Raw genomic sequence first — 47,982 nt, forward strand, 5'->3', positions numbered from 1 at the left:
CCGACTCGGGCCGTGGCACGTCGTCCACGGCGGGGCGAGGCGGAAAGGCCGGACGCGCCCCGGTGTCCTCGGCGGTCGAGCTGCTGAGGGCGACCAGGTTGGTGTCCGGGTCGAACACGACCGGCGCCGGATCAGTGAACGCACCGACCGCCGCGCCGAGATGGACCGCGCGGTCACGCACCACCAGCGGCACGTCCGCCCGCGCCGCGAGCGCGCCGAGGGCGTCCAGGGCGGATCCGGCCCGGACGGTGAAGTCCCGCAGTCCGCCGCCGATCGTGGAGCCGTCCGCCAGCGGTACGCCGGCGGCCTTGGCCAGTGCCGTCGCCAGGTCGACCAACTCGGTGCCCACCCTGCGGTCCTGCTCCACTGGCGTGCTGCGCAGCAGGTATCCGCCTTCCTCCTGGCCGCAGAGCACCGTGCGGGACAGACCGTCGCTCCCGACACTGCCGGTGACCGAGACGATCCGGCCGACCAGCACCTGCCCCGTGGTCGTCGTCCGGGTCGTCGGCTCGTCGAAGTACCCGAGGTGGATGGTGGCGTTGACCGGCTTGGCGGCATGAGTGTTCTTGATCAGCTCCGTGACCTGGCCGGGCAGGTTGATCAGGCTGATCTCGAACGTGTCCACGGCCGCGCCCTCGGTCATCGTCACGGTGATGTCCGCGTCGATGACCAGGGAGCCGCTCAGGACATCGTTGGACACCTTGAGCGGCAGCCCAAGCCCCGACCCCCCGGCCGCCGCTCCCACCGCCCCGGCCACCGCACCGGCGGGCACGCCGGAGACGTCGGCCTCGGCGATCTCGATCCGGTACCACAGCACGAAGCTCATACGAGTGCCACCCCGCCAACCACTTCGGAGCCGAACGAGCCGGCCGCGTTGAGATTGCGGAGATCCAGCCGCATCGTCCGGAAGGTCAGGGCCAGTTCGGCCGCCGGGTACTCCACTTCGGGCACCAGCTTGCGGCGCAGGATCGTGACCGGCCCGCCGGGTTCCTCCCGGTCCACCGACAGCGCCAGGAACGCCTGCGCGGTGGGCAGGTCGAGCGGGCCGGACGGCGCGCTGTCGACGATGTCCTCCGCGACATTGGCGTACAGCCGGAACTGGTAGTTGCGGCCGGCCACGGCCAGCCGGAACGCCTGCGGGAAACCCTCGTCGGCGTCGATCGGCAACCTGAGAAAACTGCGCGTCGCCACGGATGCCTCCTTCCTCGACCTGGTTGCTCGGGTTCTGGTTCTGGTTCTGGTTCTGGTTGTGTTTCTGATTCGCTGTGCGGCTACAACAGGCCCTGCGCCGCGCGGGCGATCGGGTTGGGTGCCACGGAGCCCGGCACCAAGGCCGTTCCGGCGCCCACGGCGAGATCCGCCACTTCGCCGACGACCGCGATCAGGCTGGACCGGGGCACCTCGATCAGCGAGATCGACACGTCCAGGGCGTCCCGTCTGGCCACGCTCTGGGTGAAGTGCAGCTCGGTGATCTGCATGTCCAGACTGATCGTCAGGCCGGACACCACGGGGATGCCGTTGGGCAGCAGGGCCGCCGAGGTCGCCACCAGCGCCCTGGACGTCAGTGCCAGGGCCTCCAGCGCCTTCTTCAAGGCCCACCGGTTGGAGCCGATCAGCAACGCCTCGATGCTGATCTGCTTCTTGGTGGGCCGGGTCGCCTGGAGGAACCGGCTGCCCATGATCCGCTCAATGTCGTAGCCTTCGACGACCGTCATCTTCTGTACGTAGAGCAGTGGTACCGGCCCCACCAGCACCGGGACGTTCGTCCCCGTCGCCATGTCTCCCCCCGCGCTTGTCGATCCGGCCGCGCCCGGTCTCTGAGCCGGCCGGCTCAGAGCCGACCGGCCAGCTCCCGCCCGATCTGGTCGAAGAACTGTCCGACCAGTTGTGCGCTCTCGCTCTCGGGCAGTGACCCCACCGCCTGTATCTCGACCGGAAAGTGGTAGTTGATCACCGGGCCGGCACCGGCGGCGTGCGGCGAGAGGGCCGCCTCGCTGCCGGGCGCGGGAACGATGTACTCGCCCTCGTGGACCAGCGCGATTCCGGTGCGGTCCACTCGTCCACCGGCGGCGAACCCGGGCAGTTCGAACGAGCTGCCCGTCCCCTCCTCGACGCCCTCGGCATCCACGACGGCTACGCCTCCAGACCGACGTCCAGCGCCAGACAGCTGAAGCTGGCCTGCGGTACGCCGTCGATCACCACGTTGCTGGGATTGGCCGAGGTGACGACGCAGCGGGCGAACTTCATGGAGTCGAACGCCCAGTCGGTGCCCTTCTTCTCGGCGACCACCACGGAGAACTGCTGGCCGTTCGCGGCCAGTTCGGTCAGATCGGCGACGGCCGCGGCGACCGCGGGCACCGCCATCATGAAGGTGAAGGTGAACGGCTGTCGGACGAAGCCGACGTTGTCCGCCTCGATGCTGTGCAGCACGGTGTGCGGCACGTTGAACGTCGGGGTGAAGCTCGATATCGGGGTGATGGTGCTGTCCCCGAGTTTCACCTCGAGCCTGGTGTTCCAGTCCGGCATCGCTGCTCTCCTAGTCGAACTTCATCGTGAGGGAGAGCCGGTGCATGGCACCGGCGTAGTGGATCGCCACCATGACCTGCACCAACCGCTGCACCTGGGCGTCGTGGATCTGGTCGGCCTCGGCGGCGGTGAGCGTCGCCGGATCCTTGTCCAGCAGCGTCAGCAGGGGAACGAAGACCTCGAAGCCGGTCAGTACGTCGTTCTGCACCTGCGGTGCGAGGACCGCCTCAAGGCGGGCGATCAGCGCGCGCAGCCCCGAGCGGCTGATCCGCACGTTGCCGATCGTCTTGACGAGTTGCGCGTTGAGCCGGAAGTTGAGGTCGTCGATCACGCGCAGGGCGTCGATGTACTTCGTCCCGCCCGGATTCCCGGTGTAGCCCTCTCCCATGTAGACGCCACCGCCGGGGATGATCGACGGGCTGGTCAGCCAGTTGACCCCGCGCCCGGCCGGTCCGGACTCGAACGTCTCCGAGCCGTTCAGCTCCCCGATCTGGGCCTGGGTGAACGGCGGGCTGGTGATGTTGACCGGCTTCAGCAGCAGGGAGATGTGCGGTTGGTGGCCCGCGATGGTGCCGGCCACGGCCGCCGCTGCGTCCTGGTCGCTGCGATGGGCGATGTAGACCATCCGCTCGTGGGCCAGGGTGCCCTTGACCGCGTCCGCCTTGGACGTGTCCTTGGGCAGCATGGCCACACCCATCCGCTGCTTGCCCTCGCCGCCGGTCTCCGACACCGAGGCGACATGCTTGGCCAGGGTCACCAACGCGCCTTCGGGGTTCTCGATATGACCGGTGGTGGCGTCCAGCGGAGTGTTGGCCAGCACCACGAGCTGCACGTCGAGGCCGGCGACCACGTCCAGCGCGGCCTGCCAGTCCGGGTCCTCCTCGTCCACCCGCACGGCCGTCACCAGGGTCGGTCCGGGCGACTGTTCGAAGGCGAGGGCCACGGCCTTCCCGAGGTCGCCCGGGGCCCGCCGACGTGCCTCGTGCGGGTCGGTGAAGTCGAGCGGGATGTTCACCTGGGCCGGATCGGCCGGCGGTGACTCCTCGGGCAGCGCGATCGTGCCGACCACGGCGATGTTGCCGTAGGCGCGAACGGCTGGTGCGAACAGATTGACTACCGGTTTCACCCGGACATAGCGGACGGTCATCGGCCCCTCCTCTGTCTCTCTCGGGCCTGATGTGCGATGGCGTTCAGTGGTATGTCGGTTTCCCGGCTCGCGTTTCTCGGCCCGCGAGCCTCAATTCGTGTTCAGGAACAGCGCCGCCACACCCGCGCCGGCGAACAGTCGCTGGACCGCGGCGGAGGTGATCCCGCTCTCGCCGGGCCCTTCTTCGGCGAATACGGCGGCGACCGCATAAGCCGCGGTGCATTCCGCCGGGATCGCGCGCTGCGGTGCACCGGTCAGTTTTCTGCTGGTTTCTCTGACCAATTGGGCGGCCCGCAGCCCCTCGGCGACATCGAATGGATCGACCGCCAGTGCGGCGAGCACGACATTCAGTGTGTACGCGTTTCCCGGATCGTCCGGGTCGAATGGTTCGGCGGCCCGTATGCGTACCGTTGTCAGCAAGTACTGGAAGGCGTCCCGCAGTTGTTCCACGGTGCTGATCCCGTGCTCGGCCATGAACGCGTCCAGGTCGATGAACGGGAACTGCCGGCGGAACTCGTCCAGCGTGGAAAAGCTGTCGGCCGCCTCGGAGACGACCGATTCGGCACCGGCCGGATCGATCTCCGCCACCACCGTGACCCGTAACCGGGCCAGGATGTCGATCCACACCGGATTCCGTGACGTCGTCCCGTCCAGGGCGAGTTCCGTCCGGGCAAAGCTGGGCACCGTCTGTGTCCAGGTGCCGGTCTTCCGGTCCGTCGCGAAGAGCGGGTGCTGCAACTCCAGTTCGCCCACCGTCACGTCCCGGACCCGGTCGATCCGGACCGCCGACAGGTCGTACGTCGCGGCCAGCATGGTGCGGATCAGTTGCCGGTCGGAATCCCCGGCGGGCAGGAGCAGCGCGCCGAACGCGGCCGGATCGCCCAGCTCCAGCATCACCCGGTCCCTGAATGACGTCACGTGCGTGATCCCATCGGCTACAGGTGCAGGTTGATGGTTCCGGAGGCGGAGACGGTGCTCCCACGGGAGTTGGTGACGGTGACCCTGAACGTGTAGGTCCCGGTGGTGGGCAGGGCGTCCCGCACCCGCCAGGTCGACCAGTCGCCGCCCGGCGACGTGTCCTGTGCGACCCCCGACGGCCCGTTGTCGAACACGTAGGCGACCTCGGTGATCCCGGACTGCGCGCCGTTCGTCGTCCCGGTGAGGGTGACCGGGTGCGGGAGTGAAGTGGCTGTCTGGCTCCCCTCGAAGGGGTCGAGCGCCACCGTGGGCGGCGCGCTGTCACGTCCCACCAGGGAGCGGGTCTGGGTCGAGGAGAGACCGTTCGGATCGGCACACGTGACGGAGATCGACCGGGATCCGAGCGGCATGGGCCCGAACATGACGGTCTTCGTGAACTCCGTACCCGTGTACTGGTCCGTCGTGACAGGGAGGCCGTCATGCGCGATGCTCACCGTGAACGGATAGAACTGATCGCTCCCCGACGTCAGCCGCACGGCGATCTGCCCACCGTCCGGACCCAGATCGACCACCCCGCCATCGGCCGGAGCCGCCCAGGTGAACACCGGCGGGCCCTGGGCGACCAGCGTGATGGTTCCGGAGGCGGAGACCGTGCTCCCACGGGAGTTGGTGACGGTGACCCTGAACGGATAGGTCCCGATGGCGGCCAAGGGAGCCTGCACCCGCCAGGCCGACCAGTCCCGGCCGGACGAGGTGTCCTGCGCGGCCCCCGACGGGCCGTTGGTGAACGTGAAGGCAACCCCGGTGATCCCGGACGCCGCCCCGTTCGTCCTTCCGGTGAGGGTGACGGTGTGGGGCGACGACCTGAGGGTCTGCCGGTCGCTGAAGGGGTCGAGTGCCACGGTCGGCGGCACGCTGTCACGTCCCGTCAGCGAACGGGTCTGCGTCGACGAAAGCCCGTTCGGATCGGCGCACTTCACGGAGATCGACCGGGACCCCAGCGGTGCCGGACCGAACGTGACCGTCTTCGCGTACGAGGTGCCCGAGAACTGCTCCGTGAGAGCGGGCAGACCGTCGCGCGTGATGCTCACCGTGAACGGCTGGAACTGATCGCTCCCCGCCGTCAGCCGCACCTCGGCCTGCCCGCCGGCCGGCCCCAGATCGACCGCCGCACCGTCGGTGGGCGCCGTCCACGTGAACGTCGGGGGAATCGCCTCGGCCACGGAGATGATCCGTGCGGGGGCCTGCAGCCAGGCTCCGTCGGACTTCTCCGCGTCCGCCGAGAGGCTCTGGTTGCCCACGTTCGGGAAGGTCGCGGTATAGGTGAATCCGCTTCCCCCGGCGGAATTGATTTTCCTGCCCAGAATGTAGAGATCCGACTGGGTGAAGGTGACCAGGGGTACCGGTTCCCAGTGGTTGGTCTCCCAGGTCCAGCCGGTACCGCGGTTGACATTCACCGTGATCTTCACCGGCCTCCCCGCCCGCACTGTTCCGGTCGGCCAGGAAATGCTCACACTCGGCGGTATGTTGTCCGGCTTGGGCGTGATCTTGGGTGTCGTAACGTCAACACTCTCCGACGATTCATCGACGGTCACGGAATCCCCCTTCAGGTATTGGCCGCTCGCTCCGGACAACCGTCGCAGAGCCCGTCGACAATCCGTCGACAATTCATCGACAGCCGGCGGGACGGCTCATCTGCCGCCCAGCCGCGCGCTGATCGTCCTCCCCGTCTGCTGAACGACATCCACGAGCCGGTCGAGGCTGTGCCCGGGGTCGGTCACGACACTCAAGGACGCCAGTGGCGCACCACTCGGCCCGTACAACGGCACCGCCACACAGCACGCCCCCGCCGCCACTTCCTCCCGGTCGAAGGCGACACCCCGGTCACGGATCGCGGCGGACTCCCGTCGCCAGGACGCGGGCAGCGGTCCCAACGGGAGCCGTGGTTGGGCCCCGGCCACCAGAACCTTGCCCGCCGCGGTGAACCAGGGCCAGACCACGCCGTCCGGCAGAAGATCGTGCGCGTCGCCGGTCTCGCAGGCCGTCCAGTCCAGGACCAGCGTCCGCCCCTCCCGCAGAACATTGACGCCCACCACCGCGCCCGTCACCCGCGCCAGCCGCCGGGCCGGCCCCCGCGCGGCGGACCGCAGCCCGGGATACGGCTGCCATGCCTGCCCGAGCCTGAAGATCCGCGAGCCCATGCGATAGCCACCGCGGCCCCGCTCCACGGCCCCCAGCTCGACCAGTTGCTCCAGCAGCCGGTACGCGGTCGTCTTGGGTAGCCCGCACTCCGACGCGAGCCGGGTCAACCCGGCCTGCCCGGCCCGCTCCACCGCCTCCAGCAGCCCGAAGGCCCCCTCCAGCACACTCCGCCCGCCACCGTCCGGCGCGCCAGGCGAAGGCATCGCGACGCGCTCGGACTCAGGCTCGGACAGCCGGTCAAGCTGCCGAACCGGTGAAGCCGCCGCCTCCGTCGCTCCCCGTGGTTCCCTCACATCCGTCTCCCCCAGCCACGCCCGGTTCGCACGGCTCCCCCGACTCCCCGCGCCACCATTCCCCGTGTGCGGGGCGCCGCCGTGCGTGGACACCTCTCCGACCCTCAGACTGAGGCCCGACTGTGGCTCAGAACGTTGTCGATAGGTTGTCGCCCGGCGTGAGAGTGTGCGCGACACGCGGAGAAGTTCTGCACGAGGAGTGTGGAGATCGTGGTGGATGTGCGACTTCTCGGTCCGGTGGAACTCTCGGCACGGGGCAGGACGGCGGAGGTCGGACCGCCCCAACGCCGGGCCGTGCTGGCTGCGTTGGCGGTGGACACCGGCCGGCCCGTCACGGCCGACGTACTGATCCAGCGGGTCTGGGGCGCGGATCCGCCCGACGGGGCACGGCGCGCGCTGCACGCCCACATCGCCCGGATCCGGCGGCTGTGCGAGCAGACCGGAGAAGCGGAGGACGCCCGGTTACGCCTGGTGCGCCGTTCGGGCGGCTACCTCCTGGAGGCTCGCCCGGACCAGGTGGACGTACACCGGTTCCGGCAACTGGTGGGCCGCGCCCGGGAGTCGGGGCGGACGGACGAAGCTCGGGCCTCGCTGCTGCGCGAGGCGCTCGGCCTCTGGCGCGGGGAGCCGCTCGCCGGGCTCGGCGGGCCCTGGGCGGGACGGGTGCGCGAGGCATGGCGGCAGCAGCGTGTGGACGCCGTCGTCGGATGGGCCCACCTGGAGACCCGCGTCGGCGATCCGGTCACCGCGATCGGCCCGCTCACCGAACTGCTCGGCGAACACCCACTGGTGGAGCCGCTGACCGGAGCCCTGATGCGGGCACTGCACACCGCCGGGCGCGGCGCGGAGGCGCTCGACCGCTACGCCACCGTCCGGCAGCGACTGGCCGACGAGTTGGGCACCGACCCCGGGCCGGCGCTGCGGGAGGTGCACCAGGCGATCCTGCGCGGAGGCCCCGCCGAGCCCTCCGCCTGGCCTACGCCCCGGACCACGGCCCGAACCGCTCCCCGCACGATTCCCCCAGCACGACCACCCGGCGAGATCCCCGTACAACTGCCCATGGGCGTAAGGGGGTTCACCGGACGCGGCAAGGAACTCGCCCGACTGGAGGAGGTCCTCGCCTCCGCGACCGACCAGCCGTCGGCGGTGGTGATCTCGGCGGTGTCGGGAACCGCCGGGGTGGGCAAGACCGCGCTCGCCGTGCACTGGGCGCGGCGGGCCCAACGGGCTTTTCCTGACGGGCAGTTGTACGTGAATCTGCACGGGTTCGCCCCCGGCGGACCTGCGGTGAGCCCGGCGGAGGCGGTACGGGGGTTCCTGGACGCCTTCGGGGTGCCGCCGGACCGTGTCCCGGCCGGTCTGGAGGCGCAGACCGGGCTGTACCGCAGCCTGCTGGCCGGGCGGCGGGTGCTGGTGGTGCTGGACAACGCCCGCGACGCCGAGCAGGTCCGGCCGCTGCTGCCGGGGTCGCCCGGATGTCTGGCGCTGGTCACCAGCCGTAGGACGCTCACCGGTCTGGCCGCGTCCGAGGGAGCCCATCTGCTGACGCTCGGTCTGCTCGGTCCCGCCGAGGCCCGGGAGCTGCTGGTCGGCCGGCTGGGTACGGACCGGGTGACGGCCGAACCGGCCGCCGTACGGGAGATCGTCGGCCAGTGCGCCGGGTTGCCGCTCGCCCTGGCGATCGTCGCGGCCCGCGCCGCCGCCCAGCCCGGCCTCCCCCTCGCCGCGCTCGCCGGGGAGCTGCGCCGGGCCGACGAACGTCTGGACGCCCTCGACGGCGGGGAACCGGTCAGCCAGGTGCGGGCGGTGTTCTCCTGGTCCTATCGCGCGCTGAGCACCGGGGCGGCCCGGCTCTTCCGGCTGCTGGGCGTGCACCCCGGACCGGACGCCGCCCTGCCGGCCATCGCCGCGCTGGCCGACGTACCGGTGCCGCGCGCCCGTGTTCTGCTGGCCGAGTTGGTGCGCGGACACCTGCTCACCGAACCCGTCCCCGGCCGGTACGCCTTCCACGACCTGCTGCGCGCGTACGCGGCCGAACTCGTCGTCGGCCACGACAGCGACGACGTCCGGCGCACGGCGGTGCACCGGATGCTCGACCACTATCTGCACACCGCCCACACGGCCGACGCCCTGCTGACTCCCCGCCCCCACCCGACTCCGCTGCCGCCCGCCCAGCCTGGCGCGGCGCCCGCCGAACTGGCGGACCATCCGCAGGCGCAGGCCTGGTTCACCGCCGAGCACGCGGTTCTCCTCGCTGCCGTGCAGCAGGCCCCCGCCTCGGACTTCGACACCCATACCTGGCAGCTCGCCTCGGCACTCACCACGTATCTCGACCGGCACGGGTACTGGCGGGCACTGACCGCCGTCCACACCACGGCCCTCGACGCGGCGCTGCGACGGGGCGACAGGGCCGGGCAGGCCGACGCCCACCGCGGTCTCGGGCTCGCCCAGGACCGGCTGGACCGTCCCGACGACGCCCGCGCGCACTATCTGCGCGCGCTGGAGCTGTTCGGCGAGGTCGGCAGCCACACCGGGCAGGCCCGTATCCACCAGCACCTGTCCCGGATGTCGGAGGCGCAGGGCCGGCGCCGACAGGCTCTCGGCCATGCCCACAACAGCCTCACGCACCATCGGGCCGCCGGTGACCGGGCCGGGCAGTCCGCCGCCCTGAACCACATCGGCTGGATCCTCGCCCAGCTCGGCGACCACCACCAGGCCCTCGCACACTGCCGCGAGGCCCTCGGCCTGGCACAGGAGACCGCGGACCTCAACGGGCAGGCCCACATCTGGGACAGCCTCGGCTACATCCACCACCGCCTCGAAGGGCACGAGGAGGCCGTCGACTGCTACCGCCAGGCCATCGACCTGTTCCACCGGACCGGCGACCGCCACAGCGCAGCCGCCGGACTCGTCTGCCTCGGCGACATCCAGCACACCACGGCCCACCCCCACGCGGCCGACAACGCCTGGACACAGGCCCTCGCGATCACCGCCGATCTCGGTCTCCCGGACACGGATCCGCTGCGCGCCGGCCTCCTGGAACGCCTCGGTCCCGTACCCCCGACCGTTCAGCGATCTGAACCGGCAATCCTGCCGTCCACGTAAAGGCCCACGGGAAATAACCCTGCGCGACCTCTTTCCCACTCACAGGTGCCATGGCATGCTCACCGGTCGACGCAATCCTGAACGTCGTTCATATCCATGACCAGATCCATGGGAAGGGCGAACGGACATGAGAAACGCGCACACGGACACACCCGGCATCTCGAATGTCATGCGCATGACCAGACGGGCTCTGCTGGGAAGCGCGGTCGCCGTCGCGGCCGGCGCCGGCACCTCGGCGGCAGCGGACACGGGGTCGGCCGAAATCCCGGCCCTGTGGCGGGAGTTCAGCCGCACTCCCTTCACCCACCCACAGATCCCGTACATCGGCCGAGCCGGTTTCCGCGGCGGGGTGGCGCACTTCCCCCGCCGCCCCGCCATCGCCGACGTACGGGACTTCGGCGCCGTGGCGGGCGGTACGAGCGACTCCGCTCCCGCGATCAACCGCGCCATCGCCGCTGTCGGCAGGGCCGGCGGCGGCACGGTGACCGTCCCGCCGGGCACGTTCCGGATCGACGACATCATCCGCGTGAACCGCTCGAACGTGATCCTCAAGGGTGCCGGCAGCGGCCGTACGACGCTGTACGCGACGAAGAACCTCACCGAACTCATCGGCGCCTACGGCTCCCGCTACGGCGGCGACAAGTCGGGCTGGTCATGGGCGGGCGGTCTGATCTGGCTGGCCCCCGAGGCCCGCTGGAACTCCCTGGTCACCGCGATCAGGGCGAAGGCCTGGCCCTTCGAGGGCTGGACGGGCAACCGGCGCGACGAGTGGCGGACGCTCACCAAGGTCGCACCGGCGCGGCAGGGGTCCTGGACGGTGACGGTATCGGACCCGTCCCGGCTACACCCCGGCTCACTGGTGCTGCTGCGCCTCGCCGACGACCCGGACCACACCCTCCTGGAGCACATGTGCGGCGGCGGGCCCGGACCGGAGGCCTACGTCTGGGACGACAAGACCAAACTGACGTCGTACGTCCCCTACGAATGGCCGGTCCGCATCGCCCGGGTCCGTGGCCGGCGCGTCACCCTCGAACGCCCCCTGCCGCTCGACGTACGCCCGGAGTGGGATCCCCGACTGACCACGCACGTACCGGAGTTGACCGGCTCGGGTGTCGAAGGGCTGACCCTGGAGGCCGTGGAGACTCCGCAGCAGCCGCATCTGTTGGACAAGGGGTACAACGGTGTCGTCCTGCAGTGCGCGTACGACTGCCGGGTGGACGACGTGACGGTCCGCCACGTCGACAACGGCTTCGGTCTGGTGGCCGCCTCCGCGTGCACCCTGCGCCGGACACGTGTCACCGGCCGGGGTTCCCACCACCCCTACTTCTGCCGCGAGGGCTCGCACGACAACCTCGTCGAGGACTTCACGATCGAGGAGCGCACCAGCCCGGCGCCGTCCGGCACCCAGTTGCACGGCATCAACGTGGAGGGGCTGTCCTCGTACAACGTCTGGTCGCGCGGCGACATGCGGATGGGCACCTTCGACAGCCACCGCGGTCTGCCCTTCGCCAATGTGCGCACCGACATCACCCTGAACAACAACGGCCGCCACGGCGGTGACGCGAGCGCCGGCCCCCTGTTCGGCGCCCGCTTCACCCACTGGAACATCCGCGTCACCAACGCCCGGGCGGGCCTGGTCAGGATCGACGGCCTGGCGCCGTACTCCGCGACCGTCGGCATCGACGAGGTCAGGGAGTTCGACCAGATCGACGTACCGGACTTCGCCGGTGACCTGCACACGCGACTGGAGCTGTACGGCAGCCCACACGCGGTCCGGCCGCGCAATCTGCACGCGGCTCAGCGCGCGCTGTAGCGCCGGAGCACCTCACCGCACGTTCACCCATCTGAACGGAGTGGATCCATGAGCGCACTGTCACGCTTGGGCGTCCTCCTGGTGGCCCTCACCGCGTTCGCCACCGGCGTCGCTGCCCCCGCCGCCTCGGCGCATGCCACGCCCAAAGTCCCGCACACCGCCGTACTGGACGGCACCCGGCTCCAGCAGACCAAGCTCCGCCTCGATCGCGGCGACCGTCAGCTGCGGCAAGCCGTAAGGGCGTTGACGACCCGCGCCGACAAGTGGCTGGACCAGGGCCCCTGGACGGTCGTCGACAAACCGAGGCCCGCGCCCGGCGGCGACGTCCACGACTACCTCAGCCAGGCCCCGTACTGGTGGCCCACCACACCCCCGACCGCCGACAACCCCTGGGGCTGCCCGTACGTACAGCGCGACGGCGAACGCAATCCCGAGGTCGACTCCGGCACCGACCGCCAGGACGTCGAGAAGACCTTCGACTCCGTCTACGACCTGTCCCTCGCCTGGTACTACACCGGCCGGAAGCGGTACGCCGAGAAGGCGGGGCAGGTGCTGCGCACCTGGTTCCTCGACCCGGCAACGAGGATGAACCCGAACCTGAACCACGCCCAGTTCATCCCCTACAGGTTCGACGGCCGCGCGATCGGCATCATCGACTTCTCGCAGTCCTTCACCAGCGTCCTCGACGCGCTCGCCCTGCTCGACACCGGCGCCCCGGGCTGGACCAGGACGGACCGGGCGGGCATGGTGCGGTGGAACAGCGACTTCCTCGGCTGGCTCAGGAACAGCGACTTCGGCAAGGAGGAGGCCGCCCAGACCAACAACCACGGCACCTTCTACGACATGCAACTCGCCGCACTCGCCTACGCCACCGGCGACAGGGACCTGGCCCGTCGCACGGTCCTGGACGTCCGGAGCACGCGCATCGCGTCGCAGATCGCGGCCGACGGAAGCCAGCCGCAGGAGCTGACCCGGACCAGGAGCTGGCACTATTCGACGTTCTCGCTGGTCGCCCACACCCGGCTCGCGGCCATCGGCCGGCATGTCGGCGTGAACCTGTGGGCGTACCGGGGCCCGGACGGGCAGAGCCTGTTCAGGGCGGTGGACTATCTGCTGCCCGCCGCGACAGGGGCCGCCGCCTGGCCGCATCCGGAACTCGGGTTCCTACGGTACGCGGCGACCGATGTCGTCCACGCGGCCGCCGACGCCGGTGACGCGGGGGCGCGGCGGGCGGTTCCGTCGCTGGAGGCGCCGCCGGGCGGGGACCTGTGGGTGCTGCGTCCGGCGGCGGAACAGCTGGACTCCCTCGCGGGCTGACCGGCGACCTGCGTCGCGCGGCGGGCCACGACCGCCTCCGCGCGGGCGGAGTTCCTCGCCAGACAGGTCTCCGCCAGCGCGGTGAGCGCGTGACGCCACCTCACGGCAGGAGACCCGTAAATACGCATCTCCGATGCAACATTGATAGGGTGTCACCGTGAGGCTGACCAGATACACGGATCTCGCGCTTCGGGCAGTGATGCGCCTGGCCGTCGTGGACGGCGAGGAGCTGCTGACCACGCGGCAGATCGCCGACTCCATGAACGTCCCCTATACGCACATGGCGAAGGCCATCGCCCAGTTGCAGCACCTGGGCGTGATCGAGGCGCGGCGCGGGCGCAACGGTGGGCTGACGCTCACCGGCGCGGGGCGGAGCACTCACGTGGGGGACCTGGTCAGGACACTGGAGGGGGACCGGGAAACCGTGACCTGCGAGGGCGACGCCCCATGTCCGCTCGCAGGCGCCTGCCGACTGCGACGGGCACTGCGACAGGCGCAGGAGGCGTTCTACTCCTCGCTGAACGGCGTGACCGTGGCCGATCTGGTGACGTCACCGACGGGACCGGTGCTGTTGGCGCTGGGCACTCCCCCGAGCTGAAGCCGGTTCGTCATCGCCGCTCAGGCGTGGCGACCATGACAACCGAAAATACGCATCTCACATACCAATTCACTTGCCCATGGCATCCAACAAGGAGTGTGTCCCATGCTCTCTGCTCAGTCGGTTCCCGTCGTACGGGCGACGCTTCCCGTGGTGGGAGCCTCGCTGACCACGATCACGGAGCTGTTCTACCGGCGGCTGTTCGAGGAACACCCGGAGCTGCTGCGGCAGTTGTTCAACCGGACCAACCAGGCCACCGGCGCCCAGCGCGAGGCACTGGCCGGCTCGGTGGCGGCCTTCGCGACCCTCCTGGTCGAGCGGCCCGACCAACGCCCCGACGCCGTGCTCTCGCGCATCGCCCACAAGCACGTCTCCCTGGGTATCACCCCCGACCAGTACCCCCGGGTCGGACGCCATCTGCTCGGAGCGGTCGCCGAGGTCCTCGGCGATGCCGTCACCCCCGAGGTCGGCGCCGCCTGGGACGAGGTCTACTGGCTGATGGCCAACGCCCTGATCGCCATCGAGGCCCGGCTGTACGCCGAGGCAGGTGTGGAGAACGGCGATGTGTGGTGGCGCATGGAGATAGCCGAGCGCCGCCGGGAGTCCGCCGACGCCGTCTCGTTCGTCCTGCGCCGGACCGACGGCCGTCCCACGACGCCCTTCCGGCCGGGACAGTACGTCAGTGTCCGCGTCGAACTGCCCGACGGTGCCCGCCAGATCCGGCAGTACAGCCTGTCCACCGCGCCCGATCACAAGACCTGGCGCATCACCGTCAAGCGCGAGCAGGCCGCCGACGGCACCGTCCCCGACGGCGAGGTGTCGTCCTGGCTGCACGCCAACGCCGAGGTGGGCGACGTCCTCGACGTCTCGCTGCCCGCCGGTGACCTCGTACTGGCGGAGACCGGCACCCCGCTTCTCCTCGCGTCCGCCGGTATCGGGATCACCCCCATGCTGTCGATGCTCGACCATCTCGCCCTCACCTCCTCCGCGCGTCCGGTCACCGTCGTCCACGCCGACCGGAGTCCCCTCGACCATGTCCACCGTGATGAACAGGCCGACCTGGTCAGCCGTCTGACCAGCGCCGATCTTCACGTGTGGTACGAGAACGACGCCCATCGCTCCCCCGGCACCAACGTCTTCGCCGGCCGCGCCACGCTCGACCACCTCACCCTCACGCCCGACACCACCGCCTTCCTCTGCGGACCGCTGCCCTTCATGCGCGCGGTGCGGGGTGAGCTGCTGGCCAAGGGGCTGCACCCCGCCGCCATCCACTACGAGGTGTTCGGACCCGACCTCTGGCTCAGCAAGGGATGAGATCCACTTCTCGCCCACGTTGCTGTCACACGTTGCCGGGTCACCCGGTCATACGTGTGTATCCGTAACACGGCGAGGGAGATCAACGTGGAATCGCGTCTCAACTACTTCGGCCACCCGCTCGCGGGGAAGGTGCTCAAGCACATCAACTCGGCCGGCAAGCTGGTGCAGGACTCGACCCTGCCGACCACGGTCCAGGAGCTGGTGAAGATCCGCGCGAGCCAGATCAACGGCTGCGGCTTCTGCACCGACATGCACACCAAGGAAGCCACCGCGGCCGGAGAGACCCCGCAGCGCCTCCACCTGGTCGCCGCCTGGCGTGAGGCCAAGGTCTTCACCGAACCCGAGCGCGCCGCACTGGAACTGGCGGAACAGGGCACCCGTATCGCCGACGCGGCCGGCGGGGTCACCGACGAGGCCTGGGCGAACGCGGCCAAGCACTTCGACGAGGACCAGCTCGTCGCGCTGATCTCCCTCATCGCCGTCATCAACGCCTACAACCGCATCAACGTCATCAACCAGCAGCCTGCCGGGGACTACCAGCCTGGCCAGTTCGGCTAGCCGACACCTCCCCGGCCAGGCGCACACGGTCCGTCTCCACGCCGCCCCGACCTACGGCGTGGAGACGGACTCAGTCGTGCGCGGGTCAGACCGCGGGACGCGGTGCCCGCAGATGGGCCCGCGCGGCCAGTTCGTCCTCGTCGACGAACGTGAGCATCGGCTGGCCCGGTGCGCAGAGCATGGTCACGACGAACCGGCAGGGCTCGTCCGTCAGGGCGTTGCCGTCCTGGTAGTGGATGACGTCGCCGCCCGGCTCCCAGAAGGTCTCCCCGGCCTTGACCACCCGCTCCGGTTCACCCTCCAGCTCGAAGCGGACCGCGCCCTCGATCACGTACCCGAAGGCCGGTCCCGAGTGACGGTGCGGCGGGCTGCCGACGTTGCCGGGCGGCCACTCGACCAGAAGGGTCATCCCCGAGGCGCCTTCGGGGATATGGGGCGGCGTGACGTCCTGGATCACCTTCGCCGCGGTCATCCAGGCCTCGTTGGTTGACACTGTTGCACCTCCGTGGACTCCTGCATCCGGTGTTTTCACACCCTTTCTCGACGAGGAGACCGGATACGCCCCGGTCCTGTGACAGTCGCCGTACGAGTCGATGTCACAACAGTGGTACGTGGCCTGTCGTATGGGCAGGAGAAAGGGGATCCAGATGAAGGTAGTTGTCGCGGGAGCCACCGGCCGGATCGGCTCCAGGACGATGATGCGGCTCCGGGACCACGGTGTGGAGGTCGTGCCCGTGTCCCGCCGCCACGGTGTCGACGTGATCACCGGGGACGGTCTCGACGAGGCACTGCGGGACGCCGAGGTGCTGGTGGACGTCACCGACGCGCCCGCGCGGACCGAGGGGGCGGGGCTCCAGTTCTTCCGTACCGCCACGACCAACCTCCTGGGCGCGGCGGTCGCGGCCGGTGTCGAGCACCATGTGGTCCTCTCCGCCGTGGGGGCCGACCTGCTGTGGTCGGACTACTTCCGCGCGAAGCTGCTCCAGGAGGACATGGTGCGGAGTTCGCCGGTTCCGCACTCGATCGTGCGGGCCACACCGTTCTTCGAGTCCATCGAGGCCATGGTGGAGAAGAACACCGTGTACGACCATGTACACGTCGCGCCGGTCCTCGTCCCTCCCGTGTCGACGGATGACGTCGCTGTCGCCGTCGCCCATGTCGCCGTAGGACTCCCGCTGTTCGGTGTCACAGAGGTCGCCGGGCCCGAGATGCGTCGCCTCGACGAGCTGGCGGACGAGGTGCTGGTCGCCCGTGGCGACAAGCGGGTTGTCGTCCCGGACGCGCAGGCCCGGTACTTCGGTGCCGAGTTGAGGGAACGGACCCTGGTGCCCCGGACGAACCCCCGCGTGGGCCATCTGTCGTTCGCCGAGTGGCTGGCGCGGCCCGTCGTCCACGCCCAGGGGTGATCGCGTCATGAGCGAACTCGACCAGCTGCCCGACCGTGACGTGGAGGAGACCGCCGAATGGCAGGCGTCGCTCGACGCCGTCATCCGGCACACCGGGCCCGAGCGTGCCGTGTTTCTGCTGCGGCGCGTGCACGAGTACGCGGCCAGGTCCGGGGTGGCCCTCCCGGGGCTGCTGTCCTCGGACTACATCAACACCATCCCGGCGTCGGCCCAGCCCGCCTTCCCCGGTGACCTCGCCATGGAGTCCCGGATCACGGCGCTGAACCGGTGGAACGCGGCCGCGATGGTGACCCGTGGTTCACGTCTGGGGCTGGGCGGCCACATCGCGACCTACGCGTCGGCGGCTTGGCTCTACGAGGTCGGGTTCAACCATTTCTTCCGGGGCAAGGACGGCGACGGCTCCGGGGACCAGCTGTATCTGCAGGGGCATGCCTCGCCCGGCATCTACGCGCGGGTGTTCCTGGAGGGGCGGCTGAGCGAGGAGCAGTTGGACGGTTTCCGGCGCGAGGCCGACGGTCACGGGCTGCCGTCGTATCCGCATCCCCGGCGGCTGCCGTGGCTGTGGGAGTTCCCGACGGTCTCGATGGGGCTCGGCCCGCTCGCCGCCGTCTACCAGGCCCGGTTCAACCGCTATCTCCTCAACCGGGGGATCAAGGACACGTCCGGGTCGCGGGTGTGGGCCTTCCTGGGTGACGGGGAGGTGGACGAGCCCGAGTCGACGGCCGCGCTGGAGCTCGCGGCCCGCGAGGACCTCGACAACCTCACCTTCGTCGTCAACTGCAATCTGCAACGCCTTGACGGTCCGGTGCGGTCGAACTCCAAGATCGTGCAGGAGCTGGAGGCGCGGTTCCGGGGTTCCGGCTGGCATGTCGTGAAGACCCTGTGGGGCGAGGCCTGGGACTCCGTACTCCGGCAGGACTTGGACGGTTCCCTCGTCCGCCGGCTCGGCGAAACACCCGACGCCCAGCTCCAGACGTACGCCGCACGGGACGCCACGTACATCCGCAAGCACTTCTTCGTCGGCGACGAGTTGTCGCACCTCGCCGCGGGTCTGAGCGACGCGCAGCTGACCGAGCTGTTCGAGAACTCCCGGGGCGGTCACGAACCGCTCAAGGTGTACGCCGCCTACCGGGCCGCCGTTGAGCGCAGGGGGCAGCCGACCGTCGTCCTCGCCCAGACGGTGAAGGGCCACACGCTGGGGTCGGCGTTCGAGTCCCGCAACGCCAACCACCAGATGAAGAAGCTGACGACGGCCCAGTTCCGTGAGATGCGCGACGCGCTGGAACTCCCCATCCCGGACAGCGCGTTGAGCGGTGACCTGGTGCCGTACTGGCACCCCGGTGAGGACTCGGAAGAGGTGCGCTACCTCCGCGAGCGGCGTACCGCGCTGGGAGGCCCCGTCCCGCTGCGGCGGGTGGTGGCCAAGCCGCTGCCGGAGCCGCCGACCGACCCGTTCGACGTCCTCCGAAAGGGCTTCGGCAAGCAGGAAGTGGCCACCACCATGGCCCTGGTCCGACTGGTCAAAGACCTGATGCGCGTCGAGGGGACAGGGCCGCGCTGGGTGCCGATCATCCCCGACGAGGCACGGACGTTCGGCATGGAGTCCCTCTTCCCGACGGCCGGGATCTACTCGCCGAAGGGCCAGACCTACGAACCGGTCGATGTCGACCAGCTGCTCCACTACCGGGAAGCCACGGACGGCCAGCTCATCGACGAGGGCATCACCGAGGCCGGGTCGATGGCCGAGTTCACCGCTGCGGCGACGTCCTACGCCACCCACGGCGAACCCATGATCCCCTTCTACATCTTCTACGCCATGTTCGGATTCCAGCGCACGGGCGACCAGTTCTGGGCCCTCGCGGACCAGATGGGCCGTGGCTTCGTCGTCGGGGCGACGGCGGGCCGTACGACGATGACCGGCGAGGGACTCCAGCACGCCGACGGCCACTCCCATCTGCTGGCCTCCACGAATCCGGCCGCCGTGAGCTACGACCCGGCCTTCGCGTACGAGATCGCGGTCATCGTCCGGGAGGGGCTGCGCCGCATGTACGGCGAGGCGCCCGAGGACGTCTTCTACTACCTGACGGTCTACAACGAGCCCAAACGGCAACCGGCGATGCCCACCGGACCGGACGTCGAGGAAGGCATCCTGCGGGGCATCTATCCCTTCCGGCCCGTGCAAGCGCACGTCACCGGCCCGCGCATCCAGCTCCTGGCGTCCGGCACGGCCATCCACTGGGCGCTCAAGGCCCAGGAACTCCTCCTCTCCCAGTGGGGAGTCCACGCCGGCGTCTGGTCGGTGACGTCCTGGACGGAACTGCGCCGCGACGCCCTGTGCGTCGACCGGGCGCGGCTGCGGGGCGAGGAGCGCGTCCCGTACGTGACGGCCGCGCTGTCCGGCGTACAGGGGCCCGTCCTTGCGGTGAGCGACTGGATGCGGCAGGTGCCCGACCAGATCAGCCAGTGGGTCGAGCAGGACTACTCGTCGCTTGGCACGGACGGCTTCGGACTGTCGGACACCCGTGACGCCGTACGCCGTTACTTCCGCGTGGACGCCGAGTCGATCGTCGTCGCCGCCCTGGACCAGCTGGCGCGGACCGGCGCGGTCGATGCGGAGACGGTCGTGCGAGCGCGCGACCGCTACGACTGGCAGGGCTGAACACCTCGTCGAAGGCACGGCGCGTCGAAAGTGAGCCAGTGACATGCACCCTTTCCCCTCGGCGGTGTCCGTCGCTCCTCCCGGCCGGGAGGAGCCGGACGACTACGCGATCAGCGCCGAGTTCTACGACGTCCTGCAGGCGGAGCGGGACGGGGCCCGTGTGCACCGGCTGTACGGCGACGCTGTCGGCAGGGCCCGTCTCGGGGTGCTGGACGTCGGTGCCGGCACCGGACGGGTCACGCTGATGAGCCTGCTCGAATCGCGGGTCCCGGTGCACGCCGTCGAGCCCACCCGTTCCATGCGGTCCCCGCTGATGACGCGCCTGGCATCGCTGCCCGCCGACCTGCGGAGGCGGGTCACCGTGCACCCCCATCGGCTCGACGAGGCCGAACTGCACGGGGTGGCCGACGTGGCCGTGTGCCACAACACGATCGCCTGTCTCCACCCGGCTTCGCGGCGCGCCCTGTGGCCGGCCGTCGCCGGAGCACTCGTACCCGGAGGTGTCCTGCTCGTCCAGCTCCCGCCCGCCCGCCTCCCGCGCCGCGAGACCACGCACGACCTGCCGACGCAGCGGATCGGCCAGCACGAGTACGGCGGACGCATGGTCGCGTCGGCCGACGCGAACCGGATCCGGACCCGCTTCGACTACTGGGTGCGGGGCGAGGGCGGTGTGCTGCGGGAGCACCACGAGACGTTCTGGATGTGGCCGACCACCCGTGGGGAGGTGATCGGAGAACTGGCGGAGTGCGGCTTCGCTCCGCTGCCCGGGCGGACCGATCCCGCCGTGCTGGCAGTGCGGCTCGTACGGCGCTGAGGAGTCCGTACCCGGACGGTTGTCACAAGCGGGGTTACTTGTCGGTCAACCGGATGTCCGGGGCCCAGGCCTTCCCCAGCACATCGACGGAGTCGCGCGATGACCGAGCAGAGTCCGCTGCCCGATCTGTCCACCGAGATGGACTTCGGCGGAGAGTCCTTCGCCCCCATCTACACCACGACGGTGACGGTGAGCGGCGGGACAGCGAGTCATGGGCGGGCCTCGGGCAGGGCGCGTTCGGCCGACGGAGCCCTTGATCTCGATCTGCACATGCCCGCCGAACTGGGCGGCGACGGTCAGGGCACGAATCCCGAGCAGCTGTTCGCCGCCGGCTTCGCCGCCTGCTACCACGGGGCGTTGAGCCTGGTGGCACGGCAGGTGCCGCTCGATCCCACCGAGATCTCCGTGGAGGCGACGGTCGCCTTCGGGCGGGACCCGGAGGACGGCGGCTATCTGCTGCGCATCGACCTGCTGGTCCGGTGGCCGGGCATCGATCCGGAGGTCGCCGCCCCACTGCTGGAGAAGGCCGATTCGCTGTGCCCGTACGCGAAAATGGCCTGGCAGGGAACGCCGACGACCATCACGTTGGCTCCGTAGCGGTCCAGCCGTCCACTGTCACAGGACAAGGCGCTGCGCGGTCTCATGGGTGTCCCTCCCGACACGGCTCGCGACATGTGGCGCGACTTCTGAGATGGGGAACCCCGTGAACACTTTCGTGATCGTCGGTGGCGGTCTGGCCGCGGGCAAGACGGCGGAGGCACTGCGGAAGCACGGCCACAGCGGGCCGCTCGTCATCATCGGCGACGAGACCGAGAAGCCCTACATCCGGCCGCCGCTCTCCAAGGGGTATCTGCTGGGCAAGGAGGAGCGCGACTCGATCTTCGTGCACCCCGACGACTGGTACCGGGAGCACGACGTCGACCTGCTGCTGGACACGCGTGCACGCGCGGTCGATCCGCGGGCGCGGACGGTGGAACTCGACGACGGCCGTCAAGTCCCGTACGCCAAGCTGCTCCTGGCCACCGGCTCGTCCCCGCGTCGGCTGTCCGTTCCGGGTGCGGATCTCGACAACGTCCTGTATCTGCGCCGGGTGGAACAGAGTGAACGGCTCAAGTCCGTGTTCCGGCCGGGGGCGAGGATCGTGGTGGTCGGGGCCGGGTGGATCGGCCTGGAGACCGCCGCTGCCGCCCGGACGGCCGGCGCCGAGGTGACGGTGCTCAACCACTCGGAGCTTCCCCTGCTGAAGGTGCTCGGGCGGGAGGCGGCCGAGGTGTTCGCGGCGCTCCACGCCGATCACGGCGTCGACATACTGCCCACCGTGGAAGTGGAGTCCCTCACCGGGACGGACGGGCGCGTGGACGGCGTACGGCTGGCCGACGGCAGACACCTGGACGCGGACGCCGTCGTCGTGGGCGTCGGGATCATGCCCAACGTCCAACTCGCCCAGGAGGCGGGCCTGGAGGTGCGCAACGGCATCGTCACCGACGAGCATCTGCGGACCTCGGTGGCCGACATCCACGCCGCGGGCGATGTCGCCAACGCCTACCACCCCCTGCTCGGCCGCCACCTCCGTGTCGAGCACTGGGCCAACGCCCTGCGTCAGCCGGAGGTGGCGGCGCTCTCCATGCTCGGCAAGGACGCCGTCTACGACAGGCTGCCGTACTTCTACACGGACCAGTACGACCTCGGGATGGAGTACACGGGTTACACGGAGCCCGGGGGCTACGACCGTGTCGTCTTCCGTGGGGAGCCGTCCGAACGACGGTTCGTCTGCTTCTGGTTGGCGGGCAAGCGGGTCCAGGCGGGCATGAGCGTCAACGTCTGGGACGTCATCGAACCGATCCGGGCCCTCGCCGCGTCCGGGGCCGACCTCGACGACGCGGTCCTCGCCGACCCGGACGTACCGCTGGACCGCATCCTGCCGTGACACCTGACACACGGTGTGACTCGCTATGCATGTCACAGATCCCGGGACGGACTGGTCGTACTGAGTGACAACCCCGGCGATCGGAGTGAACGGTGGCTATCGACGAACAACAGCTTTCCACGACGGTGCTGGTGATCGGCACGGGAGGTGCCGGGCTGCGGGCGGCGATCGAACTCGCCGAGGCCGGTGTCGACGTCCTCGCGGTCGGCAAACGCCCCAAGGACGACGCGCATACGGCGCTCGCCGCCGGTGGGATCAACGCGGCCCTGGCCACCATGGACCCCGAGGACAGCTGGCAGCAGCACGCGGCCGACACCCTCAAGGAGAGCTATCTGCTGGCCGACCCCCGCACGGCCGAGATCGTCACCCAGGGTGCCGCCCGGGGCATCGACGACCTGGAGCGCTACGGCATGGCCTTCGCCCGGGAGGAGGACGGCCGGATCTCCCAGCGCTTCTTCGGCGCGCACACCTTCCGGCGTACCGCCTTCGCGGGCGACTACACGGGGCTGGAGATCCAGCGCACGCTCATCAGGCGCGCGGAACAGCTGAAGATCCCCGTGCTCGACGGTGTCTACATCACCCGGCTGCTGGTGCACGACGGCGCGGTCTTCGGCGCCTACGGCTTCGACCTCACGGACGGTAAGCGCTACCTGATCCACGCGGACGCGGTCATTCTCGCGGCGGGCGGTCACACCCGGATCTGGCGGCGTACGTCCTCACGGCGCGACGAGAACACGGGCGACTCCTTCCGGCTGGCCGTGGAGGCCGGTACCCGGCTGCGCGACGCCGAGCTGGTGCAGTTCCATCCGTCCGGGATCATCGAGCCGGAGAACGCGGCCGGCACCCTGGTCAGCGAGGCCGCCCGGGGCGAGGGCGGGATCCTGCGCAACGCGCTCGGGGAACGCTTCATGGCCCGCTACGACCCCGACCGCATGGAACTGTCCACCCGCGACCGCGTGGCCCTGGCCTCCTACACGGAGATCAAGGAAGGGCGCGGGACGCCCAAGGGGGGTGTGTGGCTCGACGTCTCCCACCTCCCACGGCAGACGATCATGACGCGACTCCCCCGCGTCTACCAGACCCTCCTCGACCTCCAGATGCTCGACATCACCCGCGAACCGATCGAGATCGCGCCCACCGCGCACTACTCGATGGGCGGGGTGTGGGTGCGGCCCGAGGACCACAGCACCGACGTGCGGGGCCTGTACGCCATCGGCGAGGCGTCGAGCGGGCTGCACGGGGCCAATCGCCTCGGCGGGAACAGCCTCATCGAACTGCTGGTCTTCGGCCGCATCACCGGGCAGGCTGCCGCCGCCTACTCGCGGTCCCTGACGGCGCAGCCACGGTCGGCGTCGGCCGTCGCACAGGCCCGCGCGGACATCGACGACCTCCTCTCGGCCGACGGACCCGAGAACGTACGCGCCCTGCAGCGCGCCATCCGCAACACGATGACCGAGCACGCGGGGGTCGTACGGGACGAGGAGGGCCTGAGCGCAGGGCTCGCGGAGTTGTCAGTGATCGAGAAGCGGATGGAGGACGTCGGTGTGCACCCGGACATCGCCGGCTACCAGGACCTCGCGCACGCCTTCGACCTCAAGTCCGCCGCCCTCGCTGCCCGCGCCACCCTCGAAGCGGCCCTGGAGCGTCGTGAGACCCGTGGCTGCCACAACCGCAGTGACTATCCCGACCTTGATCCCGCTCTGCGGGTCAATCTCGTCTGGTCGCCGACGACCGGTATCACCCGCGAGAGCATTCCGGCCATCCCTGACGAGATTTCCTCGCTGATGGGGGAAGTCTCGACCGAGGGAAAGCTCGTCGAATGAGAAGTTTTCCTGATTGCGCGAAATCCCTGTCACACCTGGGGCCACTGCCCTGTCTCTCCTAGTACAGAGAAAGAACCTCCGGAAGGAATCCGTTATGAAGGTCGTAGTGATCGGTGGAACCGGACTCATCGGCTCGAAGGTGGTCGGCAAGCTCAACGCGCACGGCCACGAGGCGGTCGCGGCGGCGCCCAACACCGGCGTCAACACGCTGACGGGCGAGGGCCTGGCCGAGGTCCTGGAGGGCGCGTCGGTCGTGGTCGACGTGTCCAACTCGCCCTCCTTCGCGGACGACGCCGTCATGGAGTTCTTCCGCACCTCCACGACCAACCTCCTCAAGGCGGAGACCGAGGCCGGTGTGACCCACCACGTGGCACTGTCCGTGGTCGGCACCGAGCGCCTCCAGGCGAGCGGCTACTTCCGCGCCAAGCAGGTCCAGGAGGACCTGATCAAGGAGTCCGGGATCCCCTGGTCCATCGTCCACGCCACCCAGTTCTTCGAGTTCATGAAGGGGATCGCGGACATGTCGACCGAGGGCGACACGGTGCGTCTGGCCCCGGTCAAGATCCAGCCCATCTGGTCCGACGACGTGGCCGCGGCCGTCGGCCGCACCGCGGTCGGCTCCCCGCTCAACGGTCTCGTGGAGGTCGCGGGACCCGACGTGTTCCAGCTCGACGAGCTGATCCGCAAGGGGCTCGCCGCCAAGGGCGACCCCCGCCAGGTCGTCACGGACCCGCACGCCCCGTACTCCGGTGCCGAGGTGCAGGAGAACACGCTCGTCCCGGGGCCGGGGGCGCAGATCGCCGAGACCCGGTTCACGGACTGGCTGGCCCAGCAGCACTAGTCCTGCCAGTGGTCCCCTGCCCGCGGGCAGGGGACCACATTTCGCTGTGAACTCCGCTCCCGAGGAAATGACCTTCCATGCCCGACCACAGGGAATTGACGATTTCGGAGAACCGGGAAGGAATGGCGGCCATAGTCGTGTCGCTGACCGCCGAAGCCACCGAACTGGAAACCCGCGCCGCCGAACTGCGCCGGGAACTAGTGGACGTCGACAAACGGATGGAAGCCATTTCCGACGCTCTGCACCGGCTGCGTTAGGCGGGTGTCGCCTCGCCTTCGAGGCTCAGGGTGCGGATCTCCTTGCGGGAGGAGATGCCGAGTTTGGAGAAGACCTTGCGGAGGTGCCATTCGACCGTGTGGCGGCTGATGAACAGCTGGACGCCGATCTCGGAGTTGGTGAGCCCTTCGCCGGCGAGGCGGGCGATCTGCGCCTCCTGGGCGGTGAGGGCCGCGGGCGTCGCGACGACCTGGCTGCGCACCTTCGCGCCTGCGGCCTGCAGTTCGCTTCGCGCGCGTTCGGCGAACGCCTCGGCACCGAACTCGCCGAACATGTCGTGGGCGACGCCCAGTTGGGCACGGGCGTCGACGCGGCGGTTCTCGCGGCGCAGCCATTCGCCGTACAGGAGGTGTGCGCGGGCCAGCTCCACGCGGGCCCGGGTCCGGGCGAGCCGTTCGATCGCCTCGCGGTGGAGCCGCTCCGCCGCGTCGCCCTCACTCACGAGGGCCCGCGAGCGCGCTTCGACACCGAGCGCCCAGTCCGTGCCGCTGGCCCGGGTCGCCACGGAGAGTTCGTCGAGCGCGACGGCCGCCGGCTCGGGCGAACCGCTGCGTACGGCCGCCTCGACCAGCTCGACGAGGCCCCAGCGCGGCGACGCGAACTCGTACGGGTGGGCGGCTGCCTCCCGGGCGGCGGCCAGCGCTTCCGTGTACTGGCCGAGGCTGTTGCAGAGCACCGCGTGGTACCAGTGGGTGACGGTGACAGCGGCCCCCTGTCCCCGCGGTACCGCCTCGCTCATGATCGCGTCGATCAGCGCCCGGGCCTCGCTCTCGCGGCCCCGCCAGGCGGCCAGACCGAGCGGCAGTACGCGCGTCGGGTTGCTCCCGATCGCCGCGCACACCGTTGCGACCTCGTCGACCAGCGACGCGACCGCCGTCAGCTCCCCGGCAAGGAGGTGTGCGTGCGCACGGGCTTCGAGCACGTCGGGCAGTGTGCTGAGCGCACCGGCTTCGCGGATGAGCGTCAGATGACGGTCCGCGACGATGTGCCCGCGCTCGTCGTCCCACAGATCCGCGGCGAGGACGCCGGCGAGCCAGAGCCAGCGCAGCGCGTCCTGGACGGGGAGTTCCTCGTCGCAGAACGCTTCGAGGACGCGTCCCATCATCGGCACCGAGGCCGGGTAGCCGTCGGTGAGACGCACGGCGACGGCGTCCAGCAGCAGGTCGGGCAGCCGCGTCGGCCGCTGGGGCGGCGGCGCGGCGCGCGCTGCCTCGCCCACCTCCGGCAGTCCGGGGCCGTGTGCCAGTCGGCCGGCGAATATCGCCGCCGCGACGGCGTCCAGGTAGGTGTCGCGGGCGAGTGCGGCATCGAGCGGCCCGAACCGGCGGGCGGCGGTGAGCAGCAGCTCAGGTGCCTCACTGCCACGGTTCTGGGCGAACGCGATCCCGGCGTTCAGTACGTCGATCCGGGCGCGCCCCAGTTCGTCGAGGGGTCCGGCCTCCGCCGTGGTGAGGAGGGCCGCCGCCGGTTCGAAGGCGCCGGCGTGAAGCGTCGCCTGTGCGGCGTCGACCGCGCGCTGCGCCCGCCGGGCGGGATCCTGCGTGAGGGTTGCCGCGCGCTGGAGGAACGCGGCCGCCGCCGCGATGCCGCCGCGGGCCTGTGCCCGGTCCGCGGAGCGCTCCAGTTCGGCGGCGACCGTCTCGTCGGGTCCCGGGGTCGCGGCGGCGAGATGCCAGGCCCTGCGGTCGGGGTCGAGCCGGGCGTCGGTCGCGTCGGCGAGCGCCTGGTGCGCCTCGCGCCGGTCCTGCGGGCTCGCCGCGCGATAGGCCGCCGAGCGCACCAGCGGGTGCCGGAAACGTACCCAGGTGCCGAGGGTGATCAGTTCCGCCGCGTCGGGGTGGGAGGCGGCGGTGTCGACGTCGATGCCCAGCCGTTCGGCGGCGCCCCGCAGCAGCGTCACGTCGCCGATGGGCTCGGCGGCGGCGGTGAACAGCAGGCGCCGGGTCTCGGCGGGCAGCGCCTGGACGCGGCGGAGGAAGTCCTGTTCGATCTGGGTCGGCAGGGACAGTGTGTCGGGGCGCCCGAAGCCGCCCGCCAGCTCCGTCGTGGTGGCCCCGCGAGGCAGTTCCAGCAGGGCCAGCGGGTTGCCGCGCGACTCGGCGACGATCCGGTCGCGCACCCGCTGGTCGAGCGGCCCGGTGACGACCGAGTCGAGGAGTTCGCGGGAGTCGTTCTCGGACAGTCCCGTCACGGGCAGCTCGGGCAGACCGTCCAGAGCCTCACCGGCGCTCAGTTCACGGACGGCGAAGACCAGGGCGACCGGTTCCACGAGCAGCCGGCGGGCGACGAACGCCAGGGTCAGTGCGGAGGCGCGGTCCAGCCACTGTGCGTCGTCGACGAGGCAGACCAGCGGTCGGTTCCCGCCGGCGTCCGCGATGAGGCTCAGCGTCGCGAGGCCCACGAGGAAGCGGTCGGGCGCGGCGCCGCCCCGTAGTCCGAACGCCGTGCCGAGTGCGTCGCGTTGCGGCTCGGGCAGCTGGTCGAGGCCGGCCAGCAGCGGAGCGCAGAGCTGGTGCAGTCCGGCGTAGGAGAGTTCCATCTCGGACTGGACGCCGGAGAACCTGACCGTGCGGCATCCGGTGGCGCGGCCGAGGAAGTACTTCAGCAGTTCGGTCTTGCCGATCCCCGCCTCGCCGCGCAGGACCAGGACCCCACTGCGCCCGGCCCTGGCGCCGGCCAGCAGGGCGTCGAGGGCCTGGCATTCGTGCTGCCTTCCGAGGAGTCCGGCGCCCGCACCGCTCCTCGCCATGGCAGTTCTCCTGTCTGACACACCCCGGTGGGTATCGTAATACGCCTCCCGATCGCTGCGCTGGTGTGGTTGTGGAAGCAAAGACAGGCACTTGTTGCCGACGGGACCGGTTCTTCTACGGTCGCGGGATGTCGGTCTCCGCGGTCGCGCCCCGCTGGGCGCGGACGATCGCGATCACGGTCTCGGTGGTGCGGTCGAGGTAGCTGCGGCCGTCGGGCAGTCGGCCCTCCGGGCTGATGTAGCTGCGCGGGCCGAGGTGGGTGGCCGGGTCGAGCCGGTGCACGGTGATCTTCCCGGCACGGTTGGCGCGATTCCATTTGCTGCCGCGAAAAGGTCGCCAGCGCTGCGGGAAGATCCAGGTACCGACCCGTTCGATCCGGTCGCCCGCGCTGGTGAGCTGATGGACGTGGTCGGCGTGGGTGAGGTCGTTGGCGCCGTTGTGGAACCCGCCGAGCATGATCACCGTGAGCGGGCAGCGCAGCTGGGCGTGGAGTTCCTCGACCGCGCCGGTGGCGACCTGGGCGCCGCCGCTGTAGCCGAGCAGCACCACGGGGATGCCGCTGCCGGGCTCGTACCCGGCGAGCCTGAGTTGCGTGGCGATCTGGGAGCCGACGGCCCTGTTGTACAGGGGGCGGTACCGGCGGTCGGCGGCGACGAAGACCTGCATGACGTTGTGCAGGAACAGCAGCAGCCCGGCATGGTGGCGCAGCCACCACGTCCACGTCGGCCGGTCGGCGAGCGGGTCGGCCAGTGGCGAGTACGGCTGCACCTGGCCCAGTACCCGTAGCTCCGGCGCCCCGGCGAGCACGGCCTTGACCAGCTGGCCGCCGTCCCGGGTGTCGCGGACGCGGCGCTTGCCGATGCCGTCCAGGTAGACGAGGTAGGCGTCCGGGGGGCTGTCGGGGGCCGCGCCCCGGGCGTAGGGCGTGCCCGCCGGGAGTTCGGTGACGGGGGCCCGCCAGCCGGCGCTGTAGGCGAGCACCTCGTAGCGGGCCAGCAGGGCTTCGGCGATCAGGGCCGGTCCGAGGAGACAGGCCCAGAGCAGGAAGTCGTTCATACGGTCACCTCCGGCGGCCGGGTCGCGCTGACCCGTACGACCAGCCGTCGTACGCCCTCCACGGTGACGCCGAGACCGGCTCCCGCGACGGTCACGCATCCGGCGGCGCTCCACCAGCCGAGCCCGGTCGCGGCCGCCAGGGGTTCGACCAGACCGGCTCCGACACCCACGAAGACCACCAGGTGGAGGAAAGGCCCGAGCAGCGGGAAGGCGAGGACCGCGGAGAGCACCAGCGGGGCGACCAGGCTCGGCGTCCATTCCAGGCCGGTGCCCGGTGGCGGGGTGGACAGCACCAGTTCGGCCAGGGTCCAGGCGGTCAGCGGCCACAGGGCGAACACCGTGGCCTCGACGAGGCCGGCGGCCACCAGCAGCCCGGCCACGAAGGTGCGGGACATGCCGGGCCGGCGGGACACCAGGGGCAGGATGCGTCCAGCGGCTTCCGACAGCCCCGCGAACAGCAGCAGCACGATGACGGGAGACATCGCCGCTCAGCCTCTCGGTGACGGGTCGACGGGCACCGGGTGCCGGACCGGGCCGGCCTCCCGCAGATACTCCTCGAGTTCGTCGGCTGCCCGCCGATAGCCGCCCGCCTTGTGCTGGGCGGCCCGCAGTTCGGTCGCGGCGGCCCGGAACCCGGGCTCGTGGAGCAACCGCCGGGCGAGGGCACGTACAGAGACCTTTTCGACGTCCTCGGTACGGATCGACAGACCGGCGCCGAGTTCGACGACGCGTCGGGCCACCATCGGCTGGTCGGCGCCCTGCGGGACCACCAGCAGCGGAACCCCGGCGTACATGGCCTCGTTGACGCTGTTCATGCCGCCGTGGGTGACGAACAGGGCCGCGCGGGCCAGTACCTCCGGCTGCGGTACGAAGCGAAGGGCGAGGACGTTGGCGGGCAGCGGCCCGAGCGCGTCGGGGTCGGACTGCCCGGTGGACACGATCACGGTGCCGCCCAGCGGGGCGAGCGCGGTCGCGAAGGTGCGCAGCAGCTGCGGGTCGGCGTTGAACACCGTGCCAAGTGAGGCGTACAGGACCGGGTCCTGGAGCCGGTCGAACGGGAACGACGGGTCGGCCGGGCGGGCGCCGATGCTCGGGCCGACGAAGCGGTAGGAGCGGTCGAAGTCCTCGGCGGCGGGCTGGAACTCCCGCGAGGTGTAGACCAGGTTGAGCGGCTGGCGGATGTTCGCCACGTCGATCAGCGGCAGACCTCCTGCGGCGAAGCGCCGGTGCAGCGTCCAGCGGGACCGCAGATAGCCTCGGAGGCTGCGGGGCCGCTTCCGCGCGGCGTCCAGCAGTTCCTTCGAGCCGTGGGTGGGACTGGGGACCTCGCGGTTGAAGGCGAACGTGGTGAACGACGAGACCGCCGGAACCCCGAGTTCGCGGGCGGCGACCGCGCCCCACAGACAGGCACTGTCGTGGACGATCAGATCGGGTGGCTCGCGCCGGAGGTCGCCGAGCACGGCGGGCAGCCAGCGTACGGCGGTGCTCGCGAGCGCCTCCATCCAGGTGAGCGGTGTCGGCGGGTCGGGGAACGGCTGGTCGCCCCCGCGGTAGAGGTGCACGGTCCCGCCGACGGCCTCGATCTCGTCCCGGAACTCGGGCGTGGTGTGGTAGGTGACGGTGTGGCCGCGCCGGACCAGTTCGGCCACGAGCGGCAGCGTCGGATTGACATGGCCGTGCATGCCGATGTTGAGGAACGCGATGGTGCTCACAGGCCTGCCTCCAATGGGGACGAAGTTGTCGCCCCGCCACGAAGGGCGGGTGCCGTCGAGGGGGCGTCGACGCGGTACAGACCCGGCCCGTCGATGTGCAGCCCGTCGAGAAAGCGCCCCGCCGTGCGGGAGGCGGTGTTGATCAGGCGCTGGGAATGGCGGAAGTCCCAGGGGGCGGGCCAGGCCTCGATGCCGGTGGGAAGCACCACGGTCGGCAGGTCCTTGGCCACCTCGTGCAGGTCACGTTCGATCTGGTGGCGCAGCAGGAGCAACCCGGCCCTGGCGGCGATCGCGCCGGCGCGCCGGCGCGGATCGATGGGTTGCAGCGGCGAGCTCTCCGGCCCGGTCGCCACCACGACGATGCTGGCCGCCCCGGCCTGCTGGGCCGCCAGTACCGGGACGTAGGCGACCACTCCCCCGTCGACGAGGGTGCGGCCCCCGCGTTCCACCGGGGGCAGTACGCCGGGAATGGCGGCGCTCGCCAGCAGGGCGGACTCGAGGTCTCCGTGGTCGAGCAGCACCGGAGTGCCGGTGACCAGGTCCATGGCCACGGCGGTGAAGGGAACCGCCAACTGTTCGATCCGCGACGGCAGTCCGGCCCGGGCGATCAGGCGGCGCAGGCCGCGGTCGGTGAAGAGGCTGGCCCGTGAGGACAGATAGCCGAGCGGATACACCTCACGGCGCCGCAACTGGGTCCACACATGGTCCAGCCATGGCGCGGCCCGCTCGGGGTGGGTCGCCGCGATCGCCCCGTTGAGGGCACCCACCGAGGTCCCGATGATCATGTCCGGGACGAATCCGCGCTGCTCCAGCGCGTATCCGACACCGACGTGCGCCGCCCCGAGCACCCCACCGGCGCCCACCACCACCGCCACGGGACGGGGAAGGGCGCGCAGACCCGCCGATGTCGGCTCCCCGGGCGGCCGGCTCGATGACGGGGGACGAGTGACCCTCACGGTGATCAACCTTTCTTCCCATGGCGCTGAATCGGATGTGGTCCCGCAAGGAGGACCGGGCTACCACTCGATCTGTGACACCACTGCCACGATCACAATGTGTGAGTCCCGGGCTGCCACCGTGTGTTCCGGCCATGAACGTCTGCGTCCGTGCCGTGCAGAGCGGTGCGCAGGGTGTGGATCGCCTGGTCCACCGCGGTGGTCGCGGCCTGGGTGGCCCGGAGGGGGTTGAGCATCATGAAGTCGTGCGGGGCGCCGTTGATCCGGATGCTGACGGTGGGTACGTCGGCCTGGGTCAACCGGCGGGCGTACGCCTCTCCCTCGTCCCGCAGTACGTCGCTGCCGTCGACGATGACGAGTGCGGGCGGCAGTCCTTGCAGTTCCTCCAGGCTCGCCAGGAGCGGTGAGGCGGTGACCTCCGTCCGCCGGGCCGGGTCGGGGGTGTAGCAGTCCCAGAACCAGGCCATGGCTCTGGCCGTGAGGTAGGGGCCGTCCGCGAACTCCCGGTAGCTGTCGGTGTTCTGGGCCGCGTCGGTGACGGGGTAGTACAGCGACTGGTGCACGAAGGTCACGTCGCCGCGCCGCTTGGCCATGAGGGTCAGGGCGGCGGTCATGTTGCCGCCGACGGAGTCGCCGGCGACGGCCAGGCGGGAGGCGTCCAGGCCGAGTTCGGCGCCGTTCGCGGTGATCCACCGGGCCGTCGCGTAGGCCTGCTCGATGGCGACCGGGTACTTGGCCTCGGGTGCGCGGTCGTACTCCACGAAGGCGACGGCGGCGTTCGTCCCGACGGCCAGTTCGCGCACCAGACGGTCATGGGTGCCGGCGTTGCCCATGACCCATCCCCCGCCGTGCACGTACAGGACGACCGGCAGTGTGCCGTGGCCACCGACGGGCTTCACGATGCGGACCGGTACGTCGCCCACCTCGGCGGGCACCGTGATCCATTTCTCGTCCACGTCCGGCATCTCCACCGGCTCCGCCTGCAGTTCGTCCAGGAATTTTCGGGCACCTTCCGGACGCAGCTCGTGCAGGAACGGTGGGACGGACGTCGTGTCCGCGAGTTCCTGAGCCGCGGTCTCAAGAACGTGCTTCGTCATCACGGCACTCCTTGGGTCGGCAGGCTCGTGCCCACTGTCACCTCTATGACAGGGCGCGTGCCGAAGGTGTGACAGGCCCGCCCGGCCACGGATCCGCCATGGCACGACCACGGGGTCTCCTACGGGTTCCTACGGGCGCGCTCGGCTGCCCCCGGGCGGGACGCTGGCCATCGCAACCCTTCAAGCCGTTGCCCCCGGAGCGAGCAGAGGAGCCGGTCGTGTACACGTATCCGGTCCAAGGCAGGCAGGGTCGGGAGACGGCCGGCACGACGGCCGACCCGACGATCGGTGACCTGGACGCCGCGACGTCGGTGTTCGTCCGCGCCAGACCCGGGCTGCTCAGGATCGCGGGCCGGATCGTCGGCAACGCGAACGAGGCCGAGGACGTCATCCAGGAGGCGTGGCTCCGCTGGCAGGGCACGGACCGCACGCTCGTCCTGAACCCGTCGGCGCTGCTCAGGACGACCACCAGCCGGCTGGCCCTCAACGTCGTCCAGTCCGCCTGGAGGCGCCGGGAGTCCTGCGCCAGCCCCTGGCTCCCGGAACTCCTGGACGACCGGGTGACCCCGGAGGCGGTGGCCGAGCAGCGGGACGCCGTCGAGGCGGCGGTTCTCCTGCTGATGGAGACACTGACACCGAGCCAACGGGCGGCCTATGTCCTGCGCGAGGGTTTCGGCTATCCGTACGGGCGGATCTCCGAGGTGCTGCGGCTGAGCATCGCCAACGCGAGGCAGCAGGTCACCCGCGCCCAGCAGCGTCTCGCCACCGGCCATTGCCGACGGCCGGTGGACTCCGTCGCGCATCGACGACTTGTCCAGGCGTTCCTCGCGGCAGCCCGGTCCGGTGACCTCGCCGGCCTGGAGCAGGTACTCTCCGAGGCCGACTCGGACGCGGACAGCAGGTCCTGAGGGTCGCCCGCCCGGGGGTGTCAGTGCCGGTGTTCACCGGTGATCTCCTGGTACTCCTGTGCGGTCGGCTTGATGATCTGCGCGCCTTCGCCGTAGAAGCCGCGACTGAGCCTGGCCCGCAGGCGCCGGGCAACACGTGACCCGGCGTTCGGGCCTTCGCCGTTCACCGAGAGGCGGGCATCGATCGGTTTGTACTGCTCGTGCTGGGTGAGCGCGTGCAGTTGTTCCTGGCCGAGCGGCTCGTGCACCTCGACGAACTCACCGTGCGGCAGGCGTTTGACGATGCCGGTCTCGCGGCCGTGCAGGACCTTGTCCCGGTCCCGGCGCTGGAGACCGAGAGCCCACCTCTTGGTTATGGCATAGGCGGCGAGAGGTACGACGAGCAGGCCGATGCGAACCGCCCATGTCACGGCGTTGACCGAGACATGGAGGCGGAGGGCGATGATGTCGTTCGCGGCGCCGATCAGGGCGACCAGATAGAAGCTGATCCAGGCGACCCCGAGTGCCGTTCGCACCGGCCTGTTTCGCGGTCGGTCGAGGAGGTTCTGCTCACGGTCGTCGCCGGTCACCCAGGATTCTATGAACGGGTATGCGCCCAGTGCGAGGAAGAGACCGACGCCGACCAACAGCGGGATGAGGTTGTCGAGGGCCAAGGTGTAGCCCCCGAAGGTGATTTCCCATCCGGGCATGACCCGCAACAGTCCGTCCGCCACACCCATGTACCAGTCGGGCTGCGATCCGGCCGAGACCTGGTCGGCACGGTAGGGGCCGTATTCCCAGATGGGGTTGATCTGTGCGATCGCGGCCATGACGAATATGACACCGGAGACCAGGAAGAAGAACCCCGCCGACTTCACGGCACGCACCTTCGGCGGCAGGCCCACCACATTCCTGTGGGTCCGCCCCCGGCCCGGATACTGCGTGTGCTGATGGCGCAGGACCAGGATCAGATGGGCGACGAGCAGTCCCACCATGAGGGCCGGAATGATCAGAACGTGGATCGTGTTGAAGCGCGCCACCAGATCCTCCCCCGGGAATTCGCCTCCGAAGAGGAACATCGAAAGGTAGGTGCCGACGACCGGGATGGACAGGATCGTTCCGTTGACGACCGCGAGTCCCGTTCCGGAGAGGAGGTCGTCCGGAAGGTCGTATCCCGTCAGCCCTCCGAACATCCCGAGGATCAGCAGCAGGAATCCGAACACCCAGGTGAGCTCGCGGGGTTTACGGAAGGCGCCGGTGAAGAACACCCGCATCATGTGGACGAGCATGGCCGCCACGAAGACCAGCGCTGCCCAGTGGTGGGCCTGCCGGATCAGCAGGCCACCACGGACGTCGAAGGAGATGTGCATGGTCGAGTCGAACGCCTCGGACACCAACTGGCCCCGCAGCGGCGCATAACTGCCCTGGTACTCCACTTTCTCCATCGAGGGATGGAAGTACAGCGTCAGATACACGCCCGTCACGATGATGATGAGAAAGCTGTAGAGGCATATCTCGCCCAGCATGAACGACCAGTGGTCCGGAAAGGCTCTCCGCGCTTTCGACTTCAGCGAGCCATGGAAACCCAGACGACCCTCGAACCATTCGGCGACCCTTGTCCCGTCACCCATATCCGTACCACCATCCATGAATCAAGTCGGCCCGGGCCGTTCACGCCGCCGTCGAGACCGTTTTCTCGTCCCGGCGGGCCCCGCGTCGCCGCATCGCACGGCGTTCGCTCTCCGTCGTACCGCCCCAGATGCCTTCCACATGCCCCACGTACATGGCCCAGTCGAGGCACTGTTCCTCGACGGGGCAGCGACGGCAGACAGCCTTGGCCTCGTCGACCTGTACGTGCGTCAGGCCGCTTATTCCGATGGGGAAGAACAGGTCGGGGTCGTCGACGCGCAGACAGGCTGCCCGTTCGCGCCACCGCACGGCATAGTCCCCGCGTTCAGCAGTCATGAGAGATCAGACCTCCGGAGTTCGTCGTCCGACAGGAGGCCCCGGAATTCGATCATGGAGTTTCTCGGCTCCACGAGAAGGCGCCGGGGGTTTTGTCACCTGAGACCGGGCAAGCGGCACAGGTGTGACACCCGCCCCCGTGTCACAAGATCCGTGGGTGTCCGGTCAATTGGACGGAGCCGAGAAATATGGTGTGAGAGGAAGGCCGCTGTATGGACCATGCTGACGCGGTGCCGATCGCGGAGCTGCTCGACGAGCGTCGGTATCTGCTGGATGTCGCGTACTGGATGCTGGGCAGTCCCGGCGCCGCGGAGAGCGTCGTCGACGAGACCTACCGCCAGTGGTACGCGCTGTCCGACGCCGAACACGGCCGGATCACCGCGCCCCGGTCCTGGCTCGCGAAGACCGCGGGCGGGATCTGTCTGGGCCGGCTTTCCCTCCCCGACCGGGGCACGGCCACGGAGGCGCAGACGGACGCGCCTCGCGCACAGGCCGACGAGGAAGGGCTCGAGGAGGAGGTGGGTCAGGTGCTGCTCCATGCGCTGGACCTGCTCTCGCCCGCCGAGCGGGCGGCGTTCGTCCTCAACGACGTGTTCGGGCTGGCCCCCGGCGCGATCGCCGACGTCGTCGGACGTCCCGAACCGGAGTGTGCCGAACTGGCCGACCGGGCCCGCCACAGTCTGCGGCAGCGGCGCTCACGTCCCACGACGCCGGCGGAGCAGGACGCCCTCGCCCGCGCCGTCCGCCAGGCCTGCGTGAGCGAGGACGCCGAGCGGCTGGCCTCGCTGCTGTCCGCGGACGCCACCGCGTTCTTCGACGGCGGCGGCAAGGTACGGGCCCTCACCAGGCCCGTCCACGGCGACCGGCCGGTCGCCGACAGCCTGCTGACGCTCCTGGCCCACCGCCCGCGCACCACGGTGACCACGCATCCGGTCAACGGCACCACGGGGCTCGTCGTCCGGTACGACCGTCAGGTCGCCGCCGTCATCAGCCTCGACATCGCCGACCATCACGTCGCCCAGGTCTGGGTCGTCCTCAACCCCGACAAACTCCGTTCCTGGAACCGGCCGACCGGAGCCTGACGCGACCGGTCACTTCCGGTTGCCGGCGGCCGAGAAGCGCGAACCCGAGTCGATGAACGCGGCGATCTTGCTGGGGCTGAACACCCACATCAGCTGATGGACGCCTTCCTCCGAGGCGGCCAAGGTCATGAACGCGATGGCCTGGCCGTCCCGTTGGACCAGCACACCCGTGGAACCGTTGGCGTCGACCAGCCTGGGTTCCGCCCCCCGCCAGAGCTTCGGATACGTCACCATCTTGGCCACACGCGCACGCCCCAGCACCGGGATACGGGCACAGCCCCGCATCCCGTTGCCGTCGGACAGACTGACGATGCCGGGCGTCAGCAGGGCCTCCAGTGAAGCCACATCCCCTGTCTGGGCCGCCGCGACGAAGACGTTGAGCAGACGCCGGTGCTCCGCCGCGTCCACGCTTCCCCGCTGTTCCTCCGACAGATGCTTGCGGGCCCGGCTCACGATCTTCCGTACGTTGACGAGGCTGAGTTGAAGGATCTCGGCTATCTCGGGATAGGCGTAGTCGAACGCCTCGCGCAGTACGTACGCGGCACGTTCGGCGGGGCTCAGTCTCTCCAGCACCAGCAGCAGCGCCATTTCGAGAGCCTCGGCGCGCTGCGCGCCCAGCTCCGGGTCCGAGCTGGTGTCGACGGGCTCCGGCAGCCACGGCCCGATGTAGGTCTCCCGGCGCACACGCGCGGACTGCGCGACGTTGATGGCCAGACGGGTCGTCGCGCTCGACAGGAAGGCCACCGGGCTGAGCACGACGGAACGGTCGGTCTTCTGCCAGCGCAACCACACTTCCTGGACCACGTCCTCGGCCTCGACCGCGCTGCCGAGCACACGGTAGGCGATCCCGAAGAGACGGTTCCGGTGCTGCACAAAGACAGAAACAGCCTCTTCCAGGTCGCTCGTCGTGGGGGACGGTTCGAGATCCATGGTCCAGCGGTCTCCGTTCCTCCGGTTGCGTCTGCTCCACTAGACCGAGCAGGAGCCGCTTTTGTGACAGTGGCGTTCCGCGGACACACTGTGTGGGTGCGACCGTTGGTAAACTGCGACGGCTGCCCGGCGCACTGCGCGGCAGCGCGAGTCACTGGGAGGAACACATGGTCTCCGGAGCAGCGCACAGCATCGAGATCACCGCTGAGAGCCTTCAGGAGGACCTGGCCCGCCTGCGGATCCAGAAGCAGGCGCTGGAACGGGAGTTGGCGGCCGTCGTGGCCCATCTCGGTTCCGTGCAGCGGACTCTCAGTGCCCTGCAGCCCCTGATGCGGACGGCGCCCTCCCCCGAACCGCAGACCAACGGTGTCTCCGCCGAGCCCTCGGACTCGGACGGGCAGAAGTCGTACGGCAGGCTCACCGAGCAGATCATGGAGTACTTCGCCGGCATCGGTGACACCGCCGTACGGGCCCGCGATGTCGCCGCGGCTCTCGGCCGTGACACCGACAGCGGAAGCATCAACGGTGTCCGCAGCACCCTGGACCGCCTGGTCGGCGCCTCCCGCGTGCAGCGGGCCGGCCGGGGCCTCTACCGCGCCGGCCGTTCGTAGACGTACCGGGCGTACCCGGCCCGGTGGTTCAGCTCACCGTCGCCACGATCACCACGCACAGCGCGGCCATCACGAAGGTGATCAGGGTCATCGCGGCCATGGTGCCCCGCAGCCAGCGCCCGAGGCGGACGCGGTGCTGCGCGTGCGCCGCGCCGATGCTGTCGGCGATGTGGTCCGTCACCATGCGGGCCACGTACGTCTGTTCGTCGAGATACCAGCGTTCGATGTGGGTCTTCTGCGCCGGGGTCAGCCCGGGCTCCCGTGAGACGAAGTCCGCCACGCGCTGGTGTGCCGCGTGCAGATGGGCCTCGCGGTAGAGAAAGGTCTCGATGTCGGTCAGGCCGCGTGCGGCCTCTTCACGCGCGTCCATGGTCTGCTCCAGAGAGGGAAGCGGTGCGTGGGTCGCCGCTCGTCACGAAGGCGTCCCGTGGGTGCTGGACGGAGGCGAGGGAGACGAGGTCCCTGCCGAACAGGGCCGCGGTGAGCCAGACGGTGAGCACACGGATCTTGCGCTCCCACGTCGGCACGGCCAGGACGTGATATCCCCGGTGCATCAGCCAGGCGGGGAATCCCTTGATGACGATGTTCCGGTACTGGAAGATGCCACGCCCCAGCCCCAGCGTGGCCACCACTCCCAGGCTGCCGTGGCGGTAGTTCCGGACCCTGCCTCCGTGCAGGGCGGCCGCGATGTTCCTGGCGAGGAGCCTGCCCTGCCGTACGGCGTGCTGGGCGTTCGGCACCGTGCGCGCCCCCGGTATCGGCAGCGCCAGGTCGGGAACGGCCGCGTCGTCCCCGGCCGCCCACACGTCGGGCAGCGGTTCGCTGTCGGTGCCCACGCGCAGGTCGGGCCGGACCACGAGCAGGCCCCGCTCGTCGACGGGCAGGTCCGTGTGGCGGTGCACGACCGGGTTCGAGGCGTTGCCGGCGGTCCAGACGACGAGTTCCGAGTCGAACTCCTCGCCGGTGGAGAGCACGACGTGCCCGTCGACGGCGGAGACGAGCTGTGCGTCGAGGTGCACCTGCGCGCCACGGCGTTCCAGGGAGCGCACCACCCACTCCCCCGGCCCGTCGCTCACCTCGGGCAGGATGCGGTCCCTGGCCTCGACCAGATGGAAGGACAGGTCAGCCGGGCCCAGCTCCGGGTAGTACTTGAGCATCGCCGTGGCCAGCGACAGCAGTTCGCCGAAGCCCTCGACGCCGGAGAACCCGCCGCCCACGAAGGTGACGGTGAGCAGCTTGCGCCGTTCGGCGCCGGGCGGCAGCGTCGCGGCCTGGTCGAACGCGGTCAGCAGCCGGTCGCGGATGGCCACGGCCTCCTCGACGTGCTTCAGACCGATGGCGTGCTCCGCCAGACCGGGGATGGGGAAGGTACGCGTCACCGCGCCGGCGGTGACGACGAGGATGTCGTAGCTCAGCTCGAAGTCGTTCCCGTCCGCCGGCCGGACCGTGACCGCCCGGTCCACGTGCCGGACCTCCGTCACGCTCCCCGCGATCAGCCGGGTCCGGCGCAGATGGCGCCGCATCGACACGGCGGCATGGCGTGCCTCGACCGAACCGGCCGTCACCTCCGGGAGAAAGGGCTGGTACGTCATGTACGGGCGCGGGTCGACGACGGTCACCCGGGCCTCGCCCGCCCGCAGGGACTTCTCCAGGCCCCACGCGGTGTAGAAGCCCGCGTAGCCGCCGCCGACGATCAGGATCTCACGCATGGTTCCCATGGCTTCCTCTGTTTCTCGTCCGTCAGTCACATAGACAGTTCAGCGCGCCACGGTGTGACAACGGTGTTTGCGGGGCGCCGACCGTACGGCGCGCAGGGCGTATTCGGCGAGCAGCACGGTGGACGCGGTGCCCAGGCTCAGCGCCCATTGGGCCGCGGTCAGCGGCACGGTCCCGAAGACCGTGCCCGCCCAGGGCAGTTGGACCACGGCGACCTGTACGACGAGGACACCGGCCAGGCAGAGCCACAGCGCGCGGTTGCGGAGCTGGAAGCGGCCCAGCACTGGGCCCTCGTCGGTGCGGGCGCCGAGGGCGTTGAACAGCTGGAAGAGGACGAACGTGGTGAACGCCATGGTCAGTGCGGTGTCCGGGTCGACGTACGAGCGGGCGACGGCGAAGAGCGTCACGGTGCCGGCGGCCATGACCGCGCCGGCCCAGCCGATGGCGAGGAGTCTGCGGCCGTCCAGGATCCGTTCCCCGGGGTCGCGCGGCGGGTGGCGCATCACGTCGTCGCGGGCGGGGTCGACGGCCAGGGCCATCGCGGGCGGACCGTCCATGATGATGTTGATCCACAGCAGTTGGGCCGCCGTGAGCGGGGAGGGCAGTCCGGCGAGGGAGGCGCTGAGCAGGGTGAGGATCGCGCCGATGTTGGTGGCCAGCTGGAAGCGGACGAACTTGACGATGTTGGCGTAGATGGCCCGTCCCTCGCGGACGGCCCGCACGATCGTGGAGAAGTCGTCGTCGGTGAGGACCATGTCGGCGGCTTCCTTGGCCACGTCCGTGCCGGTGATGCCCATGGCGACGCCGATGTGGGCGGCCTTGAGCGCGGCGGCGTCGTTGACACCGTCACCGGTCATGGCGACGACGTGTCCCCGCTCGGTCAGTGCCTGGACGATCGCCACCTTGTGTTCCGGGGCGACCCGGGCGAACACGCCGATGTCGTCGACGCGCCCGGCGAGTTGTTCGTCGGTCATCCGGTCCAGGTCGGCGCCTGTCACGACGTCACCGGCGATGTCCAGTTCGCGGGCGATGGCCGCCGCGGTGTCGGCGTGGTCACCGGTGATCATCTTCACGGCCACTCCCGCCGTACGGCACAGGGCGATCGCGTCCCGTGCCTGTGGCCGGGGCGGATCGGCGATCCCGGCGATCGACACCAGGGTCAGCCCGGGAAGCGCCGCCGGGGTGAAGGTGCTCGGCGAACCGTCCAACACAGCGGTGGCCGCGCCGAGCACCCGCAGTCCGGAGCTGCCGAACCGCTCCGCCACTGCGACGACCTCCTCCCGGCGCTCTTCGTCGAGGGCACGCGGGCCTTCCACGGTGAGGACATCCGTGCACATGCCCAGCAGGACGTCGACCGCGCCCTTGACGTGGACGCGGGTGCGGCCGTCGGGTTCGGTGTGGAAGGTGGCCATGTACTTGGTGGCACCGTCGAAGGGCAGCTCACCCACGCGGGGCAGCTCCGCACGGGTCCATTCGGCGTCCACCCCGGCCTTGGCGGCCAGGACGACCAGTGCGGCCTCGGTCGGGTCGCCGATGTAGTAACCGCCGGTCAGGCGGGCGTCGTTGCACAGGGCGAAGGGGAGTACGGCGTCACGCAGATCGTCGCCGGGAGGCGTGCCGTCGGCCGGAGTCGGGTCGACCGCGCCATGAACGCGAACGGTGCCTGTCGTCCCGTATCCCTCCCCCGTGACGTCGTAGTGCCTGCCCGCGCTCCACAAGGTGCGCGCGGTCATCTCGTTGAGGGTGAGCGTGCCGGTCTTGTCGCTGCACACGACGGTCGCCGCACCGAGCGACTCCACCGAGGCGAGCCGTTTGACGATGGCGCCGCGCCGGGCCATGCGGTGCACGCCGAGTGCCAGGGTCAGGGCCAGTACGGCGGGCAGCCCCTCGGGGATCGCGGCGACGGCCAGGGCCACGGCCTGCAGCGCGATGTCCGAGAGGGGCTCGCCGCGGATCCAGGCGCTCAGGGCGTAGGCGACGACCGCGACCCCGCTCAGCAACGCCAACCGCCGCCCCAGGCTGTCCAGTTGGACCTGGAGCGGGCTGGGCGGTTCCGTCCCGGTGCGCAACGCCTCGGCTATGGCGCCGACTTCGGTGCGCATCCCGGTGGCGGTGACGATCATCTCGGCGCGGCCCCGGGTCAGGGCGGTGTTCATGAACAGCATGTCGGTGCGCTCGGCGAGTGGTACCTGGTCGGTCGAGGCGGGGTCGACGGCCGTCACGCTCTTGGTGACCGGCTGGGACTCGCCGGTCAGGGCCGCCTCGTCCACCTCGACGGTCTCCGCGACGGTCAGCCGGCCGTCGGCCGGTACGCGGTCGCCCGCCTCCAGCAGGACCACGTCTCCGGGCACGAGGAGTTCTGCCTTCACCACCTGCTCGGTGCCGTCGCGGCGGACCTTCGCCATGGGCACGAGCATCCGGCGCAGCGCCTCCAGGCTGCGCTCGGCGCGCCGCTCCTGCCAGTAGCCGAGCACGGCGTTGATCTGCAGTACGACGGTGATCACCACCGCGTCCCTGATGTCACCGATGGCTCCGGCCACGACGGCGGCGATCAGCAGGATGACGATGAGCCAGTTGCGGAACTGGTCCAGGAACTTCAGCCACTCGGGGCGCCGGGCCGGTTCGGAGAGCTGGTTGGCGCCGTTGACCGCCGTGCGCTCGGAGACCTGCCCCGTGCTCAGCCCCACCCCCGGGACGACGCCGAGCCGGTCGGCCACCTGGGCGGCGGTCTGTCGGTAGGCGTCCGGTTGACCTGCGGAGACCTCTGTGGCGGTGGCTGCGCGTGCGACCTTGCTCTCGGGTTGCCCGTCCAGCGTCGTCATGTGCGTTCCTCGGGTCAGCGGGCTCGTGGATGCTTCCAGCCGTATGACCGGGCGTGGGACGAGGATGTGACACGCACGGCCGGGGACATCCGCCGCGGACCGTCAGCCGACGGCCACGGTCATCCCGGCGTGAGCCACTTCCGCCGAGGCCGGTCCTAGCAGCAGCCCGGCGGCTCCAGGGTGCCGATGACCCGGTAGCGGCCCGGGGGCATGCCGAGGTGCGCTGCTGCCCGGCGCATGAACGGCACCCCGGTGCGCGGGAGTGGACGCCGTCTGAGTCGCACACGGACCGCGCGGCCCGGAGGCCGGGGACTACTCCTCCCGGCCTCCACCATCCCCTTTTCTGTTCGCTCGCACCTGAGGCGCCGACGCGACGGGGCCCACGGTCGGTTGAGGCTCGGTGTTGTCCCGCGGCTATGCGGCCCGCTGCCCGCCTCCGGGCACGCGACGCGACGTCACGTCGGTCGGTGTCCCGTGCGTCGCTCCAGAGCACGGTGCACGCTCAACGGCGGCCCCCAGCACAGGGGTTCGCCGGGCCGAGGCTCAGTCCTCGGCCGCCGCCTCGTCGACCACGGCACTCGCCCGCCTCTCCGGTACCCCGGCCGCGATGAGCGTGGCGACGGCCACCCGGGTGCCGTCGTCCTCCAGCGCCCCGGTGTTGACCTCTTCGAGCAGGGCGATCGTCATCGCCTCCAGGCCGGCGCTCAGCACCCCCGGCGGCAGATGGGAGTGGAAGACGCCGTCCCGCTGGCCCCGCTCCACGATGGCCGTGACCGTGACACGGGCGGGGCGGAGCAGCTCGGCGACCCGGGCCGTGCCCAGGTCCCGCTGCGCGAGTGCGAGGAGCATCCGGTAGCGGTCGCCCACCGGCCACATCGACAACGCGAAGTTCGCGAGCGCCCGCTCGGGCGGTTCCGTGCCCCGCGTGCCGACCGCGACAGCGTCCCGGAGAGCCTCGGCAGCCTCCTCGGCCAGCGCGTCCAGGAGCGCCGCCCGCCCGGGAAAGTGCCCGAAGAGCGTGCGCCGTACGACACCGGAGGCGCGGGCCAGCTCCTCCAGGGTGATGTCGGGGTTCCGCCCGAGCTCCTGGCGCGCGGTGGCCAGGATGCGCGCCCGGTTGGACCGCGCGTTGCTTCGCTGCGGCACACGACCGACGGGCTGGGACACGGAGCAACCTCGATGGGGAACGGACGAAGAACGGGCCGCCCCATTCTGACACGTGAGCCCCGGCACGAGCCGTCGAGAGGGTGCTCGGCGTCGCGGCGTCACCATGCCGGCCGATCAGCTCAGGGAGCGGTAGAAGTCCAGGTGGAGCCGGGCGGCGGTGGCCCAGGTGTGGTGGGCGGCCAGTCGGCGGCCGGCGGTCTGTCTGGCCGGGTCGGGGTGGGTGAGGGCTCGGGCGAGTTCGTCGGCCAGGTCCTGCGGGGTGGTGCCGAAGCGGGCGGCGGGGCCGAAGACCTCGCGCAGGACGGGGAGGTCGCGGACGACCAGCGGGACTCCGGCGGCCAGCGCCTCCATCGCGGCGAGCCCGAAACCCTCCTTGAGGGAGGGGAAGGCGAAGGCCCCGGCGGCTGCGACCAGGGCCGGGAGCTCCTCGTCGGGGACCGGGCCGAGGACGACGGGTTCGACGCCGAGTTCCGACGCCCGGGTCTCCCAGCGGGCCCGGTAGTCGCGGTAGTCGAACAGGGTCTCCCCGCCCGCGACGACCAGGCGTACGTCGGGATGTTCGGCCCGCAGCAGGGCGTACGCCTCCAGCAGGTCGAGGGAGCCCTTGCGGGGTTCGATGCCGCCGACCGTCAGGACGTACCGGCCCAGACGCGCGCGCCAGGCCGCCCGCGCCGCCGGGTCCGTGGTCGCGAACCGTTCGTACGCCACCCCGTTGGGGATGACCTCGGCCTTGAGCCCCCAGCCCCGGGCGAGTTCGTCGGCGACCGACCGGGAGACGCACACGTGCGCGTACGGCTCGACGATGGCCCGTTCGTGGCAGGCGGCCAGTTCGGGGGTGGTGAAGTGGTCGATGTGGTGGACCGTACGGACACAGGGGCCCGCCGCGTTGGCGCTGATGCAGTCCTGGGCGTGGACGATGTCGTAGGGGGCGGGGTCGAAGGCGGCGCGCAGGGTGGCGATGGAGCGCAGGACGCGTTCCCCGACCGTCTCGTCCTCGGGGCCGTCGGGGAAGGGCACGATCCGGACGCGTACGGCCGGGTCCACGGGCCGGAAGAAGGTGGCGTCGCCGCCCCGGCCGAGCGACCACACCGTGACGTCCTGTCCGGCGGCGGCCAGCGCCTCGGCGAGGGCGAGGGTGTGCACGACACCGCCGCGCGGCCGGGTCGAGTAGCTGAGGAGGGCGATCCTCATCGTCTTCATGACGGGGTCTCCCGGTAGGCGGCGGGCCTGCGTTCGTCGAGGTGGCGCAGGACGCGGCGGGCGCGGTCGATCTCGGCGGCGACGTCCACCTCGGCGACCGCGAGGCCCGCCTTGGCCCAGGTGCGGGCGAGGATGTCGCCGCCGGGCCCGACGACCTTGGACTGGCCGAGGAAGCGCATGCCGCCCATGGCGCCGGTCTGGTTGGAGGAGGCGAGGACGACCTGGTTCTCGGCGGCGCGCGACTGGTCGTACAGGTCGAAGAGCTTGGCCTGCCGGTCCTGGGCCATGCGAGGGGCGCGGTTGGTGATGCTGGTGGGCCAGGCGGAGAGGCAGGCGAGGATCTCGGCGCCGTCCAGGGCCAGGGAGCGGGCCGACTCGGGGAACGTCTTGTCGTAGTCGATGAGCATCCCGATCCGGCCGACCGGCGTGTCGAAGGCGTCGAAACGGTCCCCGGGCGCGTACGCGGCGACCTCCCCCGCCGGGAGGTGGACCTTGCGGTGGCGGCCGAGGACGCCGTCGCCGCTGACGCAGACGGCGGCGTTGTAGCGCTCGGTGCCGCCGTCCTCGCAGTAGCCGACGCAGACCACCATCTCGGCGGCCAGGCGGGCCACTTGGAGGATCACGGGGTCGTCCGGTTTGAGGGCCGGCGGCAGGGCCTCAGGGTCGGGGTGGCGCAGGTCGGCGAGGTAGCCGCCGAGGGCGGCGTCGGGCAGGACGAGCAGTCCGGCGCCGGATCCTCGCGCGTCGTCGATGAGTTTCGCGATACGGGCGAGGTCGAACTCCAGGTCGCGGCCGAAGTGGGCGGCGGCGGCCGCGATCCGGATGCTGCTCATGCGGTGACTGCTCCTGCGTACGTATAGGTTTCCGGGCGCCGGTCCCGCAGGTGCCCCATGGAGCGGCGGGCGGTCTCCAGGGCCTGGGCGACGTCGAGTTCGGCGACCGCCAGGCCGGCTTCGACTCCGGTGTCGGCGAGGATCTCGCCGCCGGGGTCGACGACCTTGGCGCTGCCGACGAAGCGTAGCGACCCGAAGGTACCCGCCTGGTTGGCGGAGATCCACACGATCTGGTTCTCCAGGGCGCGGGCCCGGTCGAACAGGTCGAAACGGCGCTTCCAGCGGTCGTTGACGAGATCGGTGACCGCGTTGGTCCGTGCGCCCGGCCAGGCCGAGACGACCACACCGATCTCGGCACCGTCGAGGGCCAGCGCGCGGGCCGACTCCGGGAACGCCTTGTCGTAGCAGATCATCATGCCGATCCGGCCGACCGGTGTGTCGAAGGCGTGGAACCGGTCCCCGGAGGCGTAGCTGGCGTCCTCGCTGAGCGGCTGGTGGACCTTGCGGTGGTTGCCGAGCACGCCGTCGCCGTTGACGCAGACCACGCTGTTGTAGCGGGTGTCGACGCCCTGCTCGGAAGCCGCCTCGCAGTAGCCCGCGACGACGGTCATCTCCCCGGCCAGGGCGGCCAGTCGGGCGATCTCGGGGCCGTCGAGGGCGAGCGCGGGCGGGCCCTCGTCCAGGGCGCTGTCGTCGTCGAGGCTGAGCAGATAGCCGCCGAGGCAGGCTTCCGGGAGCGCTAGCAGCCGTACACCCTCCTCCCGAGCCTCCTTGATCAGCCGCTCGGCGATCGCGAAGTCCTCTTCGAGGTCGCGGCCGAACTCGGCGGCCACGGCCGCCATACGCAGGGTGGTCATGCGGTCCCCATCCCGGTCACCGTGGAGGTGACCGCTTCGGTGATCTCTCCGTCGGGCCAGCGCAGCCCGACGCCTTGTCCGTCTGTCAGCTCCCCGCAGACGGCGCCCGTCGCGGGCCCCGCGGGGAGCGGTGGGGCGCCGGGCTCGTCGGTGGTGAGCATCGCGAAGCCGGGGAAGCAGGTCAGCCAGTCGCCCGTCGTCGCGGTCCCCGGCCTCGGTACGGCGGCCACGTCGAGGACGGCCCCGCAGCCGCTCGCCTCGGCGAGCATGCCGAGGGTGCCGGCGATCCCGGCCATCGACACGTCCTTGGCGGCGGCGGGTCGTGCGGCGGCCACCGCGCCTGTCATGGCGCGCAGTTCGTCCGTACGACGGTGACTTGACGAGTCCCACTGGCGGCCCCGGTATCCCGGGCGCCAGTCGCCACCGAGGTCGGCGGTGAGCCGTACGGCATGTCCTGGTCGTCCGCCGCCGCCCGGGACGGGGTGTGCGGTGCGGCCGAGTGCGGTCACCGACAGGGCTGCGGGCACGCCGAGTTGGGTGTGTCCGCCGAGCACCGGGACGCCGTACGCCTGCGCGGCGCGGGCGAGTCCGGCGAGGATCTGTCTGGCGTGGGCCAGGTCCTTCGCGCCCACGGCGTCGAGGAGTCCGACCGGTGAAGCGCCCATCGCGGCAAGGTCGTTGACGTTCACGAGGACCGCGCACCAGCCCGCCCACTCGGGGTCGCGCATGTGCGGGGGCGCGCGGGAGGATCCGCGGCGGGGCTGGGTAGGCAGGTGAGGGGCTGGGCATCCGTCTTTACCC

General features: G+C 70.5%; 44 protein-coding genes (1 of these 44 cut by a window edge). 17 read left to right on the forward strand and 27 right to left on the reverse strand.

Going from position 1 to position 47,982, the window contains the following annotated elements:
- From ACWCRB_RS09275 to ACWCRB_RS09315, 9 genes are all read right to left on the reverse strand, one after another.
- Window positions 1-826: the 5' end (the start) of a hypothetical protein gene (locus ACWCRB_RS09275; RefSeq protein ID WP_450995446.1), read on the reverse strand. Its footprint begins 926 nt before the window's first position; only the first 826 of its 1,752 coding nucleotides appear in the window; it begins with the start codon at window positions 824-826; its stop codon lies off the left edge, out of view.
- Window positions 823-1,191 (reverse strand): hypothetical protein, encoded by a 369-nt coding sequence (locus ACWCRB_RS09280; protein WP_450995447.1) that lies wholly within the window; start codon window positions 1,189-1,191, stop codon window positions 823-825. Before ACWCRB_RS09280 ends, ACWCRB_RS09275 begins: the two co-directional genes overlap by 4 nt.
- 80 nt (window positions 1,192-1,271) lie before the next feature.
- The gene (locus ACWCRB_RS09285; RefSeq protein WP_450995448.1) at window positions 1,272-1,778 is read right to left on the reverse strand and encodes a hypothetical protein; all 507 of its coding nucleotides are present in this window, start codon (window positions 1,776-1,778) and stop codon (window positions 1,272-1,274) included.
- 53 nt (window positions 1,779-1,831) lie between these two features.
- Window positions 1,832-2,128 carry a hypothetical protein gene (locus tag ACWCRB_RS09290; RefSeq protein WP_450995449.1) on the reverse strand — a complete coding sequence of 99 codons (297 nt, stop codon included), beginning with the start codon at window positions 2,126-2,128 and terminating at the stop codon, window positions 1,832-1,834.
- Window positions 2,129-2,133: 5 nt separating this feature from the next.
- Window positions 2,134-2,526 (reverse strand): hypothetical protein, encoded by a 393-nt coding sequence (locus ACWCRB_RS09295; protein WP_450995450.1) that lies wholly within the window; start codon window positions 2,524-2,526, stop codon window positions 2,134-2,136.
- Between the two features lie 10 nt (window positions 2,527-2,536).
- A complete protein-coding gene (locus ACWCRB_RS09300; protein ID WP_450995451.1) occupies window positions 2,537-3,673 on the reverse strand; it encodes a hypothetical protein in 1,137 nt (378 codons plus the stop codon).
- Window positions 3,674-3,763: 90 nt separating this feature from the next.
- Entirely contained in the window at window positions 3,764-4,591 is an 828-nt protein-coding gene (locus ACWCRB_RS09305; protein ID WP_450995452.1) for a hypothetical protein, read from the reverse strand.
- A 17-nt stretch (window positions 4,592-4,608) separates the two neighbouring features.
- A complete protein-coding gene (locus ACWCRB_RS09310) occupies window positions 4,609-6,060 on the reverse strand; it encodes a hypothetical protein (protein WP_450995453.1) in 1,452 nt (483 codons plus the stop codon).
- Window positions 6,061-6,282: 222 nt separating this feature from the next.
- Window positions 6,283-6,996, reverse strand: a complete 714-nt coding sequence (locus ACWCRB_RS09315) for an IclR family transcriptional regulator (RefSeq protein WP_450995454.1) — start codon at window positions 6,994-6,996, stop codon at window positions 6,283-6,285.
- A 300-nt stretch (window positions 6,997-7,296) separates the two neighbouring features.
- Here ACWCRB_RS09315 and ACWCRB_RS09320 point away from each other — a divergent pair, with 300 nt between their 5' ends.
- The 6 genes from ACWCRB_RS09320 to ACWCRB_RS09345 all read left to right on the forward strand — a co-directional run bounded on the left by ACWCRB_RS09320 (window position 7,297) and on the right by ACWCRB_RS09345 (window position 15,794).
- A complete protein-coding gene (locus ACWCRB_RS09320; protein ID WP_450995455.1) occupies window positions 7,297-10,191 on the forward strand; it encodes a BTAD domain-containing putative transcriptional regulator in 2,895 nt (964 codons plus the stop codon).
- Window positions 10,192-10,360: 169 nt separating this feature from the next.
- On the forward strand, window positions 10,361-12,004 hold the full coding sequence (locus ACWCRB_RS09325; RefSeq protein WP_450995456.1) for a glycosyl hydrolase family 28-related protein: 1,644 nt from the start codon (window positions 10,361-10,363) through the stop codon (window positions 12,002-12,004).
- Window positions 12,005-12,052: 48 nt separating this feature from the next.
- The gene (locus ACWCRB_RS09330) at window positions 12,053-13,321 is read left to right on the forward strand and encodes an alginate lyase family protein (protein WP_450995457.1); all 1,269 of its coding nucleotides are present in this window, start codon (window positions 12,053-12,055) and stop codon (window positions 13,319-13,321) included.
- 157 nt (window positions 13,322-13,478) lie between these two features.
- A complete protein-coding gene (locus ACWCRB_RS09335; protein WP_450995458.1) occupies window positions 13,479-13,919 on the forward strand; it encodes an RrF2 family transcriptional regulator in 441 nt (146 codons plus the stop codon).
- A gap of 105 nt (window positions 13,920-14,024) precedes the next feature.
- Window positions 14,025-15,233: a globin domain-containing protein gene (locus ACWCRB_RS09340; RefSeq protein ID WP_450995459.1), complete on the forward strand. Its 1,209-nt coding sequence runs from the start codon at window positions 14,025-14,027 to the stop codon at window positions 15,231-15,233.
- Between the two features lie 87 nt (window positions 15,234-15,320).
- Window positions 15,321-15,794: a carboxymuconolactone decarboxylase family protein gene (locus ACWCRB_RS09345; RefSeq protein ID WP_235472507.1), complete on the forward strand. Its 474-nt coding sequence runs from the start codon at window positions 15,321-15,323 to the stop codon at window positions 15,792-15,794.
- A gap of 85 nt (window positions 15,795-15,879) precedes the next feature.
- Here ACWCRB_RS09345 and ACWCRB_RS09350 read toward each other — a convergent pair whose 3' ends face one another.
- Window positions 15,880-16,266: a cupin domain-containing protein gene (locus tag ACWCRB_RS09350; RefSeq protein WP_450995486.1), complete on the reverse strand. Its 387-nt coding sequence runs from the start codon at window positions 16,264-16,266 to the stop codon at window positions 15,880-15,882.
- A 175-nt stretch (window positions 16,267-16,441) separates the two neighbouring features.
- Here ACWCRB_RS09350 and ACWCRB_RS09355 point away from each other — a divergent pair, with 175 nt between their 5' ends.
- The 8 genes from ACWCRB_RS09355 (at window position 16,442) to ACWCRB_RS09390 (ending at window position 25,521) form a co-directional block, all read left to right on the forward strand.
- Window positions 16,442-17,200, forward strand: a complete 759-nt coding sequence (locus ACWCRB_RS09355) for an SDR family oxidoreductase (RefSeq protein ID WP_450995460.1) — start codon at window positions 16,442-16,444, stop codon at window positions 17,198-17,200.
- A gap of 7 nt (window positions 17,201-17,207) precedes the next feature.
- Window positions 17,208-19,859 (forward strand): pyruvate dehydrogenase (acetyl-transferring), homodimeric type, encoded by a 2,652-nt coding sequence (gene aceE / locus ACWCRB_RS09360; RefSeq protein WP_450995461.1) that lies wholly within the window; start codon window positions 17,208-17,210, stop codon window positions 19,857-19,859.
- Window positions 19,860-19,902: 43 nt separating this feature from the next.
- Complete coding sequence (locus tag ACWCRB_RS09365; protein ID WP_450995462.1) at window positions 19,903-20,673, forward strand: class I SAM-dependent methyltransferase; 771 nt, start codon at window positions 19,903-19,905, stop codon at window positions 20,671-20,673.
- Window positions 20,674-20,772: 99 nt separating this feature from the next.
- The gene (locus tag ACWCRB_RS09370; RefSeq protein ID WP_450995463.1) at window positions 20,773-21,270 is read left to right on the forward strand and encodes an Ohr family peroxiredoxin; all 498 of its coding nucleotides are present in this window, start codon (window positions 20,773-20,775) and stop codon (window positions 21,268-21,270) included.
- Between the two features lie 94 nt (window positions 21,271-21,364).
- Window positions 21,365-22,600, forward strand: a complete 1,236-nt coding sequence (locus ACWCRB_RS09375) for an NAD(P)/FAD-dependent oxidoreductase (protein WP_450995464.1) — start codon at window positions 21,365-21,367, stop codon at window positions 22,598-22,600.
- Window positions 22,601-22,692: 92 nt separating this feature from the next.
- Entirely contained in the window at window positions 22,693-24,423 is a 1,731-nt protein-coding gene (locus ACWCRB_RS09380) for an L-aspartate oxidase (protein ID WP_450995465.1), read from the forward strand.
- A gap of 94 nt (window positions 24,424-24,517) precedes the next feature.
- A complete protein-coding gene (locus tag ACWCRB_RS09385) occupies window positions 24,518-25,264 on the forward strand; it encodes an SDR family oxidoreductase (RefSeq protein WP_450995466.1) in 747 nt (248 codons plus the stop codon).
- Between the two features lie 77 nt (window positions 25,265-25,341).
- Complete coding sequence (locus ACWCRB_RS09390) at window positions 25,342-25,521, forward strand: hypothetical protein (RefSeq protein WP_450995467.1); 180 nt, start codon at window positions 25,342-25,344, stop codon at window positions 25,519-25,521.
- Here the strand turns inward: ACWCRB_RS09390 and ACWCRB_RS09395 are convergent.
- The 6 genes from ACWCRB_RS09395 to ACWCRB_RS09420 form a co-directional block, all read right to left on the reverse strand.
- Entirely contained in the window at window positions 25,518-28,289 is a 2,772-nt protein-coding gene (locus ACWCRB_RS09395) for an ATP-binding protein (RefSeq protein ID WP_450995468.1), read from the reverse strand. The genes ACWCRB_RS09390 and ACWCRB_RS09395 overlap by 4 nt on opposite strands.
- 115 nt (window positions 28,290-28,404) lie before the next feature.
- Window positions 28,405-29,346 (reverse strand): hypothetical protein, encoded by a 942-nt coding sequence (locus ACWCRB_RS09400; protein ID WP_450995469.1) that lies wholly within the window; start codon window positions 29,344-29,346, stop codon window positions 28,405-28,407.
- Entirely contained in the window at window positions 29,343-29,828 is a 486-nt protein-coding gene (locus tag ACWCRB_RS09405) for a hypothetical protein (RefSeq protein ID WP_450995470.1), read from the reverse strand. The genes ACWCRB_RS09400 and ACWCRB_RS09405 overlap by 4 nt, the downstream gene beginning before the upstream one ends.
- A gap of 6 nt (window positions 29,829-29,834) precedes the next feature.
- On the reverse strand, window positions 29,835-31,058 hold the full coding sequence (locus ACWCRB_RS09410; RefSeq protein WP_450995471.1) for a macrolide family glycosyltransferase: 1,224 nt from the start codon (window positions 31,056-31,058) through the stop codon (window positions 29,835-29,837).
- A complete protein-coding gene (locus ACWCRB_RS09415; RefSeq protein WP_450995472.1) occupies window positions 31,055-32,014 on the reverse strand; it encodes a patatin-like phospholipase family protein in 960 nt (319 codons plus the stop codon). The genes ACWCRB_RS09410 and ACWCRB_RS09415 overlap by 4 nt, the downstream gene beginning before the upstream one ends.
- A 92-nt stretch (window positions 32,015-32,106) precedes the next feature.
- Window positions 32,107-33,111 (reverse strand): alpha/beta hydrolase, encoded by a 1,005-nt coding sequence (locus ACWCRB_RS09420; protein WP_450995473.1) that lies wholly within the window; start codon window positions 33,109-33,111, stop codon window positions 32,107-32,109.
- 218 nt (window positions 33,112-33,329) lie between these two features.
- Here ACWCRB_RS09420 and ACWCRB_RS09425 point away from each other — a divergent pair, with 218 nt between their 5' ends.
- Window positions 33,330-34,019 carry a sigma factor-like helix-turn-helix DNA-binding protein gene (locus ACWCRB_RS09425; RefSeq protein WP_450995474.1) on the forward strand — a complete coding sequence of 230 codons (690 nt, stop codon included), beginning with the start codon at window positions 33,330-33,332 and terminating at the stop codon, window positions 34,017-34,019.
- A 20-nt stretch (window positions 34,020-34,039) separates the two neighbouring features.
- On the opposite strand, the gene qcrB is transcribed toward ACWCRB_RS09425, so the two are convergent.
- A complete protein-coding gene (qcrB, locus tag ACWCRB_RS09430) occupies window positions 34,040-35,629 on the reverse strand; it encodes a cytochrome bc1 complex cytochrome b subunit (protein ID WP_450995475.1) in 1,590 nt (529 codons plus the stop codon).
- A 40-nt stretch (window positions 35,630-35,669) separates the two neighbouring features.
- Window positions 35,670-35,963 carry a WhiB family transcriptional regulator gene (locus ACWCRB_RS09435; protein WP_450995476.1) on the reverse strand — a complete coding sequence of 98 codons (294 nt, stop codon included), beginning with the start codon at window positions 35,961-35,963 and terminating at the stop codon, window positions 35,670-35,672.
- A 212-nt stretch (window positions 35,964-36,175) separates the two neighbouring features.
- On the opposite strand from ACWCRB_RS09435, the gene ACWCRB_RS09440 reads away from it, so the two are divergent.
- Window positions 36,176-37,045 carry an RNA polymerase subunit sigma gene (locus tag ACWCRB_RS09440; protein ID WP_450995477.1) on the forward strand — a complete coding sequence of 290 codons (870 nt, stop codon included), beginning with the start codon at window positions 36,176-36,178 and terminating at the stop codon, window positions 37,043-37,045.
- A 9-nt stretch (window positions 37,046-37,054) separates the two neighbouring features.
- Here the strand turns inward: ACWCRB_RS09440 and ACWCRB_RS09445 are convergent, their stop codons facing one another.
- Entirely contained in the window at window positions 37,055-37,975 is a 921-nt protein-coding gene (locus tag ACWCRB_RS09445) for a sigma-70 family RNA polymerase sigma factor (RefSeq protein ID WP_235472525.1), read from the reverse strand.
- Window positions 37,976-38,142: 167 nt separating this feature from the next.
- Here ACWCRB_RS09445 and ACWCRB_RS09450 point away from each other — a divergent pair, with 167 nt between their 5' ends.
- Window positions 38,143-38,586 carry a hypothetical protein gene (locus tag ACWCRB_RS09450; RefSeq protein WP_450995478.1) on the forward strand — a complete coding sequence of 148 codons (444 nt, stop codon included), beginning with the start codon at window positions 38,143-38,145 and terminating at the stop codon, window positions 38,584-38,586.
- Window positions 38,587-38,614: 28 nt separating this feature from the next.
- Here the strand turns inward: ACWCRB_RS09450 and ACWCRB_RS09455 are convergent, their stop codons facing one another.
- From ACWCRB_RS09455 to ACWCRB_RS09490, 8 genes are all read right to left on the reverse strand, one after another.
- Window positions 38,615-38,956 (reverse strand): hypothetical protein, encoded by a 342-nt coding sequence (locus ACWCRB_RS09455; protein ID WP_450995479.1) that lies wholly within the window; start codon window positions 38,954-38,956, stop codon window positions 38,615-38,617.
- A complete protein-coding gene (locus tag ACWCRB_RS09460; RefSeq protein ID WP_450995487.1) occupies window positions 38,943-40,295 on the reverse strand; it encodes an NAD(P)/FAD-dependent oxidoreductase in 1,353 nt (450 codons plus the stop codon). The genes ACWCRB_RS09455 and ACWCRB_RS09460 overlap by 14 nt, the downstream gene beginning before the upstream one ends.
- A gap of 48 nt (window positions 40,296-40,343) precedes the next feature.
- The gene (locus ACWCRB_RS09465; protein ID WP_450995480.1) at window positions 40,344-43,124 is read right to left on the reverse strand and encodes a cation-translocating P-type ATPase; all 2,781 of its coding nucleotides are present in this window, start codon (window positions 43,122-43,124) and stop codon (window positions 40,344-40,346) included.
- A gap of 543 nt (window positions 43,125-43,667) precedes the next feature.
- Window positions 43,668-44,291 carry a TetR family transcriptional regulator gene (locus ACWCRB_RS09470; protein ID WP_450995481.1) on the reverse strand — a complete coding sequence of 208 codons (624 nt, stop codon included), beginning with the start codon at window positions 44,289-44,291 and terminating at the stop codon, window positions 43,668-43,670.
- Window positions 44,292-44,405: 114 nt separating this feature from the next.
- Window positions 44,406-45,491 carry an MSMEG_0565 family glycosyltransferase gene (locus ACWCRB_RS09475; protein WP_450995482.1) on the reverse strand — a complete coding sequence of 362 codons (1,086 nt, stop codon included), beginning with the start codon at window positions 45,489-45,491 and terminating at the stop codon, window positions 44,406-44,408.
- Window positions 45,488-46,324 (reverse strand): carbon-nitrogen hydrolase family protein, encoded by an 837-nt coding sequence (locus ACWCRB_RS09480; RefSeq protein ID WP_369034257.1) that lies wholly within the window; start codon window positions 46,322-46,324, stop codon window positions 45,488-45,490. Before ACWCRB_RS09480 ends, ACWCRB_RS09475 begins: the two co-directional genes overlap by 4 nt.
- Window positions 46,321-47,181: a carbon-nitrogen hydrolase family protein gene (locus tag ACWCRB_RS09485; protein WP_450995483.1), complete on the reverse strand. Its 861-nt coding sequence runs from the start codon at window positions 47,179-47,181 to the stop codon at window positions 46,321-46,323. Before ACWCRB_RS09485 ends, ACWCRB_RS09480 begins: the two co-directional genes overlap by 4 nt.
- Window positions 47,178-47,982 (reverse strand): MSMEG_0567/sll0787 family protein (locus ACWCRB_RS09490; protein ID WP_450995484.1); only part of this gene is annotated, 805 nt, incomplete at its 5' end. The genes ACWCRB_RS09485 and ACWCRB_RS09490, both read right to left, overlap by 4 nt.

The organism is Streptomyces sp. NPDC002156 (assembly GCF_053593675.1).

What these genes read in the sequence shown, in the direction of transcription:
- ACWCRB_RS09285 (WP_450995448.1), bottom strand. Translation starts at nt 1,778, where the DNA reads ATGGCGACGGGGACGAACGTCCCGGTGCTGGTGGGGCCGGTACCACTG.
- ACWCRB_RS09295 (WP_450995450.1), bottom strand. Translation starts at nt 2,526, where the DNA reads ATGCCGGACTGGAACACCAGGCTCGAGGTGAAACTCGGGGACAGCACC.
- ACWCRB_RS09300 (WP_450995451.1), bottom strand. Translation starts at nt 3,673, where the DNA reads ATGACCGTCCGCTATGTCCGGGTGAAACCGGTAGTCAATCTGTTCGCA.
- ACWCRB_RS09315 (WP_450995454.1), bottom strand. Translation starts at nt 6,996, where the DNA reads ATGCCTTCGCCTGGCGCGCCGGACGGTGGCGGGCGGAGTGTGCTGGAG.
- ACWCRB_RS09325 (WP_450995456.1), top strand. Translation starts at nt 10,361, where the DNA reads ATGCGCATGACCAGACGGGCTCTGCTGGGAAGCGCGGTCGCCGTCGCG.
- ACWCRB_RS09330 (WP_450995457.1), top strand. Translation starts at nt 12,053, where the DNA reads ATGAGCGCACTGTCACGCTTGGGCGTCCTCCTGGTGGCCCTCACCGCG.
- ACWCRB_RS09340 (WP_450995459.1), top strand. Translation starts at nt 14,025, where the DNA reads ATGCTCTCTGCTCAGTCGGTTCCCGTCGTACGGGCGACGCTTCCCGTG.
- ACWCRB_RS09350 (WP_450995486.1), bottom strand. Translation starts at nt 16,266, where the DNA reads ATGACCGCGGCGAAGGTGATCCAGGACGTCACGCCGCCCCATATCCCC.
- ACWCRB_RS09355 (WP_450995460.1), top strand. Translation starts at nt 16,442, where the DNA reads ATGAAGGTAGTTGTCGCGGGAGCCACCGGCCGGATCGGCTCCAGGACG.
- aceE (WP_450995461.1), top strand. Translation starts at nt 17,208, where the DNA reads ATGAGCGAACTCGACCAGCTGCCCGACCGTGACGTGGAGGAGACCGCC.
- ACWCRB_RS09365 (WP_450995462.1), top strand. Translation starts at nt 19,903, where the DNA reads ATGCACCCTTTCCCCTCGGCGGTGTCCGTCGCTCCTCCCGGCCGGGAG.
- ACWCRB_RS09370 (WP_450995463.1), top strand. Translation starts at nt 20,773, where the DNA reads ATGACCGAGCAGAGTCCGCTGCCCGATCTGTCCACCGAGATGGACTTC.
- ACWCRB_RS09375 (WP_450995464.1), top strand. Translation starts at nt 21,365, where the DNA reads ATGGGGAACCCCGTGAACACTTTCGTGATCGTCGGTGGCGGTCTGGCC.
- ACWCRB_RS09385 (WP_450995466.1), top strand. Translation starts at nt 24,518, where the DNA reads ATGAAGGTCGTAGTGATCGGTGGAACCGGACTCATCGGCTCGAAGGTG.
- ACWCRB_RS09390 (WP_450995467.1), top strand. Translation starts at nt 25,342, where the DNA reads ATGCCCGACCACAGGGAATTGACGATTTCGGAGAACCGGGAAGGAATG.
- ACWCRB_RS09395 (WP_450995468.1), bottom strand. Translation starts at nt 28,289, where the DNA reads ATGGCGAGGAGCGGTGCGGGCGCCGGACTCCTCGGAAGGCAGCACGAA.
- ACWCRB_RS09400 (WP_450995469.1), bottom strand. Translation starts at nt 29,346, where the DNA reads ATGAACGACTTCCTGCTCTGGGCCTGTCTCCTCGGACCGGCCCTGATC.
- ACWCRB_RS09405 (WP_450995470.1), bottom strand. Translation starts at nt 29,828, where the DNA reads ATGTCTCCCGTCATCGTGCTGCTGCTGTTCGCGGGGCTGTCGGAAGCC.
- ACWCRB_RS09420 (WP_450995473.1), bottom strand. Translation starts at nt 33,111, where the DNA reads ATGACGAAGCACGTTCTTGAGACCGCGGCTCAGGAACTCGCGGACACG.
- qcrB (WP_450995475.1), bottom strand. Translation starts at nt 35,629, where the DNA reads ATGGGTGACGGGACAAGGGTCGCCGAATGGTTCGAGGGTCGTCTGGGT.
- ACWCRB_RS09435 (WP_450995476.1), bottom strand. Translation starts at nt 35,963, where the DNA reads ATGACTGCTGAACGCGGGGACTATGCCGTGCGGTGGCGCGAACGGGCA.
- ACWCRB_RS09440 (WP_450995477.1), top strand. Translation starts at nt 36,176, where the DNA reads ATGGACCATGCTGACGCGGTGCCGATCGCGGAGCTGCTCGACGAGCGT.
- ACWCRB_RS09445 (WP_235472525.1), bottom strand. Translation starts at nt 37,975, where the DNA reads ATGGATCTCGAACCGTCCCCCACGACGAGCGACCTGGAAGAGGCTGTT.
- ACWCRB_RS09450 (WP_450995478.1), top strand. Translation starts at nt 38,143, where the DNA reads ATGGTCTCCGGAGCAGCGCACAGCATCGAGATCACCGCTGAGAGCCTT.
- ACWCRB_RS09455 (WP_450995479.1), bottom strand. Translation starts at nt 38,956, where the DNA reads ATGGACGCGCGTGAAGAGGCCGCACGCGGCCTGACCGACATCGAGACC.
- ACWCRB_RS09460 (WP_450995487.1), bottom strand. Translation starts at nt 40,295, where the DNA reads ATGCGTGAGATCCTGATCGTCGGCGGCGGCTACGCGGGCTTCTACACC.
- ACWCRB_RS09465 (WP_450995480.1), bottom strand. Translation starts at nt 43,124, where the DNA reads ATGACGACGCTGGACGGGCAACCCGAGAGCAAGGTCGCACGCGCAGCC.
- ACWCRB_RS09475 (WP_450995482.1), bottom strand. Translation starts at nt 45,491, where the DNA reads ATGAAGACGATGAGGATCGCCCTCCTCAGCTACTCGACCCGGCCGCGC.
- ACWCRB_RS09480 (WP_369034257.1), bottom strand. Translation starts at nt 46,324, where the DNA reads ATGAGCAGCATCCGGATCGCGGCCGCCGCCGCCCACTTCGGCCGCGAC.
- ACWCRB_RS09485 (WP_450995483.1), bottom strand. Translation starts at nt 47,181, where the DNA reads ATGACCACCCTGCGTATGGCGGCCGTGGCCGCCGAGTTCGGCCGCGAC.